Annotated in this window: 60 protein-coding genes and 1 pseudogene (2 of these 61 cut by a window edge); 36 read left to right on the top strand and 25 right to left on the bottom strand. The window is 42.7% G+C overall.

Annotated elements, in window-relative coordinates; genetic code table 11:
• The 3 genes in view from BSHG_RS15370 to BSHG_RS15360 are tightly spaced (at most 4 nt apart) and all read left to right on the top strand, a layout consistent with a single transcriptional unit that may run on beyond the window.
• Positions 1-27, top strand: partial view of a cation:proton antiporter gene (locus BSHG_RS15370; protein ID WP_008658228.1) — the final stretch only. The gene continues 2,109 nt to the left of window position 1, outside the view; only the last 27 of its 2,136 coding nucleotides appear in the window; its start codon lies off the left edge, out of view; it ends in the stop codon at positions 25-27.
• Positions 9-737 carry a ThiF family adenylyltransferase gene (locus BSHG_RS15365; RefSeq protein WP_005796580.1) on the top strand — a complete coding sequence of 243 codons (729 nt, stop codon included), beginning with the start codon at positions 9-11 and terminating at the stop codon, positions 735-737. The genes BSHG_RS15370 and BSHG_RS15365 overlap by 19 nt, the downstream gene beginning before the upstream one ends.
• Positions 738-741: 4 nt before the next feature.
• The gene (locus tag BSHG_RS15360; protein WP_005784263.1) at positions 742-1,392 is read left to right on the top strand and encodes an ABC transporter ATP-binding protein; all 651 of its coding nucleotides are present in this window, start codon (positions 742-744) and stop codon (positions 1,390-1,392) included.
• Here the strand turns inward: BSHG_RS15360 and BSHG_RS15355 are convergent, their stop codons facing one another.
• Both BSHG_RS15355 and BSHG_RS15350 read right to left on the bottom strand, forming a co-directional pair.
• Positions 1,393-2,295, bottom strand: a complete 903-nt coding sequence (locus BSHG_RS15355) for a helix-hairpin-helix domain-containing protein (protein WP_008658236.1) — start codon at positions 2,293-2,295, stop codon at positions 1,393-1,395.
• A 2-nt stretch (positions 2,296-2,297) separates the two neighbouring features.
• Positions 2,298-3,665, bottom strand: coding sequence for a sodium-dependent transporter (locus tag BSHG_RS15350; RefSeq protein ID WP_005796577.1), 1,368 nt, complete (start codon positions 3,663-3,665; stop codon positions 2,298-2,300).
• A 104-nt stretch (positions 3,666-3,769) separates the two neighbouring features.
• On the opposite strand from BSHG_RS15350, the gene BSHG_RS15345 reads away from it, so the two are divergent.
• The gene (locus BSHG_RS15345) at positions 3,770-4,162 is read left to right on the top strand and encodes a VanZ family protein (protein ID WP_005796576.1); all 393 of its coding nucleotides are present in this window, start codon (positions 3,770-3,772) and stop codon (positions 4,160-4,162) included.
• A gap of 4 nt (positions 4,163-4,166) precedes the next feature.
• Here the strand turns inward: BSHG_RS15345 and BSHG_RS15340 are convergent, their stop codons facing one another.
• From BSHG_RS15340 to BSHG_RS23700, 3 genes are read right to left on the bottom strand one after another with little or no spacing between them, the layout of a single operon-like run.
• A complete protein-coding gene (locus BSHG_RS15340; protein WP_008658240.1) occupies positions 4,167-5,465 on the bottom strand; it encodes a UDP-N-acetylmuramoyl-tripeptide--D-alanyl-D-alanine ligase in 1,299 nt (432 codons plus the stop codon).
• A gap of 42 nt (positions 5,466-5,507) precedes the next feature.
• On the bottom strand, positions 5,508-6,743 hold the full coding sequence (locus tag BSHG_RS15335) for an MFS transporter (RefSeq protein WP_008658242.1): 1,236 nt from the start codon (positions 6,741-6,743) through the stop codon (positions 5,508-5,510).
• Positions 6,744-6,745: 2 nt separating this feature from the next.
• Positions 6,746-6,973, bottom strand: coding sequence for a hypothetical protein (locus BSHG_RS23700; protein WP_005784274.1), 228 nt, complete (start codon positions 6,971-6,973; stop codon positions 6,746-6,748).
• A 31-nt stretch (positions 6,974-7,004) separates the two neighbouring features.
• Between BSHG_RS23700 and BSHG_RS15330 the strand changes: the two genes are divergently transcribed.
• Both BSHG_RS15330 and glsA read left to right on the top strand, forming a co-directional pair.
• On the top strand, positions 7,005-8,447 hold the full coding sequence (locus BSHG_RS15330; protein ID WP_005784276.1) for a glutamate decarboxylase: 1,443 nt from the start codon (positions 7,005-7,007) through the stop codon (positions 8,445-8,447).
• Between the two features lie 15 nt (positions 8,448-8,462).
• Entirely contained in the window at positions 8,463-9,428 is a 966-nt protein-coding gene (gene glsA, locus BSHG_RS15325) for a glutaminase A (protein ID WP_005784278.1), read from the top strand.
• 85 nt (positions 9,429-9,513) lie between these two features.
• On the opposite strand, the gene BSHG_RS15320 is transcribed toward glsA, so the two are convergent.
• The gene (locus BSHG_RS15320) at positions 9,514-11,529 is read right to left on the bottom strand and encodes an ATP-binding protein (protein ID WP_008658248.1); all 2,016 of its coding nucleotides are present in this window, start codon (positions 11,527-11,529) and stop codon (positions 9,514-9,516) included.
• 111 nt (positions 11,530-11,640) lie between these two features.
• On the opposite strand from BSHG_RS15320, the gene folP reads away from it, so the two are divergent.
• The gene (folP, locus tag BSHG_RS15315) at positions 11,641-12,501 is read left to right on the top strand and encodes a dihydropteroate synthase (protein WP_005813591.1); all 861 of its coding nucleotides are present in this window, start codon (positions 11,641-11,643) and stop codon (positions 12,499-12,501) included.
• A gap of 34 nt (positions 12,502-12,535) precedes the next feature.
• Positions 12,536-13,300, top strand: coding sequence for a diadenylate cyclase CdaA (gene cdaA, locus BSHG_RS15310; RefSeq protein WP_005779023.1), 765 nt, complete (start codon positions 12,536-12,538; stop codon positions 13,298-13,300).
• 54 nt (positions 13,301-13,354) lie between these two features.
• Here cdaA and BSHG_RS23415 read toward each other — a convergent pair whose 3' ends face one another.
• Positions 13,355-13,585, bottom strand: a complete 231-nt coding sequence (locus BSHG_RS23415) for a hypothetical protein (RefSeq protein WP_011202010.1) — start codon at positions 13,583-13,585, stop codon at positions 13,355-13,357.
• 596 nt (positions 13,586-14,181) lie between these two features.
• On the opposite strand from BSHG_RS23415, the gene BSHG_RS15305 reads away from it, so the two are divergent.
• From BSHG_RS15305 to BSHG_RS15285, 4 genes are all read left to right on the top strand, one after another.
• On the top strand, positions 14,182-15,252 hold the full coding sequence (locus BSHG_RS15305; RefSeq protein ID WP_008658257.1) for a hypothetical protein: 1,071 nt from the start codon (positions 14,182-14,184) through the stop codon (positions 15,250-15,252).
• Positions 15,253-15,317: 65 nt separating this feature from the next.
• Positions 15,318-15,545, top strand: coding sequence for an NVEALA domain-containing protein (locus BSHG_RS15300; RefSeq protein WP_005779008.1), 228 nt, complete (start codon positions 15,318-15,320; stop codon positions 15,543-15,545).
• A 450-nt stretch (positions 15,546-15,995) separates the two neighbouring features.
• Entirely contained in the window at positions 15,996-16,256 is a 261-nt protein-coding gene (locus BSHG_RS15290) for an NVEALA domain-containing protein (protein ID WP_005801619.1), read from the top strand.
• 229 nt (positions 16,257-16,485) lie between these two features.
• Positions 16,486-17,544, top strand: coding sequence for a BF3164 family lipoprotein (locus tag BSHG_RS15285; protein WP_005801618.1), 1,059 nt, complete (start codon positions 16,486-16,488; stop codon positions 17,542-17,544).
• A 54-nt stretch (positions 17,545-17,598) separates the two neighbouring features.
• Here BSHG_RS15285 and BSHG_RS0220145 read toward each other — a convergent pair whose 3' ends face one another.
• Complete coding sequence (locus BSHG_RS0220145) at positions 17,599-18,048, bottom strand: transposase (RefSeq protein ID WP_014298202.1); 450 nt, start codon at positions 18,046-18,048, stop codon at positions 17,599-17,601.
• A gap of 231 nt (positions 18,049-18,279) precedes the next feature.
• Here BSHG_RS0220145 and BSHG_RS23755 point away from each other — a divergent pair, with 231 nt between their 5' ends.
• The 9 genes from BSHG_RS23755 to BSHG_RS15245 all read left to right on the top strand — a co-directional run bounded on the left by BSHG_RS23755 (position 18,280) and on the right by BSHG_RS15245 (position 27,394).
• Positions 18,280-18,654, top strand: coding sequence for a hypothetical protein (locus BSHG_RS23755; RefSeq protein WP_050443366.1), 375 nt, complete (start codon positions 18,280-18,282; stop codon positions 18,652-18,654).
• Between the two features lie 152 nt (positions 18,655-18,806).
• Complete coding sequence (locus BSHG_RS15280; protein WP_005779008.1) at positions 18,807-19,034, top strand: NVEALA domain-containing protein; 228 nt, start codon at positions 18,807-18,809, stop codon at positions 19,032-19,034.
• Positions 19,034-19,921: a DUF1573 domain-containing protein gene (locus BSHG_RS15275; protein WP_008658267.1), complete on the top strand. Its 888-nt coding sequence runs from the start codon at positions 19,034-19,036 to the stop codon at positions 19,919-19,921. The genes BSHG_RS15280 and BSHG_RS15275 overlap by 1 nt, the downstream gene beginning before the upstream one ends.
• A 127-nt stretch (positions 19,922-20,048) precedes the next feature.
• Positions 20,049-20,336: an NVEALA domain-containing protein gene (locus BSHG_RS15270; RefSeq protein WP_008658268.1), complete on the top strand. Its 288-nt coding sequence runs from the start codon at positions 20,049-20,051 to the stop codon at positions 20,334-20,336.
• Positions 20,337-20,456: 120 nt separating this feature from the next.
• A complete protein-coding gene (locus BSHG_RS15265) occupies positions 20,457-21,626 on the top strand; it encodes a 6-bladed beta-propeller (protein ID WP_008658269.1) in 1,170 nt (389 codons plus the stop codon).
• A 132-nt stretch (positions 21,627-21,758) separates the two neighbouring features.
• Positions 21,759-22,862: a 6-bladed beta-propeller gene (locus BSHG_RS15260; RefSeq protein WP_008658270.1), complete on the top strand. Its 1,104-nt coding sequence runs from the start codon at positions 21,759-21,761 to the stop codon at positions 22,860-22,862.
• A 198-nt stretch (positions 22,863-23,060) separates the two neighbouring features.
• Positions 23,061-24,137: a BF3164 family lipoprotein gene (locus tag BSHG_RS15255; RefSeq protein WP_008658271.1), complete on the top strand. Its 1,077-nt coding sequence runs from the start codon at positions 23,061-23,063 to the stop codon at positions 24,135-24,137.
• Between the two features lie 201 nt (positions 24,138-24,338).
• The gene (locus BSHG_RS15250; protein ID WP_008769298.1) at positions 24,339-25,439 is read left to right on the top strand and encodes a BF3164 family lipoprotein; all 1,101 of its coding nucleotides are present in this window, start codon (positions 24,339-24,341) and stop codon (positions 25,437-25,439) included.
• Positions 25,440-25,480: 41 nt separating this feature from the next.
• On the top strand, positions 25,481-27,394 hold the full coding sequence (locus BSHG_RS15245) for a hypothetical protein (RefSeq protein ID WP_008658276.1): 1,914 nt from the start codon (positions 25,481-25,483) through the stop codon (positions 27,392-27,394).
• Between the two features lie 92 nt (positions 27,395-27,486).
• Here BSHG_RS15245 and eis read toward each other — a convergent pair whose 3' ends face one another.
• Genes eis through BSHG_RS15225 form a run of 4 tightly spaced genes read right to left on the bottom strand, consistent with a single transcriptional unit; the run spans position 27,487 to position 30,518 of the window.
• Positions 27,487-28,506, bottom strand: coding sequence for an enhanced intracellular survival protein Eis (gene eis / locus BSHG_RS15240; protein ID WP_008658278.1), 1,020 nt, complete (start codon positions 28,504-28,506; stop codon positions 27,487-27,489).
• A 9-nt stretch (positions 28,507-28,515) separates the two neighbouring features.
• The gene (locus tag BSHG_RS15235; RefSeq protein ID WP_005784309.1) at positions 28,516-29,433 is read right to left on the bottom strand and encodes a DUF2156 domain-containing protein; all 918 of its coding nucleotides are present in this window, start codon (positions 29,431-29,433) and stop codon (positions 28,516-28,518) included.
• 54 nt (positions 29,434-29,487) lie between these two features.
• A complete protein-coding gene (locus tag BSHG_RS15230; protein ID WP_005784312.1) occupies positions 29,488-30,183 on the bottom strand; it encodes an LrgB family protein in 696 nt (231 codons plus the stop codon).
• Entirely contained in the window at positions 30,180-30,518 is a 339-nt protein-coding gene (locus BSHG_RS15225; protein ID WP_005784314.1) for a CidA/LrgA family protein, read from the bottom strand. The genes BSHG_RS15230 and BSHG_RS15225 overlap by 4 nt, the downstream gene beginning before the upstream one ends.
• A gap of 208 nt (positions 30,519-30,726) precedes the next feature.
• On the opposite strand from BSHG_RS15225, the gene BSHG_RS15220 reads away from it, so the two are divergent.
• From BSHG_RS15220 to BSHG_RS15190, 8 genes and pseudogenes are all read left to right on the top strand, one after another.
• Positions 30,727-31,410, top strand: coding sequence for a hypothetical protein (locus BSHG_RS15220; RefSeq protein WP_008658284.1), 684 nt, complete (start codon positions 30,727-30,729; stop codon positions 31,408-31,410).
• A gap of 25 nt (positions 31,411-31,435) precedes the next feature.
• Entirely contained in the window at positions 31,436-32,233 is a 798-nt protein-coding gene (locus BSHG_RS15215) for a DUF4384 domain-containing protein (protein WP_005813560.1), read from the top strand.
• 44 nt (positions 32,234-32,277) lie between these two features.
• Positions 32,278-33,831, top strand: coding sequence for a hypothetical protein (locus BSHG_RS15210; protein WP_008658286.1), 1,554 nt, complete (start codon positions 32,278-32,280; stop codon positions 33,829-33,831).
• Positions 33,832-33,964: 133 nt separating this feature from the next.
• Positions 33,965-34,984: a phosphate acetyltransferase gene (pta, locus tag BSHG_RS15205; protein WP_005796541.1), complete on the top strand. Its 1,020-nt coding sequence runs from the start codon at positions 33,965-33,967 to the stop codon at positions 34,982-34,984.
• Positions 34,985-35,002: 18 nt separating this feature from the next.
• Positions 35,003-36,199: an acetate kinase gene (locus tag BSHG_RS15200; protein ID WP_005784326.1), complete on the top strand. Its 1,197-nt coding sequence runs from the start codon at positions 35,003-35,005 to the stop codon at positions 36,197-36,199.
• A 315-nt stretch (positions 36,200-36,514) separates the two neighbouring features.
• Positions 36,515-37,817, top strand: a pseudogene (locus BSHG_RS0220155) (alkaline phosphatase).
• A gap of 82 nt (positions 37,818-37,899) precedes the next feature.
• Entirely contained in the window at positions 37,900-38,211 is a 312-nt protein-coding gene (locus BSHG_RS15195) for a metal-sulfur cluster assembly factor (protein ID WP_005784330.1), read from the top strand.
• A 45-nt stretch (positions 38,212-38,256) separates the two neighbouring features.
• Positions 38,257-39,021 carry a UDP-2,3-diacylglucosamine diphosphatase gene (locus BSHG_RS15190; protein WP_005784332.1) on the top strand — a complete coding sequence of 255 codons (765 nt, stop codon included), beginning with the start codon at positions 38,257-38,259 and terminating at the stop codon, positions 39,019-39,021.
• Between the two features lie 28 nt (positions 39,022-39,049).
• Here BSHG_RS15190 and radC read toward each other — a convergent pair whose 3' ends face one another.
• The 3 genes from radC to efp all read right to left on the bottom strand — a co-directional run bounded on the left by radC (position 39,050) and on the right by efp (position 41,800).
• On the bottom strand, positions 39,050-39,742 hold the full coding sequence (radC, locus tag BSHG_RS15185) for a RadC family protein (protein WP_008658287.1): 693 nt from the start codon (positions 39,740-39,742) through the stop codon (positions 39,050-39,052).
• Positions 39,743-39,784: 42 nt separating this feature from the next.
• The gene (locus BSHG_RS15180) at positions 39,785-40,774 is read right to left on the bottom strand and encodes a glycosyltransferase (RefSeq protein ID WP_008658288.1); all 990 of its coding nucleotides are present in this window, start codon (positions 40,772-40,774) and stop codon (positions 39,785-39,787) included.
• A 459-nt stretch (positions 40,775-41,233) separates the two neighbouring features.
• On the bottom strand, positions 41,234-41,800 hold the full coding sequence (efp, locus tag BSHG_RS15175; protein WP_005784338.1) for an elongation factor P: 567 nt from the start codon (positions 41,798-41,800) through the stop codon (positions 41,234-41,236).
• A 193-nt stretch (positions 41,801-41,993) separates the two neighbouring features.
• Here efp and rpmH point away from each other — a divergent pair, with 193 nt between their 5' ends.
• The 7 genes from rpmH to BSHG_RS15140 all read left to right on the top strand — a co-directional run bounded on the left by rpmH (position 41,994) and on the right by BSHG_RS15140 (position 47,463).
• Positions 41,994-42,155, top strand: a complete 162-nt coding sequence (rpmH, locus tag BSHG_RS15170) for a 50S ribosomal protein L34 (protein ID WP_004292199.1) — start codon at positions 41,994-41,996, stop codon at positions 42,153-42,155.
• Between the two features lie 211 nt (positions 42,156-42,366).
• Entirely contained in the window at positions 42,367-43,008 is a 642-nt protein-coding gene (locus BSHG_RS15165) for a PASTA domain-containing protein (protein ID WP_005784340.1), read from the top strand.
• 29 nt (positions 43,009-43,037) lie between these two features.
• The gene (locus BSHG_RS15160) at positions 43,038-44,111 is read left to right on the top strand and encodes an RluA family pseudouridine synthase (RefSeq protein WP_008658294.1); all 1,074 of its coding nucleotides are present in this window, start codon (positions 43,038-43,040) and stop codon (positions 44,109-44,111) included.
• On the top strand, positions 44,108-45,082 hold the full coding sequence (locus tag BSHG_RS15155; RefSeq protein ID WP_005784344.1) for a D-alanine--D-alanine ligase: 975 nt from the start codon (positions 44,108-44,110) through the stop codon (positions 45,080-45,082). The genes BSHG_RS15160 and BSHG_RS15155 overlap by 4 nt, the downstream gene beginning before the upstream one ends.
• Before the next feature lie 140 nt (positions 45,083-45,222).
• The gene (locus tag BSHG_RS15150) at positions 45,223-46,371 is read left to right on the top strand and encodes a 1-acyl-sn-glycerol-3-phosphate acyltransferase (protein ID WP_005813548.1); all 1,149 of its coding nucleotides are present in this window, start codon (positions 45,223-45,225) and stop codon (positions 46,369-46,371) included.
• A complete protein-coding gene (locus BSHG_RS15145) occupies positions 46,368-47,063 on the top strand; it encodes a NigD-like protein (protein ID WP_005813546.1) in 696 nt (231 codons plus the stop codon). The genes BSHG_RS15150 and BSHG_RS15145 overlap by 4 nt, the downstream gene beginning before the upstream one ends.
• A 4-nt stretch (positions 47,064-47,067) precedes the next feature.
• Positions 47,068-47,463: a rhodanese-like domain-containing protein gene (locus tag BSHG_RS15140; RefSeq protein WP_008658297.1), complete on the top strand. Its 396-nt coding sequence runs from the start codon at positions 47,068-47,070 to the stop codon at positions 47,461-47,463.
• 98 nt (positions 47,464-47,561) lie between these two features.
• Here the strand turns inward: BSHG_RS15140 and BSHG_RS15135 are convergent, their stop codons facing one another.
• The 10 genes from BSHG_RS15135 to BSHG_RS15090 all read right to left on the bottom strand — a co-directional run.
• The gene (locus BSHG_RS15135) at positions 47,562-48,518 is read right to left on the bottom strand and encodes an acetylornithine carbamoyltransferase (protein WP_005796520.1); all 957 of its coding nucleotides are present in this window, start codon (positions 48,516-48,518) and stop codon (positions 47,562-47,564) included.
• A 53-nt stretch (positions 48,519-48,571) separates the two neighbouring features.
• Complete coding sequence (locus BSHG_RS15130) at positions 48,572-49,300, bottom strand: murein L,D-transpeptidase catalytic domain family protein (protein ID WP_008658299.1); 729 nt, start codon at positions 49,298-49,300, stop codon at positions 48,572-48,574.
• 38 nt (positions 49,301-49,338) lie between these two features.
• A complete protein-coding gene (locus BSHG_RS15125; RefSeq protein WP_008658300.1) occupies positions 49,339-50,361 on the bottom strand; it encodes a L,D-transpeptidase in 1,023 nt (340 codons plus the stop codon).
• A 487-nt stretch (positions 50,362-50,848) separates the two neighbouring features.
• Entirely contained in the window at positions 50,849-52,096 is a 1,248-nt protein-coding gene (locus tag BSHG_RS15120; RefSeq protein ID WP_005796516.1) for a glutamate-5-semialdehyde dehydrogenase, read from the bottom strand.
• A 12-nt stretch (positions 52,097-52,108) separates the two neighbouring features.
• Positions 52,109-53,191 carry a glutamate 5-kinase gene (gene proB / locus BSHG_RS15115; protein WP_008658301.1) on the bottom strand — a complete coding sequence of 361 codons (1,083 nt, stop codon included), beginning with the start codon at positions 53,189-53,191 and terminating at the stop codon, positions 52,109-52,111.
• A gap of 113 nt (positions 53,192-53,304) precedes the next feature.
• Positions 53,305-53,541 carry a DUF2007-related protein gene (locus BSHG_RS15110; protein WP_005784361.1) on the bottom strand — a complete coding sequence of 79 codons (237 nt, stop codon included), beginning with the start codon at positions 53,539-53,541 and terminating at the stop codon, positions 53,305-53,307.
• Between the two features lie 76 nt (positions 53,542-53,617).
• Positions 53,618-54,460 (bottom strand): glutamate racemase, encoded by an 843-nt coding sequence (gene murI, locus BSHG_RS15105; protein ID WP_005784363.1) that lies wholly within the window; start codon positions 54,458-54,460, stop codon positions 53,618-53,620.
• Between the two features lie 102 nt (positions 54,461-54,562).
• Complete coding sequence (locus tag BSHG_RS15100; protein ID WP_005784365.1) at positions 54,563-55,072, bottom strand: OmpH family outer membrane protein; 510 nt, start codon at positions 55,070-55,072, stop codon at positions 54,563-54,565.
• Between the two features lie 57 nt (positions 55,073-55,129).
• A complete protein-coding gene (locus tag BSHG_RS15095) occupies positions 55,130-55,645 on the bottom strand; it encodes an OmpH family outer membrane protein (RefSeq protein ID WP_005784368.1) in 516 nt (171 codons plus the stop codon).
• A gap of 24 nt (positions 55,646-55,669) precedes the next feature.
• A protein-coding gene (locus BSHG_RS15090) for an outer membrane protein assembly factor (protein WP_005784370.1) crosses the window boundary here: on the bottom strand, positions 55,670-57,671 show its 3' portion. The gene runs 635 nt beyond the window's last position; only the last 2,002 of its 2,637 coding nucleotides appear in the window; its start codon lies beyond the right edge, outside the window; its stop codon occupies positions 55,670-55,672.

The raw sequence follows: 57,671 nt of genomic DNA on the forward strand, positions 1-57,671 counted from the left end.
TTCTATAAATGGTTAAAGAAGAATTAATGGAGAACTGGCAACAGAGAACGGAACTCCTTTTAGGAGCGGAGAAGATGGAACGCTTGCGGAAATCGCATGTGTTGGTTGTCGGATTAGGAGGAGTAGGTGCTTATGCAGCCGAAATGATTTGTCGTGCAGGCGTAGGGCGAATGACAATAGTAGATGCTGATATTGTACAGCCCACTAATATTAACCGCCAGCTGCCGGCTACTCATGCCACTTTGGGTATGGAAAAAGCGAAGGTGTTGGAAGCACGTTTCAGAGATATTAATCCGGAAATAGAGTTGACTGTATTGCCTGTTTATCTGAAAGACGATAACATACCCGAACTGCTGGATGCTGCACGTTATGATTTTATAGTCGATGCCATTGACACCATAAGTCCAAAGTGCTATCTGATTTATCATGCTCTTCAGCGACGCATTAAAATAATATCGAGTATGGGTGCAGGAGCAAAGAGTGATATTACACAAGTGCGTTTTGCCGACCTTTGGGATACTTATCATTGTGGTCTTAGCAAGGCCGTCCGGAAGCGTTTGCAAAAAATGGGGGTAAAGCGTAAGCTTCCCGTGGTGTTCAGTACGGAACAGGCGGATCCGAAAGCAGTATTGCTGACTGATGATGAGAGGAACAAGAAATCCACTTGCGGAACTGTGAGCTATATGCCGGCGGTGTTTGGTTGTTATTTGGCAGAGTACGTTATCAAAAGATTGTAAGATTATGATTCATCTAGAAGGTATAACCAAGAGTTTCGGCTCTTTACAAGTATTGAAAGGGATAGATTTGGAGATAACCCAAGGAGAAGTGGTAAGCATCGTGGGACCCAGTGGAGCGGGGAAGACTACTTTGCTTCAGATAATGGGTACTTTGGACAGTCCCGATGCGGGGATGATAAACATTGACGGTACCAATGTAAGCCGGATGAAGGAGAAAGAGCTTTCCGCTTTCCGTAACAAACACATTGGATTTGTCTTTCAGTTCCATCAGTTGTTACCGGAGTTCACGGCACTTGAAAATGTAATGATTCCTGCATTTATAGCCGGAGTGCCGACTAAGGAAGCTTCGATGCGTGCTATGGAGATTCTTGATTTTATGGGATTGAAGGAACGGGCATCTCATAAACCGAATGAACTCTCCGGCGGAGAGAAACAGCGGGTAGCTGTAGCCCGTGCATTGATCAATCAACCGGCAGTTATCTTGGCCGATGAACCTTCCGGAAGCTTGGATTCCCATAATAAGGAAGAATTGCATCAACTCTTTTTTGACCTGAGAAATCGTTTCGGACAGACTTTTGTGATCGTGACCCATGATGAAGCATTAGCAAAAATCACCGACCGTACGATCCATATGGTAGATGGAAATATCATTTGATTACTCAAAACAGATGTAGTGGCTGATTCGCTCCAGATCTTGAGGCGTAAACTCTTCATAGAGAGAAAGTTGCTTCAGACTTTTTAATATTCCTTTCTTTTTTCTGTATTCTACGATTATTTTGGCTTGGTAGAAGTTGATGTAAGGATGAGCTTTGAGCCGTTCGATACCGGTTCGGTTGATATTCAGCCGTCGGGTATTGCCGGTTGCCACGTTAAACCAGGGGCGGAGCTTTTCTACATCGAGATGTATCTCCTTTAATTGTGCTATATCATAAAATCCTCCTAAACGGTTGCGATATCCTGTTATCATCCGGGCAATTCCACTACCTATACCGGGGATCTTTTTCAGTTCCGTTGTGTCTGCACTGTTCAGTTCGACTACTGTTCCGGCTGCATATTTAAAAAAATTCAGTGTGTCTTCTTCTATCTTTCGGGTATAGAGGCGAAGTGTATCTTGGGGCTTTGCGAGCGTAGCTATATAAATATAAGGTAGGAGCATTTCGTATTGTTCCTGCGTTAATCCGTATACTTTCCGGAAGTCTTCCGCCCGACGGAATTTTCCACCTTTATTTCGATACTTTAGGATGTTCTTTGCCATCCATGCCGGCAGTCCCAAATCAAGGAATCCGACAGAGTCGGTGATATTAGGGTCAAATGTAGTCAGACGGACTGTTCGTGGGGGCTGAAAGCGGTTATTGTGTGAATATATCTTTTGTTCTTTTTCGCGGATGGAGGACATAAAACCGGCATATTCCTTTTTAAACTTTTCCGTATCGTTTGTTGCCGTATTTGCTTTGTCGGGGATCAACCATCCGGCCACAAATACGAGAATACACAAAACGGCAAGTATCAGGATACCTTGCCGTTCTGCACGTGTGAAGTAAAAGAAGTCTTTCCACATTTTTATTTCAGTAGCCCCAGTTCATTAATGAAGATCACTGAAATGGCAATCGGGGCTACGTATTTCAGAATAAAGATAATCAGTTTATAGGTAGGAACTTTCAGGGTACCGTTATTCGTGATTTCCGACCAAACGAGTTTCTTATCCAGATACCATCCGGTAAAAATGGAAATGAGTAATCCGCCCAATGGCAACATCAGTTTGGCAGTTACGAAGTCGAACAGGTCGAACATACCCAGTCCGAAGATGGTGAACTCCTTGGTAACTCCCAGAGAGAGTGAACAGAGTATCCCTAACAGAATACAACCTGTCGTCACTAACCGGGCAGCTTTTCCCCTTGTAAAGTTGAACTCTTCGTGCAGGTAGGCCGTAACCACTTCGTGCAATGAGATGGTAGAAGTCAGAGCTGCCAGCGCCAGCAATACGTAGAACATCACTGAAAAAATATATGCCAGTATCGGTATTCCGCTGAAAGCCTGTTGGAACACGTTAGGAAGGGTTATAAAAATTAAACTGGGTCCGGCGTCCGGTTGAATTCCTACTGAAAACGCTGCAGGAAAGATGATAAAACCGGCTAGTACAGCGACAAATGTGTCGATGATTCCTACGCTGAAAGCCGTTCGGGTGAGGTTGGTGTTTTTGCTGAAATAGGAGGCATAGGTACACAGGCATCCCATTCCAAGGCTGAGTGAGAAGAACGCTTGCCCCATAGCTCCCAGAAATACATTGCCATCTACTTTACTGAAATCCGGTTTTAGCAGAAACTCTATGCCTTTGCCCGCTCCCGGCAAAGTGACCGAGCATCCCACCAGTATTAAGATAATGATGAAGAGAGTCGGCATCATAATTTTAGATGATTTTTCGATTCCCTTCTCCACCCCTTTCACGATGATGAAATGGGTAGCGAGTAAGAATAACGTGAGCCATAGGGCGGGACGCCAAGGATTGCTGGAGAAACTTTGGAAAGAAGAGATGAACTCCGCCGGAGTTTTACCTGCAAAACTGTTGCTGACAGCTTCGAATATATATTCTAATGTCCATCCGGCCACTACTGAGTAATAGCCAAGAATAAGGAATCCCGCCAAAACTCCCATTCGTCCTACCCAACGCCATTGAGTGCCGGGAGCCAGTATCTGGTAAGCACGGGCAGTATTAGCCTGTGAGTGCCGTCCGATTAAAAATTCAGCTATCATAATCGGTAGTCCGAGTAGGAGGATGCATCCCAGATAAATAAGAATAAAAGCAGCTCCTCCATGATTTCCCGTTTCATAAGGGAATCTCCATATATTGCCCAGTCCGACGGCTGACCCTGCAGAAGCTAATATCACACCCAGTTTACTACCAAAGTTTCCTCTTTCTTTTTTTGTCATAAAAAGTATATGTTATCTTACAATTCGATAGATTTTCTCGCTTTAAACGTGCAAATATAGAAAATGTTCCTTATATTTGCGATTCATCTGTAATTTATTTAGGTATGCTATCGTATATTAAGAAATATCCCGTATCGCTCTTTATCATTCTTGCGGTCATCTATCTGTCGTTCTTCAAACCTCCTTCAACGGAGATTAGTAAAATTCCTAATATCGATAAGGTCGTTCATATTTGTATGTACTTTGGCATGTCCGGTATGCTATGGCTGGAGTTTTTACGGGCACACCGTAGAGACCACACTCCGGTGTGGCATGCTTGGGTAGGAGCATTCATTTGTCCGGTGTTGTTCAGCGGATGTGTAGAATTGTTGCAGGAATATTGTACGACCTATCGTGGGGGAGACTGGATGGACTTTGCAGCCAATACCACAGGTGCGGTATTGGCCAGTCTGATAGGATATTTTATTGTCCGTCCACGTATATTAAGTAAAAAGTAGACTTTTATAAAAATTCAACAACCGTGCTCAGTTTGATACCATTCGATCCTTTGATCAGGATGGTGTAGTCTTTAGGCTTTTCCGTTTGCAGTTCCTTTATCACTTCCTGTGCATTGGCATAGGTGTGATAAGGAGGATGAGTTGCTGTAAATTGTTCTCCAACCAGCAGGACTTTCTCAAAAGAGCACTCTTGCAGGAAGTCCACGATTTTGCGGTGTTCAGCTGCACTTTCCGTCCCCAATTCACGCATATCGCCTAATATCAGCATTTTCTTTTCCACAGTCATATTACGGAAGTTTTGGAGGGCTGCCATCATGCTGGTCGGATTGGCATTGTAAGCGTCTATAATTAGTGTATTATCCGCGGTTTTTTTCAGTTGTGAACGGTTATTGCGGGGAGTATAACCGGCTAGTGCTTCATCTATTTTTCCGGCTTCCACTCCAAAGAACCGACCGATAGTAACGGCGGCCAATGCATTTGGGAAGTTATATTCGCCGATAAGCTGAGTTTGCACTTTGTGCAAGTCACCATCTTTGCCTGCTTTCCATTCGAAAGTCAGATAAGGGGAATTCCCGGTCACATGTCCATTCACATAAAGTGAGTCTTCACTTCCGTAGGGAATCAGATTCAGGTCATGAGCGATGTCCATCAGATAAGCATTATCATGGTGTATAAAGACGGTAGAATCTTCCTTTTCACGGAGATAGTCATATAATTCTCCTTTGGTGCGGATCACTCCTTCAAAGGAACCGAATCCTTCCAGATGCGCTTTTCCCACATTGGTGATAATTCCATAATCCGGCTCGGCAATGTGTACCAGAAATTTTATCTCTCCGGGATGATTAGCCCCCATTTCGATCACTGCCAGTTCATGTTCTGCTTTTAGGCGAAGCAGAGTCATGGGCACTCCAATGTGGTTGTTTAGGTTTCCTTCTGTGTAGAGTACATTGTGAGATTTCGACAAGACAGCAGAAATCAGCTCTTTAGTGGTTGTTTTCCCGTTGGTTCCGGTAATGCCGATCACTTTTGTACCCAGTTGGCGGCGGTGATAATTAGCCAGTTGCTGAAGGGTTTGCAGGCAATTGTCCACCAGAATGATATGTCTGTTGTTTTCCGGAGCATATTCGGCTTCATCTACGATGGCGTATGCACAGCCGTCTTTTAATGCTTGAGCTGCAAAAGCGTTTCCATTGAATGATTCGCCTTTCAGGGCAATAAACAGTGAACCTGCAGGGCAGTTGCGGCTGTCGGTGGTCACTACGGCACAATCCAGGAATATCTGGTAGAGAGCAGAAAGTTTCATAATAATCGGTTTTTCTCTGTTGTGGGTGCAAAATTACATTTTCTATTTCAGATTATCATTAAACAAGAAAGAATTTCGCTTGGTATAGGAAATGACAAGCATTACGATGCTGATGCATAGATTGAATACAAAAGCAAACTGCTGAGATTTGATGTGGAATACAGTCGACTGGAAGAAGTCGATAATGAAGGGACATAGCAGGATGGCAAGATAGTTCATCGCCATTACGAATGCCAGTGCCAGTGTCACTTTGCGTGAAATAGCCGTATGGGTTGTCTGGTTGTAGACAACAGGTTGGATAACTCCGTACCCCAGCCCGACCAGGATACATCCCGGAGCTATCACCCATTCTTTGGGTGAGATCCAGATCAGTGCCAGTCCGATGCCGATACTCAAAAAACTGCAGAACTTTGTTTTCTCTTTCAGAGTGCCTACGATCCGGTTCAGAAAAAAACCGGGAGTCATGATAGCCAGAAAGAAGAGAGAAATCATAATACCGGAGTTACCACTGGTGAAATGATATTCTTCCATCAGGAATGGCAGGTTGAAACTGACTACCAGTACCAGAAAGGTAGCCAGTCCGTAAACACCCATAATGCCTGCAAGATGGCGAACGTGAATGCCGTATTTGCTGTTACCGGTATCTACATCTTCTTCTTTGTCTGCCGGGGCTTTGTCGTTGGTAAGCGAGGTACTGCCTTCGCTTGCCATGCTGCGTTGCAGATATACCGAGAGTACGAGTGAGATAATTGGAAGCAGATAGACGACGAATGGGAGATGCCAGTTGACTTCAGCAAGGTATCCGGTTACTGCCGTAGCTACTACCAGTGTTATGTTGGTGATGGCCGAACTTAATCCGAACTGTTTCACACGGTATGAACCTACGAAGTATTTGGAGATTAATCCGGTGGATAGCGGGACGATCAGTCCGGAGCCTACTCCCAGTAAGGCACTCACGGCAATCAGTTGCCACATCTGTCCCGACAGCAGGTAGAGCACTCCGCTTAGAGCAAAGATGGCAAGCCCGGCTTGGAGCAGACGGATGAAATTGACCCGTTCCGTCAGTTTACCTGCCAAAAGGATAAATGGGATAATCAATAGTGAAGGCAGAGACGAAAGCATCTGTATGTCCAGTTCGGTGGAGTGTGGAAAGATGGCGGAGAGCTTCCCCAGAATAGGAGAAACCGCCAGCCCCGGTAGGGCATTCAGGGCCGAGATAGACCAGATGCCGATGAGGGTAATAAGGGGAATAGTCCCGTGGCCAGTTTGAATACGCATAGTTATATAGGTATTATAAAGTTTAGGTGTGTGAAGAACAAACGATCCGTTAGAATGTTCGGCACACAAGCAGCAGAAAGTGTGTTGGGATATCTTCCTATTAGGGCTGGAGATAACTTATTAACTTTTCCGTCGCCCCCCTTTTTAATAAACCCCAAATAATGTAAAACCGAAGAACTTTCATATCCTCTCACTGTTGTTGTGGGAAATTCGACGGGGAAAATCCCCATCGCCTAAACCTAATTAAAAATAAGAGTAATTATGGAAGATTTAAATTTCAGAAAAGGTGATGCTAAAACAGAAGCATTTGGTTCAAACAGAATGTTACAACCCTCTCCGGTAGAGAAAATACCTGATGGTCCTACTACTCCGGAAATCGCCTATCAGATGGTGAAGGACGAAACTTTTGCTCAAACTCAGCCCCGTCTGAATCTTGCTACATTCGTGACTACTTATATGGATGATTATGCAACGAAGCTGATGAACGAAGCTATCAATATCAACTACATTGATGAGACAGAATATCCTCGCATTGCTGTGATGAACGGTAAATGTATCAATATCGTTGCTAATTTGTGGAACTCTCCGGAAAAAGATACCTGGAAAACCGGTGCATTGGCTATCGGTTCTTCAGAAGCTTGTATGTTGGGTGGTGTAGCTGCCTGGTTGCGTTGGCGCAAAAAACGTCAGGCCCAGGGTAAACCATTTGATAAACCTAACTTTGTCATTTCAACCGGTTTCCAGGTTGTTTGGGAAAAATTTGCTCAGTTGTGGCAGATTGAGATGCGTCAGGTGCCTTTGACGCTGGACAAGACCACACTTGACCCGGAAGAAGCCCTGAAGATGTGTGATGAAAATACAATCTGTGTAGTTCCAATCCAAGGGGTTACATGGACCGGTCTGAACGATGATGTTGAAGCCCTTGACAAAGCCCTCGATGCGTATAACGCTAAAACCGGTTATGATATTCCTATTCACGTAGACGCTGCCAGCGGTGGTTTCATCCTGCCGTTCCTGTATCCTGATACCAAATGGGACTTCCGTCTGAAATGGGTTCTTTCCATCAGTGTATCCGGCCATAAGTTCGGTCTCGTATATCCGGGTTTGGGTTGGGTTGTCTGGAAAGGCAAAGAATATCTGCCCGAAGAAATGGCTTTCAGCGTAAACTACTTAGGAGCTAACATTACTCAGGTAGGTTTGAACTTCTCTCGTCCTGCAGCTCAGATTTTGGGACAATATTATCAATTTATTCGTTTAGGATTCCAAGGATACAAGGAAGTACAATACAACTCTTTGCAGATTGCCAAATACATCCACAGCCAGATTGCTAAGATGACTCCGTTCGTCAACTACTCGGAAGATGTAGTAAACCCGTTGTTCATTTGGTACATGAAGCCGGAATATGCAAAGAACGCCAAATGGACTCTTTACGATTTGCAGGATAAGCTGGCTCAGCATGGCTGGATGGTTCCGGCATATACATTGCCTGCCAAACTGCAAGATTATGTGGTTATGCGTGTCGTTGTCCGTCAGGGATTCAGTCGTGATATGGCCGACATGTTGCTGGGCGACATTAAGAATGCTATTGCCGAACTGGAAAAACTGGAATACCCGACATCCACTCGTATTGCCCAGGAGAAGAATCTGCCGGTAGAAGCCAAAGTATTTAACCATACCGGTAAACCACAAGCTGCCAAGAAATAAATAATATGAATTAGTATGGACAAAAAAATATCTATTTCCCAAATAAAAGAGGTTGTGCAGCAGGCCTACGAACAGGTAAAGGGTAATACAGGCGGTAAGAATGCCGATTATATTCCTTATCTGGCCAATATAGACAAAAACCTTTTTGGTATCAGTGTCTGCCTGCTGAACGGTCAGACCATTACCGTGGGTGACTTTGATTATCGTTTCGGTATTGAATCCGTATCTAAAGTGCATACAGCCATTCTGATTCTCCGCCAATACGGGGCACAGAAAGTGCTTGAGATGATCGGTGCGGATGCTACCGGACTTCCTTTTAACTCTATCATTGCCATCTTGTTGGAGAATGACCATCCGTCTACTCCGTTGGTAAATGCCGGAGCCATCTCGGCTTGTTCCATGGTGACTCCGATTGGTAATTCAGATAAGAAATGGGACGCTATCGTACAGAACATTACCGATCTTTGCGGTTCTGCTCCACAGTTGATCGAAGAACTCTATAAGTCGGAGACAGCTACCAATTTCAATAACCGTTCTATTGCCTGGTTACTGAAGAACTATAATCGTATCTATGACGATCCCAATATGTCACTGGACCTTTATACTCGCCAGTGCTCTTTGGGGGTAACTGCACAGATGTTGTCGGTGGCTGCCGGTACGGTTGCCAATGGCGGTGTGAATCCTGTGACTAAAAAGCAGGTGTTCGATGCCGAACTGACTCCTAAAATCACATCTATGATTGCTACCGTAGGCTTCTACGAACATTCGGGCGACTGGATGTATACTTCAGGTATTCCTGCCAAGACCGGTGTAGGTGGTGGTGTGATGGGAGTATTGCCGGGTGTATTCGGTGTATCTGCCTTTGCTCCTCCTTTGGATGGCTCGGGCAACTCGGTGAAAGCACAGTTGGCCATTAAGTACATCATGAACAAATTGGGATTGAATGTATTCAATGGTGCGAGAGTGACCATCGTCGATTAGAAGTAGCGGTAACGCTTTACCGTTTTTTTGTTTAGGTTGCTCCGAGGGCGGTTTCCGCCTGAGGGGCAACCTTTTTGGGGTATTATCAGTCTGCTTTTATCAGCGGCAATGTAAGTATGAAGCAGCATCCCTTGGTATAAGTCTTATCTATGATGAGGCTCCCCCCTAGCTTTTCGGCAATAATCCGACAGATGGGAAGCCCTAACCCTGTTCCTTGCGAAAAATCGTTCAGTTTGGCAAAACGTTCGAATACATACTCTTGTTGCTCCACTGGGATACCTTTCCCTGTATCGGTTACGGTATATACAATCTGTTTTTCTGTGGGAGAGATGGTGTAAGCCAGCGTGATATTCCCCTTGTCAGTGAATTTAATTGCGTTGTGTAGCAAGTGGGTCAGTATCTGCGCTACCCTTTCCGGGTTGGTCAATATCATAAGTGGTCCGCATGACGGTTCGAAACGGAGTGATACCTCTTTCTTTATACTGTTCCGGGTTCGTTCGATGCTGAGCAGGCAACAATTGTTGATGTCTTCGGGCTTATCGTAGGGCAATATTTCCGACTGGTCTAGGTAAGAGATGTCGAGTACGTCATTGATCAGCCGCAGTAAATTGCTGCTGCTGATTTCGATGATCGAGGCGAACTCTTTGATTTCATCATTATCTTCTTCTTTGAAATAGTTGCTCAGTACCTGAGAGAATCCGACGATTGAATTAAGAGGAGTGCGAATTTCGTGTGACATACTCTGGATAAAAGTTGTTTTCATCCGGCTTGCGTTTTCCGCCTGTTCTTTGGCTTTGCGTAATTCTTCTCCGTTTTCTACCAATTCTTTGTTCTGCTGTATCACTTTGGCTTCCGATCTCTTCAGTTTTTTATTCAACTTTGAGATGTGGAAAAGTAACATCGTTCCTGCCACCAGAATAATGACCAGTGAGACAAGTGCGATATTGATTTTCTGCAATTTTTCTTCCTGCATGTGCAGCAGTAGTTCATTTTTTTCTTTGTGTAGCTGTTCTACTTCCATAATGGTATAGAACTCGTTGGTTGAGTTTTGTATTTCCTGGCTTCGGATGGAGTCTGTTGCCAGGATATAATCCCGATAATATTGGGCAGCCCGGGCCTTCTGGTTCATTTCCCAATAGATGTCGCCTTGTTTCTGGGTGAGTGTATAGTCCAGGTATTTGTTAATGCTCGATGAATCATTCTTGATCTCTTCTATCACGTCAAGTGCTTTCCGGTACTGTCCGGTGTTCCGGTAGTATTCTATTTGTATATAGAATAATCCGCTTTTATAGAGTGCGAGTGATTTATCTTTTTCGAACAATTGCTCCAACTCCACAAGTATTTTCCGGGCTTTTTCGTATTCTTTTGTTTCCAGATAATATAGAATATAGGCTTTCTGTACAGTGAATATCTGATATGCACTCCGGGTACATTTCGATCCTTTTTCCAGTGCTTTCAGCGCTTCGTCGGGGCGGTGCATTTCAAGAGCGCATTGGGCGAGTGAAGCATATTGAGTGGGCAGATTGATATCTTCTATTTCATTTTCTTCAATCAAGGCTATTTGTTTCCGGAAGTTTTCATAAGCCAGTTTAGGATTCGATTGAGTCATGTAGACCGTCCCCAATGTACGGTAACATTGTACGATTCCGGGAATGAAATTATCAGCCTCCGCTGACTGAAGCATTTTCCGGGCTTCGTAAATGGCAGTGTTGGTTTGGTGTTGTTTGATATAATAGATAATCAATCGGCTTCCCCATGCAAAGTAGAAATATTTCAGTTCATTATTCCTTCGGCTGATTTTCTTCACGCGCTCTACCATGACAAGGATACTGTCCGGATTGTTTGGATAGTAGTAATAATCCAGTTTCAGGGCCACGGCAATCACCTGCATCCGTTTGTCATTTTTTTCTTGAGCCATGCGCGTAAGAGTATCATTTGTTTGCAGAAAGTCCGGATCTTTGATTTGTGCCTTACATCTGATCAAGTATTGTTGAAGAGTACTGTCCGTTTTAGCGAACAGGTCTTCGGCTTGGGCTTCGAATCGCGAACAAAACAAAACCAGCAGGAGTGCTATGAAGTGACGGTACGGTTTGGAGGACATATTTTTGAGTAGTCTTGATAGCTGCAAAGATAACTTTATTTTTAGTGTGCTGATAGCATTAGGACATTTATTTTTCTTTATCTTTGCGTCAATCAACCGTAATAACAGAAAATGGATTCAACGATTTTCAAAAGCCTGAATGTGAACGGCCGTTTACTTGATCTTTCCATTCCGCAGGTTATGGGTATACTCAATGTTACACCCGATTCTTTTTATGCAGGTAGCCGAAGCCGGACAGAAGCCGATATTGCTGCACGTGCCCGTCAGATACTTGATGAAGGGGCCTCTATGATTGATATAGGAGCTTATTCGTCACGTTCGAATGCCGAACACATCTCGCCCGAAGAAGAAATGCGGCGTTTGCGTACCGGTCTGGAAATATTGAACCGGAATCATCCGGGTGCTATCATTTCAGTTGACACATTCCGTGCCGGAGTGGCTGAGGAATGCGTGAAGGAGTACGGAGTAGCTATTATCAATGACATTTCGGCGGGTGAGATGGACGAACAGATGTTTCCGACGGTGGCTCGCCTGAATGTACCTTACATTATGATGCACATGCAAGGTACTCCTCAAAACATGCAAAAGGAGCCCCATTATGAAAATTTGCTGAAAGAGGTCTTCATCTATTTTGCCCGAAAAGTACAGCAATTGCGTGACTTGGGAGTGAAAGACATTATTCTCGATCCCGGTTTCGGCTTCGGCAAAACGTTGGAGCATAACTACGAACTGATGGCGCATCTGGAAGAGTTCGGCATTTTCGAACTTCCCTTGTTGGTGGGAGTTTCCCGCAAGTCGATGATTTATCGTTTGTTTGGAACCACACCGCAGGAAGCACTCAACGGGACAACAGTACTCGATACGGTAGCTTTGATGAAAGGTGCCGATATTCTCCGTGTACATGATGTGCGTGAAGCTGTCGAGTCGGTTCGGCTGATAGAGAAATTAAAAAGTGTATCGGCTTGTTCCTGATACCCGTATACTTAACCCTTAATACTTTAGTCCCGTGTTTTTTGAATTTGGCATAAAAGATTTTATTGATATCCTGTTAGTGGCTTTCCTGCTTTATTACACTTATAAGCTGATGAAAGCCTCCGGATCTATTAATGTGTTCACCGGTATCCTGGTGTTTATCCTTATTTGGCTGGTTGTATCGCAGGTGCTCGAGATGAAGCTCCTGGGCTCCATTTTCGACAAATTGGTGAGTGTGGGAGTCTTGGCGCTGATTGTTCTGTTTCAGGATGAAATCAGGCGCTTTTTGCTGACTCTGGGTTCGCACCAGCACGCCAGTGCCTTGGTACGCTTCCTTACCGGCAACAAAAAAGAAAAACTCCAGCATGATGATATCATGCCGATTGTGATGGCTTGCATCAGTATGGGAAAGCAGAAAGTAGGAGCTTTGATTGTTATGGAGCGTAATGTACCGCTTGACGATGTCATTCGTACCGGTGAAATTATCGATGCCAATATTAACCAGCGGCTGATTGAGAACATTTTCTTTAAAAACAGCCCTTTGCATGATGGCGCAATGGTAATCAGTAAAAAACGTATTAAAGCGGCCGGATGTATTCTTCCGGTATCCCACAACCTGGACATACCCAAAGAATTGGGACTTCGCCACCGGGCGGCAATGGGTATATCGCAGGTTTCGGACGCTTTGGCCATCATTGTTTCCGAAGAAACCGGAGCCATCTCTGTGGCATGGCGCGGTCAGTTCTATTTGCGGCAGAGTGCCGAAGAACTGGAAAGCCTGCTGACAAAGGAAAGCTAAATATCACGCTCTCATACAAAAAATGGTTCTTCTTCAAATTTGCTGGTAAATTCTTTATTTCTTTATTTTCAAGTTGATAATTGTCCTTTTTGCCTGCTTTAATAAGAAAAAACAGATACCGGCTGAATAAGATAGCTCAAGTTCCGGAAGTGAATTTACGCTGTCTGAACCGGTATCTTCATTCTTACACCTTTCTTCAATTAACATTGTTAACGTCTTTTGCAGGTTGTCAGGTTCTTGTGCGCAAATAACAAGTCTTTTGCATTTAAAGAACTTCTTATTCACATCCAAAGAACAAGCTTTAACTCTATGTTAAAACAAAGCTTTTGAGAACAAAAATCTTACTTCTTAAAGATGTTGATTTTCAGATGGTTTAGTCTAAGATTAGCTTCTTCACCTCACGGATGGACTCTTCGGGCGAAAGCCGGGATACTTGCTTTTTTGTCAACTATAAACGAGGGCTTACACTTCCGAAAACTGAATTAGATTCCATGAGTAAAAGAAAACTTACTTTAGTGAAAATGGTCTGAATCTTATTCGGGCCCGCATGTCTGTGCCCAATAGCCCGAGTATGTGGGCCAATGAGCCCCGGTATGCGGGGCGGAGTAGAGATCGTATGAAAAATGGTAATTATCTTGTTCATAAAGGTTTGTGATATGGGGGGGAATCAAGTTGTTTTCTTCTTTATTTGCGCAGGGAATAAGGGCTTTAGGAAATTGTGTGAAGAGCAATGAACCAATAGTATATTTGCATGTGCCCCAGTTGGATAATACCAGACTGTTATTGATAAGATTTATAGATGAAACTGGCGGTAGAAAAATAATATTTTATTTGTTACCAACTCTTTTTTTGATTTTCTTTGCAGAAGAAAATGATGAACAATGAAATTTATCTATAGTATCTTATTGGCTTTACTTTGGGTAGGGATTACAATTACTTTGGGATCCTATCTTTATCGTATGGGCCTGCCTGTTGTAAATGCAAGTGCACAAAAACTCTTGTTGCGGACAATTGATGAAGATCTGGAATATAGATTCCGAAAATTGAATCCCAATCATGCGTACGCTACCGGAAAGAAACAAACAAAGCATAAGAAAGTAACCCTTACAGATAAAAGTGGGACTTGTAATGTATGTCAATTTGCCATTGATACTGTTTATGCGGATACATCTTTTATACAGAAAGCCAAGCAATCTTTCCTGATAGAACGAAACCCTATTCATGTAGATTCTCTGAATCAGAAATGGCAGTTGAAGCTTCGTATGGATGGCATCCGTGCTAAGACCGGAATAAAACTAATAAATTCTCTAAAGGATGGAGAGCGGATATCAGTGTCGAGTGGGTTAAATGAACCTGATTGTTTTTTATTAGCCTATAGTACAGGAGTCGGTTATTGCATAAAAATGGATGCTTTTATAAGACCTTTTTGGGTGGACGTTATTTTAAAAGCGCATTGGAATAATATTCGTACTTGGAGTTATGTCCTTTTCTCGCTGATCTTTTGTTTGTTTTATATTCCGAGTGTTCGTCTCTTTCTTGTTCGAATTTTATCCGGGTCCAGAATAGAAGATAATCATGTTGAATCGTCGCAACCACTTGCTCAACAAAAAGGTGAATTTGTTTGGGAGGTCGATGGACTTACATTTGATTATCTGCAGAGGAGTATCACTTATCATGATCAGACTTGTATACTCCGAAAACAAGTTGCTGAGGTATTGTTGGCATTTCTTAAAGCACCCGGCCATTTGTTGTTGAATGAAGATCTGAAAAAACTATTCTGGAAAGAATTGGATAATGTCGATTCTTTTATGGAACGCAGGAACCGACTGATAACTGATTTACGTACCGATTTAAGGAAAATAGGGGCTAATCTTAGCGTTACCTTGGTAAATGGAGGCTATCAACTCCACTTTAGTTTAGAAAATAGTAAGAAATCAGTGAAAAATCAGTGAGAAATCAGTCTTTCTCACTGGCGGTGGGCGGGATAAGCCATACCTTTGCAATAAAAACATAGAGTATGAAAAACGCAAAAATTACTATTGGACTTATCGGGCTATTGCTAATAGGTCTTGTTTCTGTGAGAAAAGAAGGAAAGGTGCAAGAAGCCGGTTTACTATTACAAAATGTGGAGGCTTTGGCTACAGGAGAGTCGTTCCCGGATGGAGAAATAGCCTGTTTCGGTGACGGATCTGTGGACTGTCCGTTCACATATCTGAAAGTTGAAGTAGTATACCGTGAAGAATAATGGGCCGTCCCATTAAACTTATCGGCTATTTATGCTTTCTGATGGCACTTTGCTCATGTAAAGAGACCAAAGAGCAGCAAATATCCCGTTTGATTCACAAATGGGAGGGTAGAACGATTGTCTATCCCGCTGATATAACATTCAGTGTTTTGGGAAAGGACAGTGCCGACTATTCGTTTCCTCAAAATGAATATACCATAATGACTTGCATATTTCAAAGGGAGAAAAGGAAGCTTCAATACACATACACAGACTTGCAACCTTTGTTAATGAAGCTCCTTATACCCCATCATTATCAACCAATACGAAAGGAGATGATGTGTGCAAAAGTAGCAAATTTTATCAAAACAGGAAAAGGTTTTTGATTCCACCTTAATAAGGAATGAGTGTCATTGACCGTCCTCCTTTGAAGGAACTGGCAAAGTATTAACTAATAAATTTTAGAACAAAATGAGAATTAAAATTTTCGGCTTTATCGCATTTGTCGCAATAGCCGTAGCGGCAGGTTTTAATTACCAACAAAACAAACAAGAAGCAGAGCTTCCAGATTTGACAATAGCTAACATTGAGGCGTTGGCAAGTGGAGAATCTGTTGATAGAGAAGATTGTGAGACTGCTTCTGACTTATGTTCAATGATAGTAATATACCCTGACGGTGATTACGGAGAAGATATTTTGTTAGGCCATACCAAAAAACCAGGTTGGATATAATGGTAAATTCTCTTAAAAATTGATTGTTGAGTCCACTCTGAAGAGTCATTTTGTCTATGATTAATACTTTTCAGATATATCTGTAAAGGGGAAAGTAGAAAAGTGTACTTTTTAAAGGGGACTCATTATTTAATTCCATCATTAATCGTATGGAAAGTATTTTAGTTATAATTGTTTTGGCACAAATGTCTATAATTTTTCCACACGTCGTTTAATAGTATGTAAACCTATGCAGAAACAGTTTTTTTTTATAGTAATTTTTTCATGCTTATTGTCGAGCTGTAATTTGAGGGATAATACGAATATCTCAACATTCGATAAGGTAATAGAAGTAAAATGTGAACAATCAGATACAGAATTATTGATTAATATGGGATGGATTGGTTGTGTTGATACTTTTTTAGTAATGACCCATATCGCCCAAAAGGACTTTTGCAATGTATATTCGATACCTTCAGGAATGAAAAAAATATATGCTTATGGATCTTTAGGAAATGGTCCGGGCGAATTTCTTCAACCGATGATTACATACGCTCATGAAAACACATTTGGTTTGAATGATATCAATACGCAAACTTTGGCTGTAATGTCTTTGAATGATAGTAAAGATGGTGTGGTTGTTAAAGAGTTATCAAGAAATAGAGTACCTTATAAGCGTAAGAAAGGTGAACTAAATCCGGCGGATTATAACTTTGTGAAGTTGGATGACAAACATTTTGTTTCGCTATTATGCGGAAAAGACGGAAGTTTCTTTTCGCTGTTAGATAGTAATTTACAACCATTACAAAGATTTGGAAATTCTCCTATTGAGGGAGAATTGTCTATGCAGTCGTCACGAATGAATTTAAAGGGGTGTTTATCTGCTTATGAGGGCAATATGGTATTTACTCCTAACAAATTACCATACCTTGCAAAATACCATTTGGAAAACGATGTCATGATAAAAGATTGGAGCTTCTATTTTGATAAATCTTTTTATGAATGTAAAAACAGCGACCTTCTGTTTAGTAAAGAAAGAAGTTTTGGACAAGTATTAGATTTAGCAATGGATGACAAGTATATTTATGTATTATATTTAGACCAGCTATTAAGTGATTATGATTTTAAAGACCCACATAAATCAATGGCAAACAAAATATTAATTTTCGACTATAAAGGATTGCCTATTGCAAAATTATTATTAGATAAAAGAATATACCGGATAGCTTTATGCACGAAGTTGCATAAAATAATAGGATTGGGTAATATGCCTGAACCTACTTTAGTATCGTTCGATAACATTCCATAATTTCAGAAGAGAGTGGGGCATTTCGCTACGACTAAGTCCCTATATTCGAATTTATCATTTGGTCCTGTTAAGCATCATTTGTATCATTGTTAGGTATATCATGGTTTGTGAAGTTTCTGGAAGTACTTCGTTGTCTTTACTGAGCCTTCTAAAACTTTCGAACCATGAAAAAGTTCTGTCCACAATCCATCTTTTGGATGGTACTGTGAACTTTTTGGCGGCATCAGGCCTGAGTATGTTTGCAGTGTGAATAACTACCACCGGAATTATGCCAAGCGTATCAATGTGATGAGAAGTTCTTATAGTTCTGAAATCTATGGGGCTGATAGCTTTGCCAAAAGCTTTTCGGACCGATTCTCGGAGATGGTGCATCAACTCCTCAAAGACTCTTTCCAACTTCCATTTACGGAAATAGAAGTAAATGGTTTGCCAAGGGCCAAATTCCTTGAGAAGCATTTGCCACTGACAGGCGGTCTTAGTAAGGTACAGCATAGCATTTGTCATTTTACGTAAAGGATGTTTCCGTTTCCTTTCTTTGGTTTCTACTATATTTTTTATAACTTACCACTGTTTATCAGTTAGGTTGGTTGGATAATTACTCATAACTTATGTTTTGGTAGCTATAAAGTTAAGAAGTGATATTTAATTAACCTGCTGATAAATAATATGTTATATTGGTCTTTTATAATTCAAAACGGCTTCTAAATATCTTAAAAACAATAATTGTGACTAGAAATATTTGTCATATTTTTTTCTTTATCTGCTGTCGCGATAGTCGTTTGTTATCTGTTTTTTTATTCAGATGCAGTTCGGGTGTTAATGACGGAAGTGGTGAGTAAAAGTCTTGCTGCTTCTAAAGAAATTTATTTTCGATCGGCTAAAATTGATTCGGTATATAGAAAGCATGAGGGGTATAAATACTTTCGGTTTGTGAAGAAGCTTGATGATGTGGAATTATCAAGTAACCCTGTTGAAGGCTCAGACTCGCTACTGGTTATAGTTGATGACAGATATAAATTACCTGATTGTGAACATTTGGTTAGTCTTTCTGCCGATACATTTCCATTTATTCTCATAGATAGTGAAGAGGATGCCTCTTTGGTTGTTTAAGGAAAATGGGGGCTAATCTTAGCGTTACCTTGGTAAATGGAGGCTATCAACTCCACTTTAGTTCAGAAAATAGTAAGAAATCAGTGAGAAATCAGTCTTTCTCACTGGCGGTGGGCGGGATAAGCCATACCTTTGCAATAAAAACATAGAGTATGAAAAACGCAAAAATTACTATTGGACTTATCGGGCTATTGCTAATAGGTCTTGTTTCTGTGAGAAAAGAAGGAAAGGTGCAAGAAGCCGGTTTACTATTACAAAATGTGGAGGCTTTGGCTACAGGAGAGTCGTTCCCGGATGGAGAAATAGCCTGTTTCGGTGACGGATCTGTGGACTGTCCGTTCACATATCTGAAAGTTGAGGTAGTATACCGTGAAGAATAATGGGACGGCCTATTAAACTTATCGGCTATTTATGCTTTCTGATGGCACTTTGCTCATGTAAAGAGACCAAAGAACAGCAAATATCCCGTTTGATTCACGAATGGGAGGGTAGAACGATTGTCTATCCCGCTGGTATGACATTCAGTGTTTTAGGAAAGGACAGTGCCGGTTATTCGTTTCCTCAAAATGAATATACTATAATGACTTACGTGGATTCGGTGGGCTGTACCAGTTGTAAATTGCAACTTCCTACATGGAAACGTCTAATTTCTATGGTCGACACTGTAGCCGCTGGGAAAGTTTCTTTTCTCTTTGTTTTCCATCCGAAAAACAAAAAAGAAATCTCTTTTCTATTGAAGAGAGATCGATTCCTTTATCCGGTTTTTATCGATGAAAAGGGTGATTTTGACGCTTTGAATCATTTCCCTTCGGATGTGAACTTTCAAACTTTCCTTTTGGACAGTCAGAACAAGGTGCTTGCGATTGGTAATCCTGTCCATAATAAAAAGGTGTGTGACCTTTATTTGCAAATTATTGCCGGACAGCAAACCGGAGTCGCTACCTCTTCCCAAACAAAAGTGGTTTTGGATAAAAAACTCGATGAAATGGGCGATTTTGATTGGAAAATTCCCCAGACCGCTACTTTTAGTTTGCGGAATCTTGGCGATCATCTTCTGATTATCGAGGACATAAATGCTTCGTGTGGCTGTACATCCGTCACTTACAGTAAGGAGCCTGTACCTTCAGGGAAGTCTGCCGATATTCAGGTTACTTACCGTGCAGAACATCCCGAACATTTTGAGAAGACCATTACTGTATATTGTAATACTCCCACCTCTCCAATACGTTTGAAGATTCGGGGTAATGCGATCGATGAAGAATACTAATAGTTAACCTTAAAAATAGAATGTTAGCCTATGGAAAAAGTTTGATTTAGAAGGCAATTGGATTGCTTTTCCGTGGAAATGATAAGCGGAATAAATAAAATGATAATCAAATAAAATAAGAAATAAAATGAGAACGAAAGTTAAAGTAATGATTGCGTTCATAGCAGTGATAGCAGTGTCTTTTATTGGATATAATGTGTATAAAGCACAGAGTACAAAATTATTATCCGATATAGCAATGGCCAATGTAGAAGCATTAGCTACTCCAGAAGGGGACGATTGGGTTAAAGAGAACTTAGATACAACATGTGCTTATTGTATTAATATGGTTGGTGGACATGGTGTCTTTTTCTACTGTCAGTATGGTACTGGTAGTTGTTATAACACAATTTGTACTTCCGGATATTGTTGGTGATTATTCGATAATTGGAGATAAAATCAAAAAGATAAAAACCTCCTATTGCAGATTTTTGTAATAGGAGGATATTGGATATGGAGTTTCTGATTAATGAATTATTAATAAATTGGCTAAATAATGAGATCTTTTATCTTTATTTTTTTTGTATTACTATTTTTTAGTTCTTGTGTGGAACAAAAGAAGGTTGACCCTTATGCGAATGAGTCTACTAGAATAATAAATGTTCCGGAAGATTATACGGTGAGTGTATGTTCTGAGAATTTATTTTCAAGCGTGAAGCTGCTTCCATTGGAGACAAAGGAAGAATGCTTGATAGGGAGAATGGATCGTTTGGTGATTTGTGATTCTCTATTCATTATAAATGATACACGTCAACGTATATTAGTTTTTGATAGAGAGGGAGCGTTTTTACGCCAAATAGGAAAGAGAGGAGGAGGCCCGGGAGAATATCTGGAGGTAAGAGATTTTTTTATAAATAACAAGAATGAATTAGAGGTATTAGACTTTAAAAAGATACTTCGATATTCATTAACAGGGGAATTTATAGGAGATATGAGATTTGATTATCTTTCTGATAAGAATTTATATTGTAATCCGTCGTATTTTATAGCTTCTCCTATTGCTGGGTATTATATTTGGGGAGGGACTACGGGGGTTCGGAAGGTAGAGGATGAAAGTTGCCTGATGTATAAGACCGATGGGGCAATGAAGATTGAAAAAGGGTATTTTCCAATAGAACATGGGGCAGGCGCTAATTATTATAAGTTCTCAAAGTATGATAATCATATTTTGATTGATCCTACTTTTGGTGATTATAATATTTATCAGATTGATTCTTTGGATAATCTGTCTACACGTTATTTCTTTGATTTTGGAAATAAATCGTGTAAACAGACAATAAATTTTCCTGATAAAATGTCTGTTGATGCTAAAGAAAGTTTGGATGAATCTGTTGTTGCTTTATATAATTTTCAAGAGACAAAAAAATGGCTGCATTTAGATTTTGTGTATAAAGAGAATGTTTATTCTTTATTTTATTCTAAAGCGAATGATGAAGTGTCGATTATAGATATAAAGAACTGTCAGTTGGAAAATAAAAGTTCCTTTGGTTTTTGGGGTGCTATCGGGGTTGAAGGAGAAGTTTTGTTAAATGCGATTGAGGCCTCTTGGATCAAAGCAGAACTTGATCGTCTGGGTCCTGCTATGGTAGAGAAACTGAATTTAAAAAAATGGGATAGTATCCATGAATCTGATAATCCGGTACTAGTGTTTTATGAACTCAAATAGTTTAAATCTTATTACTTTTTTATATTAGTACAATTGCTTATCTTTAGATTGTAATCTAATTATCTGTTTATGAAGACGGTGTTATTTTTAATTATAAGCTTTTGTCTATTCTCTTGTATAAGCAAAGGAGGGATGGCGGGAGGCAAAGCTATCTGTTTGGATTCTATCGTTATACAAAAGGAACTTCGATTTTCAAGTCTTTTTGAAAAACCGGAAATTATTATTTTGGATGATGATACCATTGTTGGCAACATTGACAAATTGTTGGCAAAGGACTCTTTGCTTCTTATTTTAGATAAAGAATTGAATGCTCTCCACGTATTTGATCGAAGCGGAAAATTTAAGTATAATATCGGAAGTCAGGGGAGTGGTCCGGGAGAGTATACGTTGCTGTGTGATTTTACGCTTGATAAGGAAGGGAATGTCTATGCCTTAGATTTTACCAGGCAAATTGTGTATTGTTATTCTTTATCCGGTCAGTTTTTCGGCTCTTTATCGTTGAATTGTGATGAAGGGCAAAGCCATTATATACACTATAATCAAGGTGATTTATACACAGATATACATTCAAAATCGGGTGAAGACGCCATGATGAGGAAAGTTGATTTGAAGAGTGGGCAAACAGAAAGAAAATATTTTTCTGTAAATGTTAATAATGAAGGATGGAGGCAGATTCAAGGGCATTCTCCTTTCTGTTTACCTTTGGAAAAGGAATTATGCTTTTCTCCTTTGTATTCAAAGGATATATTATGTTTACAGGGTGACCGGGAAGATATCTGGCTGAAATTTGTAACGGATGCTTGGATGGATAAAAAGACACTTGATAAAATAGATGTGAATAAAGGAGAAACTCTTCGGTATTTAGTAGAATCCGGTAAGGTACATAGCTTGATATTTTTGGCTCATGTGAAAAATGATTATCTTTTTAAGTATCAGAAAGGTTATCAAACTTATTATGGTTTATTGAGTGCGTCTCGGGACTCTTGTTCTATATTCAATGGGTGTGTTGATGATTGGGTGTACAGGACGAAGGGGGACGATGTACATATCATTCCTAATTTGATAACTTATGACGAGAAGGGAGTGTATGGCTGTCTTGATATGTACACTATATCTTTGTTTTTGTCGTTAGTGCGATCGGGACAAGTGAATGAGAGTTTGGATAGGATTTTAGAACTGAAGAATTTGATAGAGAATTCTAATCCATTGATATTTTATTATCCTGTAAAAAAATAAATATCTTAGAAATAATAATTATGAAAAGAAAAAAGGACATTTTGATTGGAGATTAAATCTTTAAATACTATCTTGGCGCTTGTTATAGGATTTATCTTTTTGCAATGGTAAGATAATGATTTCTAGCTAAATAAACAAAAAAAAACTATCCGGCTTTTGCAACAGCCTTTTATGGAAAATATTTAACAGTATTGAACCATGATCAAACGACCGTATTTAAGCTTCACCCTACTCCTCTTGTTATCTATGTGTATCTTGGGGGGATGCGAAAAAGAGAAATCCCATACAGTCCTGGAATTGTTTTCTGAATCCCAATCTCTGTCTCCAAAGAAGGACTTTTATGTTAATGAAGATTCTATAGCAATAATAGAGGGATTAAGTTGTGACGGAAAGAATCTCATAGTTAATGACTATCACTCGGGATGTTGCTATACGCTGTTTGACAAAAAATCAGGTGAATATATCGCTGGTTTTGGGACTATCGGACAGGGGCCGGCTGAACTGCCTTCACCCTGTTATGGCTACTTAACGGAAAGCGGTTTCACTGTTTTTGATGACCAAACACGCATTGTGATGAAATACAGTCTTGACTCTTTACGCAACAGTCGCAAGAAGGATGGTTCACCGGTACGTCTGGCGCAATATAAAATTCCGGAGGCACAGATTTCAAAACTTATAGCGATAGATGATACGACTTTTTTGTGTGCCGGGACATATAAATCCCGTTACCAATATCTGTTATTTAACAAAAATGACAGTGTGCTGGATTACGGTGTGGATGTGTATAATGCTGCGGATAGCGCTTTTCAAACATATACCAGATATCTTTCTAATCAAGGAAATTTAGTAATGAACCCTGAGAAACATACATTTGCCGGTTCAATTAACTTCTCGTCCAACATAGACTTTTTTGAAATAGTAAACAATAAAATTGAGTTGATAAAATCGTTGAGGTTGGGAGATCCAATCAATAAACCCGTTAATGAAGAAGGTATTTATTATGTCGATCTAACAGAAAATACTCAGACGGGTTATATAGATCTTAGCGCTACCTCTAAGTATGTTTATGCTTTGTATTCTGATAAAAAAATGTATGAAAATAACCGAAAATCAGATACCGTATTGGTTTTTGACTGGGATGGTAATCCGATTAAAAAATATTCGTTAGATACTGATGCTTATTATATTGCAGTGGATAGTACCCAACAGAGTTTGTTTGCTGCTGTGAAAAATAGTTCAAGTGGATGGAAAATAATATGTTATGCGCTAGATTAATGATTCACACCATATATGGATTTAGTCTTCCTGCCGATATATTTCCATTTGTTTTCACAGATAGTGAAAAAAGTACTTCTTTTGTCGTTTTATGTGTGGTGAAAGATTCGTTATATCGCTATCGGTTAAAAAAAGAATAGGAGGAAAAAGAGAATTGTTTGTTTGGTTATGGCGGTATTTACTGGTTATAATTTTTATATTATGAAAAATTTCAGTTTAATTGTGGTGGGAATATTGTTTATATATTGTGTTTCATCTTGTCGGAAACAGGTTGATAAGGGATTTGAAATGACCGTTGATCTGTCTATTTCTAATCCATATCTGCCGATGTCTGTATTGGTGGACACCATTGAGTCTGTCAGGCTGCAGTTACCTTCTCCTTATTTTTGGGGTATGGTCGATAATGTAATTTCAAAAGATTCTTGTTATTACATTTCGGATAGAAAGCAAGAAATGGCATTCCGATTTAGCAAGAATGGTACTTTTTTGAATGCGATTGGCCAGCGGGGTGAGGGACCGGGAGAGTATAGAGAGATGGATTCTTTTTTCGTGGGAAAGGATTGTGTTTATGTCTGTGATATGGGTAAACGAACGATTTATTCTTACAGTTTTGATGGAAAATTTCTTCATTCGTTGAGCTTCCCTTATTCTCTTGTTTTCAATGATGTTGTTGAGTTGCCGGATGGCCGTTTTCTCTGCCATCGTCCTTCTCAGTCTGAAAACTGTAAAGGGCTTTGGATTCTGGATCAGAAAGGGAGAAGAGTGAAGAACTTATTAGAATATGAAAAAGGGACTCCTTGCAAGAACTCCTATTGGAATACGCTGTGTGCTCAAGAGGATGGAACTATAAAAATCTATAATCCGGTAGATGGAAGCTATTATCAATATGATGCTGTGAATGATACGGTGGTAAGAACCATGAGGCAGAAGTCCAATTTGCCTATGTTGGCGGATTTGCACTGCTCGGACCGGGAATTGTACGAAACGAAAGAGGAGTGCACATACAGTCTTTTTACAGTGGATGGAAAGAATCTTGTTTTCTCTCTTTGGTCTTTTAATTCAGCAAATAAGGGAATGTGGTCTGTCTATTTTAAGAAGGATGGGCGGATAGAGCAAGGAAATTTGACTAAGATGGATATTCCGGGATATTCGGAAATGGGACGTCCGGTTTCATCTAATATCCCTAATACATTTGTGACAGTTTATACAGATGAATTCCCGGATGATGCATTTCCGTCCGCTTATCAGCAACAGGAGATAAATGAGCAAACTGCGATACTTAGCCTTTTGAGGTTAAAATGACTACTGGGTTTGTTATGGGGAAGAATAAAACCGTTTTAACTATGAAATATGTATTGTTTATCCTGTTAGCCTTAATCTTAGCAGCTTGTCGATCGGAGAAAGATAGGCGGTTGGAATATGCTTTGGAATTTGCCGGCGATAATCGCGTGGAGCTTGAAAAGGTATTAGAACATTATAGAACTGATCCGGAAAAATTGGAGGCAGCTCGTTTTTTAATTCGTAATATGTCGGGATGGTATTCTTATGAAGGAAATGAACTTGATTCTATTCACCATTTATTAGTTGGGGTTTGTGAAGGACGTTCTATATCTAAAAGGGAGAAGAATAAATGGAACAGAATTTCCTTTGACTCTCTCTCCAAGATATATGACGCCCAAGTGATAACAGCGGAATATTTGATAGATAATATAGACCTGGCTTTTGAAGTTTGGAGGAAATATCCTTGGAATAGAAATTTGCCGTTCGATGATTTTTGCGAACTGATATTACCTTACAGAATAGCCGATGAACCTTTATCGGATTGGCGTAAATTGTATTATGAAGATTATGGAACTCTACTCGATTCTCTTTATAAGGGGAGTGATGTTATTGAAGCTTCTAAGATCATTGACGGGAAACTGAGAAAGCTGTATTACATCTACAATACTGATTTTCGGGTACCTCACTTGAATGCTGTTTTTCTTTATCATAACCGGATTGGTTATTGTCGTGAAGCATGCGACCTGACAATATATGCTATGCGTGCTTGTGGAATTCCTGTTGCGACCGACTATTTTGTTTATTCACCCGATTATCAACATTATCATTGTTGGACGATGTTGCGTGACACAACGGGAACTTTTCTTCAATTCGGATTTAATGAGTTTGAAGCGTCACGTGATACCTTACGGCATGACGGAAGGAAAAAGGGGAAGGTGTATCGCTATTGTTTCGGTATGCAGGCGGATAAAAACTCCGGAACTTCGGGAAACAGGCAATTATCTCCTGTGCTTAAGAATCGATTTGTGAAAGATGTGACATCTGAATATTTTGGAAGTAATGATACGACAATACCGATACAAATGTCTGGAGAGCAATATATCTACTTAGGGATATTTAGTCCCGGCGGATGGATTCCTATAGATATGGCACTTGGTAATGCTGGTAAGGTTACTTTCCGGGATATAGAACCCGATGTGATTTATCAGACTCTTTATCAGGGAGATGGAGGAAAACTGTATCCGGCAGGATATCCGTTTATATCTAAAACGGGGGGTGGGTTTGTTTTGTTGAAACCCAATATCGATTTGATGGAGGAAGCTATATTAAAGCGGAAAATGCCTCAGCAAAAGACGATTGCGGAATGGGCTTATCGAGCTATCATAGGGGCAAAAGTTGAAGCAGCTGATGATTTGTCATTTATGCAGGCGGATCTGTTATGGCAATTTGAGGATACGCTTACCACTAATTATTGTGTGTTGACTCCGCTTCTAAGAAAGAAGTATAGATATGTTCGTTATGTTGCTCCGATAGGGAAAAGAATGGAGTTGGCGGAACTGGCACTGTTTAAGGATTCATTATGTAAGGAGAAGGTTCGGTTGGGGAGGATAAACAGTATAGAACCGATTGCAAAATTAGAGTATGTTACAGATGGTAATATACTGACTTATTTTCAGGCACGTGATACATCTTGTTATCTGGCCTATGATTTGGGGGAAAGTACGCTGATCGAAAGAATTGTTTTTTCTCCGCGTAACGATGATAATTACATTTGGCCCGGGGATAATTATGAGTTATTCTATCAGGACGGAATAAATGGATGGAAGTCGTTAGGCAGCAAGGTGGCTACAGAAAGAGAAATTGATTTTCTGGTGCCACAAAATGCTCTGCTATGGTTGAGGAATCGCACAAAGGGACGCGAAGAGCAGGTCTTTATTTATAAAAATGGAAGACAATATTTTGCATTTGATTTATAACAACTTACCGGATTAAGACAATTGTTCTTCCGAAAAAGTATATATTTGTGTGTCAGTGTTTTGCGTAATCTATAATGAAAAAACGGAAAACTCTAATTCATCATCAAGCTCATATACGGCTGCATTTCACCCAGTATCTTTTCCGATAATTCGGCAATGGTCATTCGGGTATGTACTCCGGGCAAGCGGACTTCACTGGTCATACATTTTCCTTTGCAGAGATAGTAATAACCGTTATTGACCGAAAGCTGTTCGTCAGTCAGTTCGATATTCATTTCCACTTCGGGACAACCTGCTGCATAGAGTTGAAGAACTGCCCGGGCATCAATGATGCGTGCCATTCCTAATGGGACACTTGGCAGGGATTCTACAGGGGGAAGTTGAAGAATAATCCGTTCAGTGCCGTTTCTTAGTCCGGCCCGGTAGAGTAATTGTGCCCGGACAGCCTCATTGTCAGCAAACAACTCGTTGATATACGAGCTATCATCGTGTTTATAGACAACAGCTATACCCGTTACTCGATTATCCTTCCGGGCAATGAGAACGGTATTTTGTGTCAAGGCAAGATCGGCAAGGACTACTTTAAAATCTGTAGGCGTATGTTGTAAACAACAGGCACGTTCGGATAGCTTGCCGGTCAGATATTGATAATAATCTTCTTGATATTCCGTCGTTTCTTCAATCATGGTATCCGGTTCCGGATCAATGGTCAACTCTGAAAGTGAGAAGACTTTGTGGGAGATACGGAAAGCGGGAATATAGCCTGTTTTGGCGTAATAACCGAATAGCCAGGGTTCGGCAGGAATCAATGTACTAAACAGAACACCGTTACGGAGCATGCGGGCAAAACTCTGTGATAATAACTCCCGCATCACTCCTTTCGCACGGTAATCGGGATGCGTACACGCACCGGAGATATACGAAGTAGGTACTATTTTATTGCAGAATGTCATTGGATAAGGGAGCATTTGGAGCGCAGCAATCACTTCTTCGCCACTTTGAATGGCTAAGTTGACTTCGTTATTGTAACGAAGCCGGAAGTAAAGTTCGATGAATGCCTCGCTATCATCGAAACAAAGTTTCCATAATGATTTTACCTGCTCCTTTATCATTGGATTATGCTACCATTTTATCATTTCTACAGGCTGCTCTTTCAGGCAAGCCATATATTTCTCCAAAATAGTTTCCGGGTGGTACGAAAGCTTGGCTTTGCGTAACCCTTCTATTCCTAAATCTTCTTCTCTGTTGATGTAAATATATTGTTCGGGGATGTGATTGGCAAATTCGTAATTGATCATGGCATAAGCGCCATCGATGCTGGTATCTGCTTTTTCTACATGTACACCGAAAGTTTCTTTATTGATCGGCATGCCGAAAGTGAAGGCTACAATCTGTCCATTGACGTGCAGGATACCTCCCGTCAGTCCTAACTCTTCGAAATGATTGAGAGCGTAGATCAGGGCACGTCGCTCGTTTCCGGTCCCTTCCTGTTGGTCGCAGTCATTGGCTTTGCACCATTTGGCTTCTAACTCCAGGCATTCCTGTATTCGGTCTTTGGTGATCGGAGAATACTCATAGTCAGGATATGTATTGCGGAATTTGTTAATGTGATTCCGTTTGGACTGGAATTTTTTTCCTTTCAGTGTTGCGAGATCACTACGTAAATAAATATAATCGGCATAATCACGGTCAACCGTAAAGCCAAACTGACCGGGCATAATGGCCTCGAGATCTTCGCGCATACATGAGCAGACTCCCAACATGCAGAAAGGTTCACCCTCCTGTCGGGCATCTTCAATCAGTTCGTTCAGAACTTCTTCAAGATTGCCTTCACCAACCGGCATCATATAGGCCAATTCATCGCCGGCCCAGAATTTGAAAACCAGAAAGTTATTGATAATGGCAAACTTGGTGTGATACAAGAACCGCCAACTGCATAAATTGGAAAAAGAGAGGTCGCAGTTGCGACGGCAACTATTCATCGTGTAGGCTGTGATGGTATCCTTGTCTTGGATCGTTATATCTCTGAATGCGATCATAAAGTTGTTATTTCCTTTTAACTGTTTATATATAACAAAGATAAAGCTATTTTGTTAGAGAATTCCTAATAATCGCAGAATAGTTGGGGTCAACAATGCAGTAAAAATACCGTTGAGGGTTAAACCGAGGCTTGCATAGGCACCGTATTTACTGCTGATATCCATGGCTGTTGAGGTGCCGACGGCATGAGCGGCCGTACCCATCGAAAGTCCTTGCGCGATAGGGCTGCCTACATGCATGATCTTCATCGTTTTGAAACCTAATACTGCACCCAGTAAACCCACACAAACAACTACTGCTGCTGTCAGAGACGGGATTCCACCCAATGTCTTGGTTACCTCCATTGCAATCGGAGTGGTGACTGATTTGGGAGCAAGTGACAGGATGACTTCCTGTGAGGCTCCCATAAGCTTAGCTATCAGTACGACTGAAATAACGCCTACGATGCAGCCGGCCAATTGGGACAGAATGATAGGAAGCAGCTGCTTCTTAATCGTTTCGAGTTGCAGGTATAGAGGAACTCCAAGAGCTACGACTGCGGGCTTTAGCCAGAATTCAATCAAGTGTCCGCCCTGATTGTAAGTTTCGAAGGAGATATTTGTCAGTTTAAGGAAAATGATGATGACTGCAATAGTCAACAAGATGGGATTGAGTAGGAGTATTCCTGTCTTTTTTTGTAAAAGCTTGGCAAAGAAGTAAATCCCGAAAGTGATTGCCAGCAGGAAGAATTCATTTTCTAAATAATTCATTTGAGTTTACGTGTTAATTGATGGACCCATCCGGTGATGACAAGCACAAGAAGGGTACTGACTAGAGTAGCTATCACAATCGGCCAGAACTGTGCCGCAATGATGTCGAAATATAACATCAGGGCTACTCCCGGAGGAATAAAGAAAAAACCAAGATTAGCAACTAGAAAGTCGGACATTCCCTGCACCCAATGCAATTTGATCCAACCTAATTTCAAAAAGAGGGTGAGCAGCAACATCCCGATGATGCTGGACGGGAGCTTAATCCCCGTGAGATAAACAATCAATTCACCCAAAGCCAAACAGCCAAATAAAATGGCACACTGACGTATCATACTATTACCTATTGATTTTTGAAAACGTTGCAAAGTTATGAAAAATAGAGTTAGGGTAGCAACTAATAAGGCACGAAGATTCTTATTTAACAGTGGGGAACTACAAAAAAATAAAGAAAAAGTAAACGAAATGGATTACTTTATATATTTTTGCAAAGTGAAAAACGAATATACATAACGAATATTAACCACTAAAAACAGAATTGATATGAAAAAGAGTTTGTTAATCAGTGTTTTTGCGACATTCGCAATGATGATTTCTTTAAATGCACTTGCACAAGAAAAAGCGACAGGTAAGGCTTATAAAGCTATTCAGAAAGATGAAAAAGTAATCAACAAAGATTTGCAGAAAAAAGCCATTAAAGAAGCACGCAAACAAGCGAAAGAATTGACGAAAGAAGGATTCAAGACTCCGGTAGGAAAGTTACCGTTGGACAAACAACTGGAGAATTCATGGGAAAAACAGATGGAAATTGATATGAATGGCAATCCATACTGGTATATTGCCACATCAAGAGTGATTGGTGGAAACCAGTCGGCTGCAGCTATGCAGGCTACCAACACGGCCAAAATTGATATTGCCGGACAGGTTCAGACAAAGGTTACACAGTTGATCGAATCGAAAGTAGCCAATGACGATATGGGGCAGGAGGAAGCTGCCAGTCTGTCGAGCGCAGTAGCTGCCGGTAAGAGTATTATCAGTGGAACGCTGGGACGTACTATTCCTTTGGTTGAAGTATATAGAACGTTGCCTAACAAAAATGTAGAGGTAATGGTAACCATCGGTTATAGCTTGGAAGCTGCAAACAAAGTAGCTGTCAAAGCACTTAGCGAAGAATTGGCTAAAAAATCACCGGAATTGGCTAAGGAACTGGATAAACTCGCTCAGTAAGTTTTAATATAAATAGGCAAACTGAATGAACGTAAACAGGCTATTAGGAATTTTAGCTATACTTTTACTGACTGCCGCCAACGCTCTTTATGCACAGAAACCCGTGAAGGTGAAAGGCGTACAGGGGCGTTGGCAGGTTAGCGATGACATCACATTGAAGCAGGCGGAAGAGAGGGCTTTCATGGAAGCGAAGAAAGCTGCTCTGCAGAAAGCGGGTGTGATGGAAAATGTGTGGTCGGTATTTGGCCAGATCACCCAAGAAGACGGCCAGGAGCTTCATGAAGCTTATTCGCAAATGAATGTGCTGGCTATCGGGGGAATGGTGAATGTTACTAATAAAAAAGTTGAAGAGGTTTGGGACACGGATACCCGTAGCCTGTATAAGGTAGTGACCATTGACGCCGAGGTTCGGAAAGAGGACAAGTCGGATAGTTCGTATGCCCTTGAGGTGAAAGGAGTGGAAACACTCTATCGTGAAGGGGATGTGTTTCACTGTAAGCTGACTATACATGGTACGGATTCATACTTGAAGTTTTTCTGGTTCGACAGTAATGGGGGGGCTCTGCTTTATCCTAACAGTTATGAACCGAATACATTGTTGAAAGCCGGTAAAGAATATGCGATCCCTTTTAGTAATGCTGTCGACTATCGTATGGAGAAGCAGCATGGTAAGGAAAGCGAGAAGATAAATATGATGATGGTGGCTACCAAGGAAGATATCCCATTTACCAAAGAAGTCACTTATCAGAATGTATTGGAGTGGGTGTACTCTATCCCGGCGGTTCAGCGTTGTGCTTTTTATGATATGGTATTGATAAAATAGTGATTCCCGAATCACTGACCGTTAATCATTAATCACTTATTATGATGAAAACGAAACATTACTTTTCTTTCGTTTTTGCTTCACTTTTTCTGATACCGTCCGTTATCACAGCACAGGACGTGAACTATCAGAAGGAGTTTGATACTTTTCAAGAGAAACAGCAAAAAGAATATAAAGAATTTAAGAATAAAGCAGACGAAGAGTTTGCCACTTTCCTGAAGGAAGCGTGGCAAAAGTATAATGCCTCTATGGAGGATTCGATGCCCACTCGGCCGGAACCGGTGAAACCGACACTTTTTGATAAAAAAAAGCCGGTTCCTGCTCCGGTAGAGATTAAGCCGGAGGTGCCTAAGATACCCATAGCCGATAAACCGGGTGTAGGAGGCGAAGTGAATGTGGAAGTCAAGAAGCAGGATCTGCCGGTAGTGGCTGATAAACCGGCTCCGGGTGTTTATGTTCCGGGCAAACCTTATACCCCTGTAAAGGTAGATATCCCAGCTCCGTTGCCCGGAAGTTCAGCGCATCGCAATGCGATTGAGTTTTATGGAACACGGTTTGAAGTGGCTACAGACGTGATTGACGGTTTTGAATTGGGCGGAACAAGCGAAAGTAAAGTGGCAGGTGCCTGGAGTCGTTTGTGTAAAGCCGATCATGAACAGTTGATTAACGATTGTATTCGTTTAAAGAAGGAGCATCAGATGAACGACTGGGCATTTTTAATGTTCATCAAGCAGTTGGGAGTGCAGGTGTGTGGTGTTGCCAAAAAAGACGATGTAGCTTTTCTGCAGATGTTCATCCTCAATAAATGTGGATATAAGGTGCGTTTGTCCAAGATAAACGATAAATTAAAATTATTGGTGGCTCCGGCAGGAACTATTTTCGGCATACCTTATATTACCTTCAAAGGTGTGAAGTACTATGTCTTTGAGGCGGATAAAGGTGGGTCAATGGCTGTTTATACATATAGTCAGGATTTTGCCAATGCGAAGAATCTGGTATGTATGGATCTGAGCGCCGTGCCTCAATTCGGCATGCAGGAGTTTAGCAAGACAGTGTCTCCATCCGAAAAATCTCTCCTTAAAGTCAATACGGCAGTCAATAAGAACCTGATGGATTTCTATAAGGACTATCCGCAATGTGAAGTTGCTGTTTACTACAAAACCCCTATGAGCAAGGAGTTGAAGAGTGCTCTTTACCCGCCTTTGCAGGCGGCAATAAAGGGGAAATCGGAGAAAGATGCTGCGAATATCCTGATTGATTTTGTGCAGAATTCATTCCAATATCAGACGGATGGTGAACAATTTGGGTATGAAAAGCCTTTCTTCATGGACGAAAATTTTTATTATCCGGCTTGTGATTGTGAGGATCGAGCCATTCTGTTTTCTAACTTGGTGAAAGATTTGTTGGGACTGGATGCTGTGTTGCTCGACTATCCGAATCATATCGCTTCGGCTGTACGGTTCAACGAAGATATTTCGGGTGATTACATTCTGTTGGATGGTAAAAAATATCTTATTTGTGATCCGACTTATATCGGTGCTCCGATAGGAATGTGTATGGATCGTTTCAAGAGTGTACCCCCGGAAATAATCCGCTAGTGTTAAATATTATAATAATTGCAAGTTCGGGGTAAAAAATACCCCGAATTGCAATGTTGATATTGCAATATTGTGTACTTTTGCGGCGTGAAATAACACACCCTACTGAATTTATATACAATATTAAATATCTATGCTTAATTTAATTAACTCTATCGTTGCGCGTGCGCAAGCAAATCGTCAGCGCATTGTCCTTCCCGAAGGTACGGAAGAACGTACTTTAAAAGCTGCTAACCAGATTTTGACAGATGAAGTTGCAGATTTGATTCTTTTGGGTAACCCGGAAGAAATTAATGCAGCTGCTGCCAAATGGGGACTCGGAAATATTAATAGGGCTACTATTATAGATCCTGAGAACCATCCGAAGAAAGAAGAATATGCGCAGTTATTGTGCGAGCTTCGTAAGAAAAAAGGTATGACCATCGAAGAAGCCCGTAAGTTGGTGCTCGATCCGTTGTACTTGGGTTGTCTGATCATTAAAAGTGGTGATGCTGACGGTCAGTTGGCAGGTGCCCGCAACACTACGGGTGATGTACTTCGTCCGGCACTTCAGATTATTAAGACTTCTCCGGGAATTACATGCGTTTCGGGTGCTATGTTGTTGTTGACACATGCTCCGGAATGTGGTCAGAATGGTTTGCTGGTGATGGGTGACGTAGCCGTAACTCCGGTTCCGGATGCTTCGCAGTTGGCACAGATCGCTGTTTGTACTGCACGTACGGCACAGGCTGTAGCAGGAATTGCTGAACCGAAAGTGGCAATGCTTAGTTTCTCTACTAAAGGTTCGGCAAAACATGAGAACGTGGATAAGGTGGTAGAGGCATTGAAATTAGCTAAAGAAATGGCACCGGATTTGAATATCGACGGTGAAATGCAGGCAGACGCTGCATTGGTGCCTTCGGTAGGTGCAAGCAAAGCTCCGGGGTCTCCGGTTGCCGGCGAGGCTAATGTACTGATTGTTCCTAGTTTGGAAGTTGGTAACATTTCTTATAAACTGGTTCAGCGCTTGGGGCATGCCGACGCGGTAGGACCGATTCTTCAAGGTATTGCACGTCCGGTGAACGACCTTTCACGCGGATGCTCTATTGAAGACGTATACAGAATGATTGCAATCACAGCTAATCAGGCGATTGCTGCAAAGAATGGTAAATAATTAAATCGAAAATCAGATATGAAAGTTTTAGTATTGAACTGTGGTAGTTCATCTATCAAATACAAGCTGTTCGATATGGACAGCAAAGAAGTGATTGCCCAGGGTGGTATCGAAAAGATCGGTTTGAAAGATTCATTCCTGAAATTGACTTTGCCGAATGGTGAAAAGAAAATTTTGGAGAAGGATATCCCCGAACATACCGTAGGTGTGGAATTCATCTTGAATACACTGGTAAGTCCCGAATATGGTGCTATCCAATCACTCGAAGAAATCAATGCCGTAGGTCATCGTATGGTGCACGGAGGTGAACGCTTCAGTAAATCAGTACTGCTGACTAAGGAAGTGCTTGAGGCTTTTGCTGCCTGCAATGATCTGGCACCTCTCCACAATCCTGCTAACCTGAAAGGAGTTGACGCCATTACAGCTATTCTGCCGAATGTTCCGCAAATCGGTGTATTCGATACTGCATTCCACCAGACTATGCCGGAGCATGCATATCTGTATGCTATCCCTTACGAATTGTACAAGAAGTATGGTGTGCGCCGTTATGGTTTCCACGGAACTTCTCACCGTTATGTTTCTCAGCGCGTATGCGAATACCTGGGAATTAAACCGGAAGGTTTGAAACTGATTACTTGCCATATCGGTAATGGTGGTTCGATTGCTGCTATCAAAGATGGTAAGTGTATCGATACTTCTATGGGACTGACACCGTTGGAAGGATTGATGATGGGTACTCGTTCCGGTGATATCGATGCCGGAGCTGTTACATTCATCATGGATAAAGAGGGCCTGACTACTACGGGTATCTCTAACCTGCTGAATAAGAAAAGTGGTGTAGCCGGTATGATGAACGGCTCAAGTGATATGCGTGACTTGGAAGCTGCCGTTGCCAAAGGTGATCCGCAGGCTATCCTGACTGAACAGATGTACTTCTATCGCATTAAGAAATATATTGGTGCGTATGCCGCTGCTTTGGGTGGGGTCGATGTTATTCTGTTCACAGGTGGTGTTGGTGAAAATCAGGCGACTTGCCGTGCCGGTGTTTGTGAAGGACTGGAATTCTTGGGTGTGAAACTCGATCCGGAAAAGAACAAGGTTCGCGGTGAAGAGGCTATTATCTCAACTGATGATTCAAGAGTGAAGGTAGTAGTGATCCCGACTGATGAAGAATTGCTGATTGCTTCTGATACAATGGCTATCTTGGATAAATAAAGGTTGATAAGTAATTATAGATAAAAAGCCGGAGGCAGAGATCTACTCTCTGTTTTCCGGCTTTTTTATATGAGGCAGGTTAGAGATGGCAGTTTGGGTTGAAGGGTAATTGATGCTCGGTGATCTATTTAACAGAATATTCATATCTCTTTCTCCTTTTCTTCTTTTTAAAATTTTTATCTTTGCTATCACTAACTCGAATAAACTTAAAATAGTACAAGAATGAAACGACTTTTTTATTTCTTTCTTTTTGTCTGTGTGGCAGTTATAGCCAATGCTCAGGCAAAATATGTTTTCTATTTCATTGGTGATGGAATGGGTGTCAATCAAGTGAATGGTACGGAAATGTATCGTGCCGAAATCCAGAAGGGCCGCATTGGTGTAGAGCCTTTGCTTTTTACACAGTTCCCGGTGGGGACAATGGCTACTACTTTCTCTGCCACTAATTCCGTGACTGATTCTTCGGCTGCGGGAACTGCTCTTTCCACCGGCGAAAAGACTTATAATGGTTCCATTGGGATGGATGGTCAGAAGAATCCTTTGCAGACAGTTGCCGAGAAAGCAAAGAAAGCCGGTAAAAGGGTGGGAGTTACCACCAGTGTCAGTGTCGATCATGCTACTCCTGCTGCTTTCTACGCACATCAGCCGGATCGGAATATGTATTATGAAATAGCTACCGATCTTCCTAAAGCAGGTTTTGATTTTTATGCCGGTGCCGGTTTCCTGAAACCAACCACTACTTATGATAAGAAAGAAGCTCCTAGCATTTTCCCGATGTTTGAAGAAGCCGGTTACACCATTGCTCGTGGGTATAACGATTATAAAGCCAAAGCTGCTGCGGCAGGTAAGATGATATTGATTCAAGAAGAAGGTGCCGATACGGGCTCTTTGCCTTATGCTATCGATAGTAAAGAAGGAGACCTGACTCTGGCACAGATTACAGAAAGCGCTATTGACTTTTTGACTAAAGGCAAAAACAAAGGTTTCTTTCTGATGGTAGAAGGGGGCAAGATAGACTGGGCTTGTCACGGGAATGATGCCGCTACGGTGTTCCACGAAGTGGCGGATATGGATAATGCCATCAAAGTTGCTTATGAGTTTTACAAGAAACACCCGAAAGAAACTTTGGGTAACTGCCGACCATGAAACAGGAGGTATCGCATTGGGAACTGGAAAGTATGCCTTGAATCTCAAAGCACTTGAGAACCAGAAAGCATCTGCCGAAGTACTCTCTAAAAAGATCAGTGATTTGCGCAAAGCTAAGAACAATCATGTAGCTTGGGAAGACATTAAGAATCTACTGTCCGAAGAGATGGGCTTCTGGTCTGTACTTCCTATCACCTGGGAGCAAGAGAAGAAACTGCATGACGAATATGAAAAGTCATTTGTAAGAAATAAAGTGGAATTTGCCGAAAGTATGTATGCCAAGACTGAGCCGATGGCTGCTAAAGCCAAAGAAGTGATGGATCAAATCGCTATGGTAGGCTGGACAAGCGGCGGACATTCTGCAGGATATGTGCCGGTATTTGCTATCGGTGCCGGTTCCGATCTGTTCATCGGTAAAATGGATAATACGGAGATACCGAAACGCATCGCAAAAGCCGGTGGGTATAAATAACCCGTTAATTTATCCTCAATATTCTCTATCTTTCAAAGAATTTCTTTAGCTTTGTCTTATGAATTTTCAAAGAAATACAGATATGACTAAGTTTGAAATAGAAGAAAAGATAGTAGATATGCTCAAAACCGTATTCGATCCCGAAATTCCGGTAAACGTATACGATCTGGGACTGATTTACAAAATAGATGTTTCCGAGGATGGAGAAGTATCTATTGATATGACCCTGACTGCTCCTAACTGTCCTGCGGCAGATTTCATTATGGAAGATGTACGTCAGAAAGTAGAGTCGATTGACGGGGTAAACTCTGCCACAATCAATCTGGTTTTTGAGCCGGAGTGGGATAAAGATATGATGAGCGAAGAGGCTAAGTTGGAATTGGGCTTTTTGTAACCATTGTCAGTTTACCTCTATTCTTAAACGATCCATTCTTACAGTATGAAAAACGTATATTTCCTTTCTGATGCCCACTTGGGGTCACGTGCCATAGAGCATGGACGTACGCAGGAGCGGCGCCTGGTCAATTTTCTCGACAGCATTAAGCACAAAGCTGCCGCAGTATATCTGCTGGGCGATATGTTCGACTTTTGGTATGAGTTCCGTTTGGTTGTTCCCAAAGGTTATACCCGTTTTTTAGGGAAACTCTCCGAACTGACTGATATGGGAGTAGAGGTGCATTTCTTTACGGGAAATCATGATATCTGGTGCGGCGACTATCTGACTAAGGAGTGTGGGGTGACGATTCATCGTGAACCGGTTACCACTGAGATTTATGGAAAAGAGTTCTACCTGGCACATGGTGACGGGCTGGGAGATCCGGATAAAAAGTTCAAGTTGCTACGTACTATGTTCCATAGTCGTACGTTACAGACTTTGTTCTCTGCGATTCATCCCCGATGGAGCATTGACTTGGGATTGAATTGGGCCAAACACAGCCGGCTGAAGCGTGAGGGTGGAAAAGAACCGGATTATATGGGAGAAAATAAAGAGTTTCTGGTGCTTTATACCAAGGAATACTTGAAAAGTCATCCTAATATTAACTTCTTTATTTACGGTCATCGCCATATCGAACTTGACTTGATGTTGAGTGCTACGGCGCGAATACTTATCTTGGGGGACTGGATCAACTTCTTCTCTTATGCTGTGTTCGATGGTGAGAACCTGTTTCTTGAGAACTATATCGAAGGAGAAACCCAACTTTAATTTTTCCGGATTCCAATCGTTATGCCGGTCAGATAAGCCCTTCGTCAGCAAAACTATAAAAGCAACCGTCGCAGACAATGACATGATCCACCAAGGTGATGTTCATCGTTTGCGACGCTTTTTGTATGGCGCCCGTCAGGCGTTTGTCTTCTTGGCTGGGCTTCGCATGGCCCGATGGGTGATTATGAATCAGGGCTATTTGTGTGGCACGTCCTATCAGTGCTTCTCGTAAGATGGTGCGTACATCGGCATAAGTTCCGTCAATGCCTCCTGTACTGATACGTAATCTGTTGATTACTTTACATGCTTGGTTCAGAAGCAGAATCCAGAACTCTTCTTGCGGCAGATCACACATCAGTGGATGGAACAGCTTGTAGATGTCCTCTGAACATCTGATCTGTTCTCGTTCTTTGCTTTCCTGCAGTTTACGCCGCTTGCCTAGTTCCAGAGCGGCCATGATGGTGAGGCTTTTGGCCGGTCCCATGCCTTTGAATGAAGAAAAGTTCCGTACTTCCCATTTCCCCAGTTCATTCAGGTTGTTGTCGCAAGTGGCAAGTATTCTTCTCATCAGTTCAACGGCACTCTCTTCCGTATTGCCCGAACCTATCAGGATGCCCAATAGTTCAGCGTCGCTCAATGCTTCGGAACCTTTTGTCATCATTTTTTCGCGTGGCCGATCGGCTTTGGACCACTGCTTGATGTTTAGTTTCTGTTTGTTCATGATTTAATGTGTTTTGCGGGATAAGGTTTTGTTGAAGCATCTTTATTTATAGAAGTTCTTGCGGAAAGCCTCAAATTCGTTCCTTCCCAGTATACAGCGTTCCCACCAGGCACGCCAGAATCCTGTGCCGTATCCGATAAGTTGGATGAAAGAAGCAGCGATGGAATAGATGCCGATGCGTAAGCTTTTGTTTTGCAGCGCAGAATCCAGGCAGACCAGTAAGGCATAAAGCAGAATCGGGACGAGGCTGAACAAGCAAAAGGGAGTGCATAATAGTAGAAGTGCAACTCCTAACGTGAATACAGCCGGCAGCAAATGGACGACTTTCAACGATTCGGGATATTTTTTGTAGAGATTGATACGTGCAATACCGGAGTTGTGCACTTGCTTGAAGAATTTCTTAAAATCCGTACGTCGTTTGTGGTATACCCAGGCATCGGGAAAGAGACGGCATTGGTATCCTCCCTTGAATATGCGGATACTGAAATCGATGTCTTCGCCGAAACGCATATTGGAGAAACCTCCTAATGCCTGATAAACCTCCCGGCGGACACCCATGTTGAAACTTCTCGGATAGAATTTATCCATTTTCTTTTTGCCTCCGCGGATGCCTCCCGTGGTGAAGAAAGAAGTCATGGAGTAATTAATGGCTTTTTGTATATCGGTGAAAGAACTATGTGCCCGGTCCGGCCCTCCAAAGGCATCGGCCGGGTCGGTCTGCAGTTCTTTCTCTACTGCATCGAGATATCCTTCGGGCAAGATACAGTCCGAATCCAGTATGATGAGATATTCGCCGTTGCTACGTTCGGCACCGTAATTACGGGTTTGTCCGGGACCGGAGTTCGGTTTGTTGTAGTAATGTATATCCAATTTTCCCTGGTATTGGTTCACTATCTTTTCGCAAGGGACAGATGATCCGTCTTCTACAACCACGACTTCGAAATCCTTGAAGTGTTGGGCTGTCAGGCTTTGCAATAGTTCGTCCACTTCGTCGGGACGGTTGTAAACGGGAATAATAACGGAGTATCGCATCATATATGTATAGTTAATCTTCATATTTAATATTGGCAAAGATAAATTATTATTTTCCGATAATCTCTTTTAATGCACTCTTTTTGTCCATTATGCTTTGTCTTGAATACCTTTGGGGTCAAAGTGGTGTTGGTTGAAAACCAGGAAGCCTTTGGTTTTTAAAGGTAGTGGGTACAGCCTTTGAAGATAGGAGCGCGGCTTCTCCACTTTCGATGTTTTCAGGCTTCTTTCCGGAAGTTTGGTAAAGATTTCTGTAGAATGGTTGAATTTGTCTTATCGTAGGGGACAGGGAGGTCATAGAGTTTTTCTCTCTTTTAGATATGCATATATCGTAGTTCCAATCTCTGTAGTCTTTGTGCTTTGGGGGGATGAAAGGTGGCGATAAAATAGAGCTCCCTGCATTCCAACCGGATATTCCGGCAGAATGCAGGGAGGCTGTGTTAATGAGTCTGTGTATACTTATGCTTTCACACGACCTACGTAAGAACCGTCACGAGTATCGATCTCGATTGTTTCGCCTTCACTGATAAACAGCGGGACACGAACGGTTGCACCTGATTCTACAGTAGCCGGTTTCAAGGTGTTGGTAGCAGTGTCGCCTTTCAAGCCCGGTTCTGTATAAGTAACTTTCATCTGAACTTTGATAGGCATATCAGCATAAAGCACGGTTTCGGTAGATGCATCCGATACAACTTCTACTACTGCACCTTCCAGCAAGAAATCTACACCGTTGATCAGGTCGTGAGCGATCGGGTGTTGATCGAATGTTTCCTGATTCATGAAGATATAATCTTCACCTTCTTTGTACAGGTACTGATAGGGACGACGTTCAACGCGTACGTCTTCCAGCTTCTCACCGATATTGAAGCGACGTTCGAGAACGTAGCCGCTTACTACATCTTTCAGTTTTGTACGCATGAAGGTGTTACCTTTACCCGGTTTAACGTGGAGGAATTCGATACAGAAATACAGTTTGCCATCCATGCGGATACAAGTTCCGTTCTTGATGTCTTGAGCATTAATCATACTTGATATTCTTTATTTTATAGATTATTATTGAGTTATCTTTGAACCTTTTCGGGTGCAAAAGTAATCTAAATCGGCAAAAAACACAAAATGTTTTGACTAAAAATGACTTAACTCTTGGTTTATTTAAAAAAAGTGCCTATTTTTGCAGCCCGAATCCGTAGAAGTAATAACATAAAAACAAGATACAGTAATGAAAAGAACATTTCAACCCTCTAACAGAAAGAGAAAAAACAAACACGGTTTCCGTGAGAGAATGGCTACAGCTAACGGCCGTAGAGTATTGGCTGCACGTCGCGCTAAAGGTCGTAAGAAACTGACTGTTTCTGACGAATACAACGGAGTGAAGGCATAAGTATTAGCCATTGCAAACGAATAAGAAGAAGTGAAGGAGGATTCCTTTGCTTCTTTTTGTTTTAGAACCGGTTCCAATTTGATTACGGTATCAGGCGCAAGGTGGAAAACCAAAAGAGAGGGTTTTGATACGCTTTTTTAAAAACTCGGTGAAAGTCTGTGATACTGTGTAACGAAAATAGTATCTTTGTCCGCATTAACAGCTTATAATTATGACGATAAAAGAATTTTTTTCTTTCAAGGCCAATAGATTCTTCTGGATAAACATCATAGCCATGGTTGTAGTGGCTGTGCTCATAGTGGTTGGCACACTTAAAGGACTGGATATATACACACGCCATGGCGAAGCTGTAATAGTGCCCGACGTAAAAGGAATGTCTGTAAGCGAAGCGGAAAAGATGTTCCGGAATCATGGACTGACTTGTGTGGTGTCCGACTCCAGTTACGTAAAAAATAAACCTTCCGGCATTATCCTGGATCTTAACCCATCGGTCGGGCAGAAAGTGAAAGAAGGACGAACAATCTATCTGACAATAAATACCCTCAGTACTCCTTTGAGTGTGGTACCTGATGTAGCCGATAACAGTTCCGTGCGCCAGGCGCAGGCAAAGTTGATTGCTGCAGGCTTTAAACTTACCGAAAACCGGATGGTGAGCGGAGAGAAGGACTGGGTATATGGCGTGATCTATCAGGGACGCCAATTGCAGATTGGAGATAAAGCTCCCATCGGCGCTACGCTGACTCTGATGGTAGGTGACGGAGTGCAGTCTACCGCAACCGATTCTGTCGATATGGTGGAAAATGCTGCTATGTCTGTTGAGGATTCTGGAACAGATGATGATTCCTGGTTTTAATATAAGAAACGTATACGTAGAAAAAACGCATGATAGAAGAATTGCCTGACGATATTGAACAGGACGAATTGGATGATATAGAACCCGTAGGTGACGAAAACCAGCTCTATGAACATTTCCGCGTGGTAGTGGATAAAGGGCAGGCAATGGTCAGGGTCGATAAATATTTGTTTGAACGCATCGTCAATGCTTCGCGCAATCGCATACAGAAAGCAGCTGAAGACGGTTTTGTCATGGCCAATGGCAAACCGGTGAAGAGCAGCTATAAAGTGAAACCTCTGGATGTGATTACGGTGATGATGGATCGTCCCCGTTATGACAATGAGATTATTCCGGAGGATATTCCACTTCATATTGTCTATGAAGATAAATACCTGATGGTGGTGAATAAGCCGGCCGGACTGGTGGTGCATCCGGGGCACGGAAACTATCATGGTACGTTGGTCAATGCCATCGCCTGGCATCTCAAGGATGATCCCGTTTACGATGCCAACGACCCACATGTGGGGTTGGTGCACCGCATCGATAAAGATACTTCCGGATTACTGGTTATCGCTAAGACGCCGGATGCCAAAACCAATCTGGGCGTCCAATTCTTTAATAAAACTACTAAGCGCAGATACCGCGCACTGGTATGGGGCATTGTCGATCAGGATGAAGGTACCATCGTAGGCAGTATTGCCCGCAATCCGAAAGACCGGATGCAAATGGCCGTTATGGCCGATCCTACCCAAGGGAAACATGCCGTCACCCATTACCGGGTGCTTGAACGTCTGGGATATGTCACTTTGGTGGAATGTATTCTTGAAACCGGGCGTACGCATCAGATACGTGTGCACATGAAGCATATCGGTCATGTACTCTTCAATGACGAGCGGTATGGCGGTCACGAAATCCTGAAAGGGACTCACTTTAGTAAATACAAACAATTTGTAAACAATTGCTTCGACACTTGTCCGCGGCAGGCTTTGCACGCCATGACGCTGGGGTTTGTGCATCCCGTCACTGGCGAAGAGATGCATTTTACTTCGGAGTTGCCGGACGACATGACCCGGTTGATAGAGAAGTGGAGAGGTTATATTAGTAACAGAGATTTAGAATGAAACGCAACATTGCCATTGTGGCAGGAGGCGATACCTCCGAAATCGTAGTTTCCCTGCGTAGTGCACAGGGCATTTACTCCTTTATCGACAAGGAGAAGTATAATTTGTACATCGTAGAAATGGAAGGTCGGCGTTGGGAAGTGCAATTGCCGGACGGAAGTAAAACACCGGTGGACAGAAACGACTTTAGTTTTATGAATGGGGCGGAGAAGGTCGTGTTCGACTTTGCTTATATCACCATTCACGGAACACCGGGAGAGGACGGACGTTTGCAGGGCTATTTCGACATGATGCGCATTCCGTATTCATGTTGTGGCGTACTGGCCGCTGCCATCACTTACGATAAATTTGTCTGCAACCAGTATCTCAAAGCATTTGGTGTGCGTATCTCCGAATCGTTGTTGCTACGTCAGGGACAGGCTGTCTCCGATGAAGATGTGGTGGAAAAAATTGGCCTGCCTTGCTTTATCAAACCCAATCTGGGAGGATCCAGCTTTGGTGTGACTAAGGTGAAGACGCGCGAACAGATTCAACCTGCCATTGCCAAGGCTTTCAGTGAAGCTGAGGAAGTGATGATAGAAGCCTTTATGGGCGGAACAGAATTGACTTGCGGTTGTTATAAGACGAAAGAAAAATCGGTAGTCTTTCCGTTGACCGAGGTCGTGACACATAATGAATTCTTCGATTACGATGCAAAGTACAACGGACAGGTGGACGAGATCACTCCGGCACGTATATCGGAAGAACTGACCCGGCGTGTCCAGACTTTAACCTCGGCTATTTACGATATATTGGGATGTTCCGGCATTATTCGAGTGGACTATATCATTACGGAAGGTGAGAAGATCAATCTTCTGGAGGTGAATACCACACCGGGTATGACCGCTACCAGTTTTATTCCCCAGCAGGTGCGTGCCGCCGGACTGGATATAAAAGACGTGATGACTGATATTATAGAAAATAAATTTTAGCTGTAAGCTGCGGGCCACGAGCTACAGTCGGCAAGCCGCACCGATTCCGTACGGGATAGAGCGGTGCAGCCTTTGTAGCTTATCGTTGATTACCTGTAACTCGTTGCTCGTCACTTGTAGTTTATAAAAGAATAAAAGCTATGAATACAACAGAGTTTGATGAAATCCGTCCTTACAACGACGAAGAACTCTCCGGGGTTTTCGAAGAACTGATTGCCGATCCGGCTTTTCAGAAGGTGGTTGCCGGGGTGATACCGGATGTACCCTTTGAGATGCTGGCACAAAAGATGCGTGCCTGTAGAACGAAACTGGAATTTCAGAAAACCTTTTGCTACGGTTTGCTATGGAAACTTGCAGGCGACTGTACGGATGGTATTTCATTGGATCATACGGCTATTCCGGACAAGAGCAAAGCATACACCTACATCTCGAATCACCGTGACATCATTCTTGATTCCGGTTTCTTATCTGTATTGTTAGTCGACCAGGGGATGGATACGGTGGAGATTGCCATTGGCGATAATCTGCTGATTTATCCGTGGATCAAGAAGTTTGTCCGGGTCAATAAATCATTTATCGTGCAGCGTGCACTGACCATGAGGCAAATGCTTGAGTCGTCTGCCCGCATGTCCCGTTATATGCACTATACAATCGGAGAAAAGAATCAGTCCATCTGGATTGCACAACGTGAAGGACGTGCCAAAGACTCTAACGACCGTACTCAGGACAGTGTACTCAAGATGCTGGCAATGGGGGGCGAAGGGGATGTGGTCAGCCGTCTGATGGAGATGAATATTGCTCCTCTCGCTATTTCCTACGAATATGATCCCTGCGATTACCTGAAAGCACAGGAGTTCCAGCTGAAGCGTGATATAGAGGGCTATAAGAAAACGATGGCAGATGACCTGAAAAATATGCAGACCGGTTTGTTTGGCTATAAAGGCCGGGTGCATTTCCAGACGGGAGCTTGCCTCAATGACCTGCTTTCGACAGTAGATCGCTCTTTACCGAAACCAGAGTTGTTTGCACGTATCTCTACGTGGATCGATCAGCGCATTCATAGCAATTACCGTCTTTATCCGGGCAATTATGTAGCTCACGATCTGTTGACTGGTAAGAATGATTTTGAATCCCACTATACGTTGGCCGAGAAGCAACGTTTTGAGGCTTATGTGGAGAAGCAGCTTGAAAAGATAGAAATTCCCAACAAAGATATTTCTTTCTTGCGTGAAAAGCTGTTGTTGATGTATGCCAATCCGTTGACCAACTATTTGGCCGCTCGTCAATGAGAATATGGACGTTACATATCGTCCTGTCTGTATTGTTTTCCGTCTTCCTGTTTTCCTGTAACGAAGATGATGGTGCTCCTTACCCTTCCGTGAGGTTGGAGTTTCTGACTGCAGAGTCGGGAGCAGACGGTCGGTTGCAAACGTTGGTTACGGATAAGGGAGAACGTCTGGTCGTGGCGGAGGACCGCACTGGATCGGAGCTGTTACCCAATTCCTCTAGCCGTGTGGTGAGCAATTACGAAGTGCTTTCGTCGGTAGGAGGGCGGAAAGAGATACGCATTTATGCATTAGCTAATACGGTTTCTCCGGTTCCGCTGCCTGCCGGAGAGTTCCGGAATGGCTTGAAATTCGATCCGGTTGATATGCTCAGTATCTGGATGGGGCGTGATTATCTGAATATGACTCTCTCTATCCGGGCACAGAATGCGCGGCATACGTTTCATTTCATTCAGGAGTCTGTGGAGCGGGATGCTGTAACCGGAAAGCTGAAAGTCCATTTAATGCTCTATCATGACGATGGGGGAGATGTGGAGGCTTATGCCAAGCGGGCTTATGTCTCGGTACCGTTGAGGCAGTACACGTCCGATATCGGGGAATCAGTGATCATTTATTTCAGTTTTCATACGTATGACGGGGAGGTGCAGACCTATCAGTTTGAATACGTACCCAGTCACTTAACCATTAATTACTAATTATATGTCGAAAATGAATTCAATGCTTATGGGAATATGTTTTCTTTTGTCTTCTCTCTTTTCTTGCCAGCAGTCGAAAGGGAATTTCAAGACAGTGCCGGTGAAGGAGTTTGCTTCGCTGATTGAGGATGCAAGTGTGCAACGGCTGGATGTCCGTACCATGGCTGAATATTCGGAAGGCCACATTCCGGGGACGATCAATATCAATGTGCTCGATGATTCGTTTGCGGTTATGGCAGACTCCACACTTCAAAAAGATAAACCGGTGGCTTTATATTGCCGCAGTGGCAAGCGAAGCAAGAAGGCGGCTGCCATTCTTAGTGAGAAAGGATATAAAGTGTACGAATTGGATAAAGGATTCAATGCCTGGCAGGAAGCAGGCGAGAAAGTGGAGAAATAAGAATGAACGATTATTGAACAATGAATGATCAACGATGAACAGGCTATGTATTATTATCGTTCGTCGTTGATCATTTATTATGGATCGTTCAAAAATCGTTATGGTAGATTTTCCAGCAGTCTTTTCAGTACCACTGTCGCCGAGATTTCACGGTTTGCGGCTTCCGGGATGACAATGGATTGCGGACTCTCGATAACATCATCCGTCACAATCATATTCCGTCTTACAGGGAGGCAGTGCATGAAGTAGGCATTATTGGTAACGGCCATCTGACGGTCGCCTACGGTCCAATTACGGTCTGTACTCAGAATCTGTCCGTAGTTGTCGCCTGTATAGGCTGCCCAGTTCTTGGCATATATAAAGTCGGCTCCTTCGAAAGCTTTCATCTGATCATATTCTACCCGTGCGTTTCCTACAAACTTCGGATCGAGTTCGTAACCTTCGGGGTGGGTGATGACAAACTCATAGTCTGTGGCATTCATCCATTCGGCAAACGAGTTGGGCACTGCCTGTGGCAATGGCCGCGGATGGGGAGCCCAGGTCATTACTACTTTAGGGCGGGCTGTCTTTTTGTATTCTTCGATGGTGATCAGGTCGGCAAAGCTCTGCAACGGATGACGGGTAGCTGCTTCCATAGAGAACACCGGGCGTCCGGAATGTTGTATGAACTGATTGATGATCACTTCATTATAGTCATACTCACGGTTTTCGAAGCGGGCAAACGAACGTACACCGATGATGTCACAATAACATCCCATCACCGGGATGGCTTCCAGCAGATGTTCCGGTTTGTCACCGTCCATGATGACACCGCGTTCGGTTTCCAGTTTCCAGGCCCCTTGATTGATGTCCAGTACAATTACGTTCATACCCAGGTTGAGAGCAGCTTTCTGGGTGCTGAGACGGGTGCGGAGGCTGGAGTTAAAGAAGATCATCAATAGAGTTTTATTACGTCCCAGTTCTACATATTTGAACCGGTCTTTCTTGATCTCGAATGATTCGGCAAGGGCTGATTTCAGGTCGCCGATGTCTTGTACGCAAGTAAATTTCTTCATAATTGTCTTTGTTAGAATGAATATACCTTTTCCGCAAAGGTATGATAAAATTTTCAATTGGCAGGCTGCGCCCATGAAAGATACTCCGTTTGCCGTGGAGACAGGAAGGTGCTGTTGGCCAGATAGTCCTTGTTGTTGGCGTAGATAAAGAGCACACTACCTTTTTTGATTGTGTCGATAATCGGTTTGGCGAGTGCTTGCGGCAAGGCAGGGCATCCGAGGCTCCGTCCCAAGCGTCCGGCAGAAGCGGTGATGTTGGGATTGGCATATGCGGCACCATGCATCACGATGGCGCGTTGTTTGGCTTGGTCGTTAATTCCTTTTTCCAGCCCGTTCAGCACCAGGGAGTAACCGTTGCGTCCCTGATAAGTGTTTTCGGTCAGGTAAAAGCCAAGCGAACTTTTGTACGAACCGTTTTTATTGGAGAATGAGGTTGCATAGTTTCCTCCGCTATTTTTGCCGTGTGATACGACGGAAGTATATAGCAACTTTTTGTTTTTCATATCGAGCACGTAAAGGCGCTTCTCGGTAGATGGTTTTGAAAAATCGATCAGGGTCATGATGGACTTGCTTTTCTGCTCGATTTTCCGATAGCCGGTCACTGCCTGTCGGAAAGCTGTATAGCTGACAATCCCGTCCAGCTGCATATCATCGAACAGTTGATCTATTTCGTCTGTCTCCGGAGTAGAGGCTACAGAAACAGGCTCACTGGTCGGTGCATGGTTGGGTACTTCTGCCAGTGGGAGCAGAAACAATAGGAGGAATAGAAATACTTTTTGCATAGGAAACTGAGAAAATAACGGCGCAAAGATACGGATTTCTATTCCAAAACAAAAATAATTGTCTCATTTACAGGAGCCCAGTCGAAAATAAACTTGGAATGTGATGTTGCATTCCGTACACACATGTGCGAGCGGGGCGTGGTGCCCAGAGACGGGCTGTACTCTATAAGTGCTTTACGGGGCTCGTTTACCGGGACTCCGTGAATGTATCCTCCGTCTGAGAATCGGCTGGCATAAGGCGCAAAACCTCCGGTGGCGGTGGAACCGTCTTTGAGGAATATCATGCGTGTCTTTTTTTCCTGTAGGACGAATATTCCTAATGGTGTCTCTTGTGCATACGGAGGGCGATGCCTTCCGGTAGTGGCGGGGTTCATACTCCGTACGGTCCATTGGGCTTCACTGGTTTGTTCCAAAGTCATTATGTTCTGGTCTCTTCGGTCTATCATGATTGTTTTGATGAAGTGTGTCGTATCCGGGAGCACTTTGACGTACCTCTTGGGTACATACCACTCTTCGCCAATATAGATAGGGGATACCTTGACGAAATTCTCTCCGTCGGCCAGGAAGCGGACCAGCGAACCGTCTTCTCCATAACGTTCGGGCACAAGCGTATCGGTGAGCAAATAGAGCGGGACGGACTGGTAGCGCTCTATGCCCAGCGTGTCGGCAATGCGTTTATAGGCATTCCGTTTGTAATGGCGTACCAATGGAGCCTCGCCGTTCCGGTTCTTATAGTTCTGCAAGATGGCCCATTGCGAGGGTGTCTGCTGAATGTTTTCGAGCAGTGCCAGGCGTTCTTTGATCTTATCCCATTGAAAACTGCGGGTCGTATCTTTGTACGGATACGTATCTTCAAGAGTATATTTATCATAGAGCAAATCTTTCTTGATCTCTATCTGTTCTGCGGAGATGGCTTTGGGCTTCTCTTCCGGAGGCACCGTTTCCAGTGAATCTGCTACACCGGTGACTTGGGGCTGTGGCAAATTTGTTCTGTTTTCTCTATTACATGCGCAGAGAAGGCAAGAAAGGGTGAGCAGGTATATATAGGCTGTTTGCTTCATAATGGGATAGGTTTGGAGTTCATTTACAAATATAATGTTTTTTATAAGGAATAGCAAGGCGTTTTGTTCTCGTATTACTAATAATTTGCATAATTGCCTCCGTTTTTGTCAAGAGTAAGTTTACGCTTCCTTAACATAAGCGCTCTCCGGATTATACTATTTATACTTTTCGAATCTTGTCCGGTGGTGTAGGCCCGGATGCAGTCGGAAGGGTAGAGGGATCAACCGTCTCCAACTGCCGGATCAACCGTCTTTGGGTCGGAACGCAGGCTCTTCCGACAAGAAACCCCGGCTCTGTTGAAGCGTAATCCCGGCTCTGTTCACGAGGGGTGCCGGCTGTAAAAAAAGAAAGGGGAGAAGCAAGAGCCTTTCCCCATTATCGCATTTTAAATTGAATCTATGGTATGATTGTGTCTACAAAGATAGTACAATCCGGAGGTTAAGTCAAGCTTTGAACCGATTATTTTCCTGACTTTCGCCGAAAGTATCACTGACGTGTCTGTCCGTCACCCTCTATGATCCATTTGTAGGAAGTGATCTCTTCCAATCCCATCGGTCCGCGGGCATGCAACTTTTGTGTGCTGATGCCGATTTCTGCTCCTAGCCCGAATTGTGCTCCGTCGGTGAAAGCGGTAGATACATTGGTATATACACAGGCTGCATCTACCATGCGGGTGAAAAGCGCGGCGCGTTCCGGGTTTTCGGTGACGATACTTTCGCTATGTCGTGAGCTGTATTCCTGGATATGTCCGAGTGCGTTCTCAAAACTATTCACAGTTTTGATTGCCATTTTGTAGTCCAGAAATTCAGTTCCGAAGCTCTCGGGGGTGGCAGGTTTCAGCAACCCGGCAGGATAGTGTCCCTCGAGTGCCTGATAGGCTGACGGATCTGCATAGATAATCACCTTGTCGGCTTTGAGCTTTTCACAAAGGAGAGGCAGATCGGACAATCTGCTTTCGTGAACAATCACGCAATCGAGTGCATTGCAAACACTCACGCGGCGTGTCTTGGCATTATGGATGATGGCAGCTCCCTTGGCCGTATCTCCGTATTCGTCAAAGTAGGTATGGCAGATGCCTGCACCGGTTTCTATTACCGGTATAGTAGCATTTTGCCGTACAAAGTTAATCAGGGCGCTACTGCCGCGAGGAATGATCAGATCTACGTATCCGGCAGCGTGCAGCAGTTCCCGGGTTGCTTCACGGTCGGTCGGTAGCAACTCGACCATGTGAGTGTCTATGTTAAACTGTCGGAGTACTTGGTGTATCACTTCTACGATGGCACGATTCGAATAGTCAGCATCGCTTCCCCCTTTCAGGATACAGGCGTTACCGCTTTTCAGGCAAAGCGAAAAAACGTCGAAGCTGACATTGGGACGAGCTTCGTAAATGATGCCGATGACCCCGAAAGGAACACTTATCTTAGTGAGTCTCATGCCATTGGGACGAATGCTCTCTTTCAATATCCTGCCCAGAGGAGAGGGGAGAGTGGCCACGTTGCGTATATCGGAAGCGATTCCCCGAAGTCGTTCTTCGGTCAACCTTAGCCGGTCGTATTTCGGATTGTCGGGTGACATCCGTTCCAGATCTTTCCGGTTCTCAGAGAGGATGTAGGAAGTCTGTTCCAAAGCAGCTTCTGCCACGGCATTCAGTATTTGGTTGATCCGATCGTCGGGTAATAGTGCCAGATGGCGGCCGGCTGCCTGTACGGCAGCAAAAGTATCATTCAGATTCATAATGCAGTTCGTTTATTCAATGTAAAGGTAGTCATAATGGACTACTGCTTTTTTTCCATGTTTTCCGATGGAGTCCCGTGCCTGCATGGAGTCACAGTTGACTTTGCCTACACCTACCGGAGTACCTTGGTAATCGATGATGCGCACGATGTCGTCTTTCTCAAATTCTCCTTCAATGCGGGTGATTCCGACGGGAAGAATGCTGACTGCCTTGTCGGAGTTCAACACTTCGGTAGCCTGTTCGTTGATATGTATCTCTCCCTTAGCGAAACCTTCGCTGTGAGCTATCCATTTCTTGATACTCGATACGGGTTGGGATGCGGGGATAAAACGAGTGCAAACCGTCTCTTCGGGATGCTCTATGAGGTTGATGAGGATGTTGTCGCGTTTGCCATTGGCAATAATTACTGTAATACCTTCATCTGCCACTTTGCGGGCAATGTTGGTTTTGGTCAGCATGCCTCCTCTCCCGAAACTCGATTTGCTGGTCTGAATGTAGTTACTCAGGTCTTTTCCCTGTCCAATCTCCCGGATCACTAATGAGTCCGGATCGGAAGGGGAACCGTTATAAATGCCGTCGATGTTACTCAGGATGATAAGGGCCTGTGCATTCATCATTGAGGCGATGAGGCCCGACAGTTCGTCATTGTCTGTGAACATCAGTTCGGTGACAGAGATGGTGTCGTTCTCGTTGACGATAGGAATGACGCCGTTCTCAAGCATCACCATCATGCAGTTTTTCTGGTTGAGGTAATGACGGCGTGTACCAAAATTCTCTTTGGTGGTGAGTACCTGTCCTACAGCAATGCCATGATCGCGGAACAGCTCGTAATATCGGTTAATGAGTTTGGCTTGACCCACTGCCGAGAACAATTGGCGCTGATCTACGCTATCGAGTTTCCTGAGGGTACGTATTTCGCTTCGTCCCGAGGCAACAGCTCCCGAAGAGATAAGAATCACCTCTACTCCGGCTTTATGCAAGGCGGCTATCTGATCGGTTAGCGCAGACATCCGGGTGACATCCAGTGTTCCGTCCTGTCGGGTCAGTACGTTACTTCCCACTTTTATGGCTATTCGTGTAAACTCCTTTTTCATTATGCTGACGATTTGAAAGCACAAATATATGGATTTTTGTCGATATGTTACCTCTCCCATACGGATATCTTGAAAGAGAATGTCTGTATGGCAGAGAGGGGATCGGGGGGAATTTATTCGTTTGCCTTTTCGCGGTTTCTCACTATTTCCATTGCATTTTCATAATCGTCTTCATTGACGAGGACAGCTATTTCCTGTCCGATGTAGTAAGGTGCCAAAGCTGCGAGCCCACCTCCGTCTTTCAGGATAGATTCTATTCCATTGCTTTCGAGCAATCCTTTGATGAACTCTGCTTCCCAAGGCGAACCGGTGAAGACTTCTACTACGCGGGTGTCTTTATCTTCTTTCATAATGGTAGGGATATAATGTGTTTATCTCTTACAAATATAACAAAAAGAACTTAGATAAAGTTGTTTTACCGATAGATTATTCTAAAGTTATTCGTTGCACTGTAATGTTCTCGTTGAGGAACATGGAGGCTGATTCAATAAATTTGTCTTCGGCCTCTGTGGTGTAAAAGCGGCATTTACCTTCCCGAGTGCACTTCATGTCCATTTCGGGATGACGGTGAAGGTAATCTTTCAGACTGGTAGCCACATATTCTCCCTGTGCCACCACTTTCACTCCTTGGGGAATGAATTTTTGTATCTTGGGCAATAGTATCGGGTAATGGGTACATCCCAGAACAAGGGTGTCTATCTGCCGGTCTTTGGCAAGTAGGTTGTCGATGTATTTACGAATAAAGAAGTCGGCTCCTTCGCCGCTGGCTTCATTGTTTTCAACCAGTGGAACCCACATGGGACAAGCTTCTCCGCTTACTTTGATATCCTCAAACAACTTATGCACTTCAAGCGGATATGATTCTGATTTGATGGTACCGGCTGTAGCCAATATTCCTACATGGCGCGTTTGGGTCATACTGCCGATACATTCTGCAGTTGGGCGAATGACTCCTAGCACCCTCCGGTCCGGATCTATATTCGGAAGGTCGTTCATTTGTATGGTTCTCAGTGCCTTGGCCGAGGCTGTGTTGCAAGCAAGTATCACCAGATGACAGCCCATCTCAAACAATTTGTTGACAGCCTGTAAGGTGAACTCGTATACGATTTCAAAAGAACGGGTCCCATAAGGAGTCCGTGCATTGTCGCCCAGATAGATGTAATCGTATTCCGGCAGCGCTTCCCTGATTTTGCTCAGGATGGTCAGCCCACCGTATCCGGAGTCGAATACACCGATAGGACCAGGTTGGTATGGAAGGGATTGTTTCATAATGGGGATATGGTTAAAAAGTTACGAGCTACAAGTAACAAGTCATAACGCATTTTGCATGGTACTTGTAGCTTGTAGCTCGTAACTTATTGCTCTTAACTCTTATTTGATGCCCAATTGGGTTTTTACTTTCGGAGTCAGGTTAATGCTTTGAGCTTCGTTTACGTAAGGTATCGGAGTACGTGCCATATCGAAAATGTAGATAACACCTTCTGCTGCACCTACTGCTTTGATAGCGTCATCCAGCTTCTTATATACCGGAGCCATCAGGTCATTGTTGGCTTTTTCCATATCCTGCTGAGCCTTAGCCTGGAATTGTTCTTGTCTCTGCATCATGTCTTCCAACTCTTTTTGTCTTCTTTCTGCAATGACAGCAGGAAGAGAGTCTTTTTGCTGCATGAATTCCTGGTATTTCTTGCTGAATTCTTCCTGAGATCTCTGTAAGTCTTGTCCGAGTTGTTTGTTCAATGCTTGTAACTCAGATTGTGCTTTGGTATATTCCGGCATGGCCGAAACAATTTCCATCGCATTGATGTGACCGAATTTAAGATTTTGTGCAAATACGCCCATCGGGAGTATTAACATCATTAAAAGTGCAATTTTTTTAAGCATAGTTTTATTATTTATTTGAATGATTACTTTTAAGTTATCGGGTGCAAATGTATGAAATTAATTTGAATATCCTAATTTCGCCAGCACTTCATTGCTTACATCAATGCGGGGAGTGGCAAAAATAATGCTTGAAGCAGATGCTCTGTCTACCACTACTGCATAACCGTTTTCCTCTGCTACAGCTTTTACCGCATTGTATATTTCGTCTTGAATAGGCTTCATTAACTCTTCTCTTTTCTTAAAAAGTTCACCTTCAGGACCAAAGTATTTACGTTTGAGCTCTGAAGCAGCTTTTTCTTTTTCTACGATGGCATCTTCTTTCTGGGTCTTTTGTGCGGCCGTCAGTTTAGCAGATGCAGCTTGATAGTCCTTAAACATCGTTTGTGCCTCTTTGGCTAATACTTCGACTTCACCCTGCCACTGTTTGGTTGCCTGGCTCAATTGTTCGTTGGCACGTTCGTAAGCCGGAATGTTCTTCAGGATATACTCCATATCGATCAGGGCAAACTTTTGTGCTTGGGCTGTCATACCTACGGCAAACAGCAAGATGATAAATAGAACAGACTTTTTCATAACGCTTAGTTTTTAGTGAAACAATTAGAATTCCTGGCCCAATACGAAATGGAATCTGCTTCCACCTGCGCTCTTGTCGCCAAGTACTTTGTCGAAACCGTATGCCCAGTCGATACCCATCATACCAATCATCGGAAGGAAGATGCGGACACCCACACCTGCCGAACGTTTCAGGTCGAACGGATTGAAGTTTTTCACATCATGCCAAGCATTACCGGCTTCCAGGAATGTTAACGCATAAATATTGGTACTTGTTTCCAGCATTAGCGGATATCTTAATTCAAATCCGATACGGGTATAAGCATAACCTTCTTGTCCGCGGTACGGAGTTAAAGAACTGTTTTCATAACCACGGAGGGCGACACTCTCGGTTGCATAGCTTGAATATCCGGTCATACCGTCACCACCGACATCGAATGTACCGAACGGTGATTTCTTATATTTGTTGTAGTGACCCAATATACCGAATTCAACACGTGTCATTAATACCGGAGTCTTTTTCACTACAGTCGGGTTCAGCAATGGGATGTATGTTTTTGCTTTGAATTTCCACTTGTGGTATTCTACCCATTTATGCATCTTGTTCATATCGTTCTGGTTGTACTCGTTGTACTTGCTGTAGTCTACCCCATCGAACAATGAGTAAGGTGGTGTGAACTGTACGGACAGCGAGAAGTCAGAACCACTACGGGGATAGATCGGGTTATCGTAAGAGGCGCGGGCCAATGTCAAGCCGATACTCAGGTCATTACATTTACCGTTGGTCACCGGGAAGTATTGCCAGTCTTTCAAGATATATCTCTGGTAAGAGAGCTCGGCTGAAAGCTGGAAGTAGTCATCCGGCCAGTTCAGACGTTTACCCCATCCTGCTGACAGACCCCACATTTTGATTGACTTATCCGGGTCATAATAGTTCTCGTAATTGTTATAGTTACCATAATTGTACATACCGTAGCCACCCAAGCCGCTGTAATAACTGTTGTAGTAGTTGTTATAGTAGCTTGAATTGTAGTAACGGCTACTGATATCGGTCTGTACGGAGAAGAATGCTGACAGAGAGAATGAATTCGGGCGTTTACCTCCGAACCAGGGATCAAAGAACGAAATGCTATACTGTTGATAGTATTGTGCATTGGTTTGTCCACTGATGGTCAGTGTCTGTCCGTCGCCTTGAGGCAGGATACCGCGATAATTTTCTCCCGGATGCAACAGGTTCGCCAAAGAGAAGTTCGTAAACTTCAGACTTAACTTACCGATAACACCTGTTTGTCCCCAACCGGCAGAGAACTCTACCTGGTCATTTGCTTTCGATACAAGATCGTAAGCGATATCTACCGTTCCGTTTACAGGGTCCGGCTGGATATCCGGCTTGATGTTTTCCGGGTCGAAGTGTCCCATTTGCTGGATTTCACGCATAGAACGCATCAGGTCCTCGCGGCTGAACAACTCACCTGGACGAGTACGGAGTTCACGGCGGACAACGTTTTCGTACAAACGGTCATTACCATTGATCTTGATCTTGTTGATACTGGCTTGCCGACCTTCAAAAATTCTCATTTCCAAGTCAATGGAGTCATTATCTATGTTTACTTCCACCGGATCCAGTGTATAGAACAGATAACCATTATTATAATAGAGGTTACCGATAGCATCTTCGTCGGTTGATAAGCGTTCATTTAACAATTTCTGGTTATATACATCCCCTTTCTTCATGCGGAGCATGTAGTTCAATTGCTCTGAAGGGTAAAGCGTATTACCTACCCATGTAACGTTGCGGAGATAATATTTATCGCCTTCTTCCAGTTCGATGAATACGTCTACGGTCTTATCGTCAAATTTGGATACACTGTCTTTCACAATGCGTGCATCGCGGTAACCCAATTCGTTATACTTATCAATAATCAACTGTTTGTCCTCTTCATATTTCTCGTTGACAAACTTCTTGGTGCGGAATAAGTTCAGCAGTTTTCCTTTTTCGTTTGTCTTCTTCATCACGCGTTTCAGCTTAGATGTCTTGATGGCATGG

Source organism: Bacteroides sp. 3_2_5 (assembly GCF_000159855.2).
In the GTDB taxonomy this organism is placed as follows: Bacteria; Bacteroidota; Bacteroidia; order Bacteroidales; family Bacteroidaceae; genus Bacteroides; species Bacteroides fragilis.

Coding starts and splice junctions, on each gene's coding strand:
- BSHG_RS15215 (WP_005813560.1), top strand. CDS start 31,436: ATGAACGTAAACAGGCTATTAGGAATTTTAGCTATACTTTTACTGACT.
- BSHG_RS15095 (WP_005784368.1), bottom strand. CDS start 55,645: ATGAAAAAGTCTGTTCTATTTATCATCTTGCTGTTTGCCGTAGGTATG.
- BSHG_RS15210 (WP_008658286.1), top strand. CDS start 32,278: ATGAAAACGAAACATTACTTTTCTTTCGTTTTTGCTTCACTTTTTCTG.
- BSHG_RS15335 (WP_008658242.1), bottom strand. CDS start 6,743: ATGCGTATTCAAACTGGCCACGGGACTATTCCCCTTATTACCCTCATC.
- BSHG_RS15110 (WP_005784361.1), bottom strand. CDS start 53,541: ATGAAAGAAGATAAAGACACCCGCGTAGTAGAAGTCTTCACCGGTTCG.
- BSHG_RS23700 (WP_005784274.1), bottom strand. CDS start 6,973: ATGGGGATTTTCCCCGTCGAATTTCCCACAACAACAGTGAGAGGATAT.
- BSHG_RS15305 (WP_008658257.1), top strand. CDS start 14,182: ATGAAATTTATCTATAGTATCTTATTGGCTTTACTTTGGGTAGGGATT.
- BSHG_RS15180 (WP_008658288.1), bottom strand. CDS start 40,774: ATGCGATACTCCGTTATTATTCCCGTTTACAACCGTCCCGACGAAGTG.
- BSHG_RS15130 (WP_008658299.1), bottom strand. CDS start 49,300: ATGCAAAAAGTATTTCTATTCCTCCTATTGTTTCTGCTCCCACTGGCA.
- BSHG_RS15125 (WP_008658300.1), bottom strand. CDS start 50,361: ATGAAGCAAACAGCCTATATATACCTGCTCACCCTTTCTTGCCTTCTC.
- radC (WP_008658287.1), bottom strand. CDS start 39,742: ATGAACAAACAGAAACTAAACATCAAGCAGTGGTCCAAAGCCGATCGG.
- BSHG_RS15200 (WP_005784326.1), top strand. CDS start 35,003: ATGAAAGTTTTAGTATTGAACTGTGGTAGTTCATCTATCAAATACAAG.
- BSHG_RS15220 (WP_008658284.1), top strand. CDS start 30,727: ATGAAAAAGAGTTTGTTAATCAGTGTTTTTGCGACATTCGCAATGATG.
- BSHG_RS15145 (WP_005813546.1), top strand. CDS start 46,368: ATGAGAATATGGACGTTACATATCGTCCTGTCTGTATTGTTTTCCGTC.
- BSHG_RS15285 (WP_005801618.1), top strand. CDS start 16,486: ATGCAGAAACAGTTTTTTTTTATAGTAATTTTTTCATGCTTATTGTCG.
- pta (WP_005796541.1), top strand. CDS start 33,965: ATGCTTAATTTAATTAACTCTATCGTTGCGCGTGCGCAAGCAAATCGT.
- BSHG_RS15245 (WP_008658276.1), top strand. CDS start 25,481: ATGAAATATGTATTGTTTATCCTGTTAGCCTTAATCTTAGCAGCTTGT.
- proB (WP_008658301.1), bottom strand. CDS start 53,191: ATGAAAAAGGAGTTTACACGAATAGCCATAAAAGTGGGAAGTAACGTA.
- BSHG_RS15230 (WP_005784312.1), bottom strand. CDS start 30,183: ATGAATTATTTAGAAAATGAATTCTTCCTGCTGGCAATCACTTTCGGG.
- eis (WP_008658278.1), bottom strand. CDS start 28,506: ATGATAAAGGAGCAGGTAAAATCATTATGGAAACTTTGTTTCGATGAT.
- rpmH (WP_004292199.1), top strand. CDS start 41,994: ATGAAAAGAACATTTCAACCCTCTAACAGAAAGAGAAAAAACAAACAC.
- BSHG_RS15225 (WP_005784314.1), bottom strand. CDS start 30,518: ATGATACGTCAGTGTGCCATTTTATTTGGCTGTTTGGCTTTGGGTGAA.
- BSHG_RS15160 (WP_008658294.1), top strand. CDS start 43,038: ATGATAGAAGAATTGCCTGACGATATTGAACAGGACGAATTGGATGAT.
- BSHG_RS15300 (WP_005779008.1), top strand. CDS start 15,318: ATGAAAAACGCAAAAATTACTATTGGACTTATCGGGCTATTGCTAATA.
- BSHG_RS15250 (WP_008769298.1), top strand. CDS start 24,339: ATGAAAAATTTCAGTTTAATTGTGGTGGGAATATTGTTTATATATTGT.
- BSHG_RS15355 (WP_008658236.1), bottom strand. CDS start 2,295: ATGTGGAAAGACTTCTTTTACTTCACACGTGCAGAACGGCAAGGTATC.
- murI (WP_005784363.1), bottom strand. CDS start 54,460: ATGAAACAATCCCTTCCATACCAACCTGGTCCTATCGGTGTATTCGAC.
- BSHG_RS0220145 (WP_014298202.1), bottom strand. CDS start 18,048: ATGACAAATGCTATGCTGTACCTTACTAAGACCGCCTGTCAGTGGCAA.
- BSHG_RS15340 (WP_008658240.1), bottom strand. CDS start 5,465: ATGAAACTTTCTGCTCTCTACCAGATATTCCTGGATTGTGCCGTAGTG.
- BSHG_RS15155 (WP_005784344.1), top strand. CDS start 44,108: ATGAAACGCAACATTGCCATTGTGGCAGGAGGCGATACCTCCGAAATC.
- BSHG_RS15320 (WP_008658248.1), bottom strand. CDS start 11,529: ATGTCCTCCAAACCGTACCGTCACTTCATAGCACTCCTGCTGGTTTTG.
- BSHG_RS15350 (WP_005796577.1), bottom strand. CDS start 3,665: ATGACAAAAAAAGAAAGAGGAAACTTTGGTAGTAAACTGGGTGTGATA.
- BSHG_RS15120 (WP_005796516.1), bottom strand. CDS start 52,096: ATGAATCTGAATGATACTTTTGCTGCCGTACAGGCAGCCGGCCGCCAT.
- BSHG_RS15275 (WP_008658267.1), top strand. CDS start 19,034: ATGGGACGGCCTATTAAACTTATCGGCTATTTATGCTTTCTGATGGCA.
- BSHG_RS15255 (WP_008658271.1), top strand. CDS start 23,061: ATGATCAAACGACCGTATTTAAGCTTCACCCTACTCCTCTTGTTATCT.
- BSHG_RS15100 (WP_005784365.1), bottom strand. CDS start 55,072: ATGCTTAAAAAAATTGCACTTTTAATGATGTTAATACTCCCGATGGGC.
- BSHG_RS15280 (WP_005779008.1), top strand. CDS start 18,807: ATGAAAAACGCAAAAATTACTATTGGACTTATCGGGCTATTGCTAATA.
- BSHG_RS15235 (WP_005784309.1), bottom strand. CDS start 29,433: ATGATCGCATTCAGAGATATAACGATCCAAGACAAGGATACCATCACA.
- BSHG_RS15265 (WP_008658269.1), top strand. CDS start 20,457: ATGAGATCTTTTATCTTTATTTTTTTTGTATTACTATTTTTTAGTTCT.
- BSHG_RS15165 (WP_005784340.1), top strand. CDS start 42,367: ATGACGATAAAAGAATTTTTTTCTTTCAAGGCCAATAGATTCTTCTGG.
- BSHG_RS15190 (WP_005784332.1), top strand. CDS start 38,257: ATGAAAAACGTATATTTCCTTTCTGATGCCCACTTGGGGTCACGTGCC.
- BSHG_RS15345 (WP_005796576.1), top strand. CDS start 3,770: ATGCTATCGTATATTAAGAAATATCCCGTATCGCTCTTTATCATTCTT.
- BSHG_RS15135 (WP_005796520.1), bottom strand. CDS start 48,518: ATGAAGAAATTTACTTGCGTACAAGACATCGGCGACCTGAAATCAGCC.
- BSHG_RS15140 (WP_008658297.1), top strand. CDS start 47,068: ATGTCGAAAATGAATTCAATGCTTATGGGAATATGTTTTCTTTTGTCT.
- BSHG_RS15260 (WP_008658270.1), top strand. CDS start 21,759: ATGGCGGGAGGCAAAGCTATCTGTTTGGATTCTATCGTTATACAAAAG.
- BSHG_RS15150 (WP_005813548.1), top strand. CDS start 45,223: ATGAATACAACAGAGTTTGATGAAATCCGTCCTTACAACGACGAAGAA.
- efp (WP_005784338.1), bottom strand. CDS start 41,800: ATGATTAATGCTCAAGACATCAAGAACGGAACTTGTATCCGCATGGAT.
- glsA (WP_005784278.1), top strand. CDS start 8,463: ATGGACAAAAAAATATCTATTTCCCAAATAAAAGAGGTTGTGCAGCAG.
- BSHG_RS15365 (WP_005796580.1), top strand. CDS start 9: ATGGTTAAAGAAGAATTAATGGAGAACTGGCAACAGAGAACGGAACTC.
- BSHG_RS15330 (WP_005784276.1), top strand. CDS start 7,005: ATGGAAGATTTAAATTTCAGAAAAGGTGATGCTAAAACAGAAGCATTT.
- folP (WP_005813591.1), top strand. CDS start 11,641: ATGGATTCAACGATTTTCAAAAGCCTGAATGTGAACGGCCGTTTACTT.
- BSHG_RS15195 (WP_005784330.1), top strand. CDS start 37,900: ATGACTAAGTTTGAAATAGAAGAAAAGATAGTAGATATGCTCAAAACC.
- BSHG_RS15270 (WP_008658268.1), top strand. CDS start 20,049: ATGAGAACGAAAGTTAAAGTAATGATTGCGTTCATAGCAGTGATAGCA.
- BSHG_RS15290 (WP_005801619.1), top strand. CDS start 15,996: ATGAGAATTAAAATTTTCGGCTTTATCGCATTTGTCGCAATAGCCGTA.
- BSHG_RS15360 (WP_005784263.1), top strand. CDS start 742: ATGATTCATCTAGAAGGTATAACCAAGAGTTTCGGCTCTTTACAAGTA.